The sequence below is a fragment of the Comamonas sp. UBA7528 genome (genome assembly GCF_002479375.1).
Lineage (GTDB): Bacteria > Pseudomonadota > Gammaproteobacteria > Burkholderiales > Burkholderiaceae_C > Comamonas.
Genome location: NZ_DLMU01000001.1, coordinates 284,636 through 338,626, shown reverse-complemented (window position 1 = coordinate 338,626; position 53,991 = coordinate 284,636). Strand labels below are relative to the sequence as shown.

At 63.6% G+C, this 53,991-nt stretch carries 57 protein-coding genes and 1 riboswitch (2 of these 58 only partly in view); of the genes, 36 read left to right on the top strand and 21 right to left on the bottom strand.

Features of this window, described 5'->3' with window-relative positions; translation table 11 throughout:
• From terL to B3349_RS01515, 9 genes are all read left to right on the top strand, one after another.
• Positions 1-873: the 3' portion of a phage terminase large subunit gene (terL, locus tag B3349_RS01555; RefSeq protein WP_291585806.1), read on the top strand. It extends 462 nt beyond the left edge of the window; 873 of the gene's 1,335 nt are visible here — the last part of the coding sequence; its start codon lies off the left edge, out of view; its stop codon occupies positions 871-873.
• 389 nt (positions 874-1,262) lie between these two features.
• Complete coding sequence (locus B3349_RS01550; protein ID WP_291585804.1) at positions 1,263-2,627, top strand: anti-CBASS protein Acb1 family protein; 1,365 nt, start codon at positions 1,263-1,265, stop codon at positions 2,625-2,627.
• Positions 2,608-3,534, top strand: a complete 927-nt coding sequence (locus tag B3349_RS01545; RefSeq protein WP_291585802.1) for a phage minor head protein — start codon at positions 2,608-2,610, stop codon at positions 3,532-3,534. The genes B3349_RS01550 and B3349_RS01545 overlap by 20 nt, the downstream gene beginning before the upstream one ends.
• 25 nt (positions 3,535-3,559) lie before the next feature.
• Positions 3,560-4,177 carry a hypothetical protein gene (locus tag B3349_RS01540; RefSeq protein ID WP_291585800.1) on the top strand — a complete coding sequence of 206 codons (618 nt, stop codon included), beginning with the start codon at positions 3,560-3,562 and terminating at the stop codon, positions 4,175-4,177.
• A gap of 42 nt (positions 4,178-4,219) precedes the next feature.
• On the top strand, positions 4,220-5,515 hold the full coding sequence (locus B3349_RS01535; RefSeq protein ID WP_291585798.1) for a DUF2213 domain-containing protein: 1,296 nt from the start codon (positions 4,220-4,222) through the stop codon (positions 5,513-5,515).
• Between the two features lie 2 nt (positions 5,516-5,517).
• Positions 5,518-5,976, top strand: coding sequence for a hypothetical protein (locus B3349_RS01530; RefSeq protein WP_291585796.1), 459 nt, complete (start codon positions 5,518-5,520; stop codon positions 5,974-5,976).
• A 14-nt stretch (positions 5,977-5,990) separates the two neighbouring features.
• Positions 5,991-7,007: a major capsid protein gene (locus B3349_RS01525; protein WP_291585795.1), complete on the top strand. Its 1,017-nt coding sequence runs from the start codon at positions 5,991-5,993 to the stop codon at positions 7,005-7,007.
• A gap of 2 nt (positions 7,008-7,009) precedes the next feature.
• On the top strand, positions 7,010-7,486 hold the full coding sequence (locus B3349_RS01520; RefSeq protein WP_291585792.1) for a hypothetical protein: 477 nt from the start codon (positions 7,010-7,012) through the stop codon (positions 7,484-7,486).
• The gene (locus B3349_RS01515; RefSeq protein WP_291585790.1) at positions 7,483-7,854 is read left to right on the top strand and encodes a DUF7370 family protein; all 372 of its coding nucleotides are present in this window, start codon (positions 7,483-7,485) and stop codon (positions 7,852-7,854) included. Before B3349_RS01520 ends, B3349_RS01515 begins: the two co-directional genes overlap by 4 nt.
• Before the next feature lie 21 nt (positions 7,855-7,875).
• Here B3349_RS01515 and B3349_RS01510 read toward each other — a convergent pair whose 3' ends face one another.
• Positions 7,876-8,532 (bottom strand): C39 family peptidase, encoded by a 657-nt coding sequence (locus B3349_RS01510; protein WP_291585788.1) that lies wholly within the window; start codon positions 8,530-8,532, stop codon positions 7,876-7,878.
• 101 nt (positions 8,533-8,633) lie between these two features.
• Here B3349_RS01510 and B3349_RS01505 point away from each other — a divergent pair, with 101 nt between their 5' ends.
• From B3349_RS01505 to B3349_RS01485, 5 genes are read left to right on the top strand one after another with little or no spacing between them, the layout of a single operon-like run.
• Entirely contained in the window at positions 8,634-8,993 is a 360-nt protein-coding gene (locus B3349_RS01505) for a hypothetical protein (protein ID WP_291585786.1), read from the top strand.
• A complete protein-coding gene (locus B3349_RS01500) occupies positions 8,993-9,343 on the top strand; it encodes a hypothetical protein (RefSeq protein WP_291585784.1) in 351 nt (116 codons plus the stop codon). The genes B3349_RS01505 and B3349_RS01500 overlap by 1 nt, the downstream gene beginning before the upstream one ends.
• Complete coding sequence (locus tag B3349_RS01495) at positions 9,340-9,690, top strand: phage tail termination protein (RefSeq protein WP_291585782.1); 351 nt, start codon at positions 9,340-9,342, stop codon at positions 9,688-9,690. The genes B3349_RS01500 and B3349_RS01495 overlap by 4 nt, the downstream gene beginning before the upstream one ends.
• A 10-nt stretch (positions 9,691-9,700) precedes the next feature.
• Positions 9,701-10,165, top strand: coding sequence for a phage tail tube protein (locus tag B3349_RS01490; protein ID WP_291585780.1), 465 nt, complete (start codon positions 9,701-9,703; stop codon positions 10,163-10,165).
• Positions 10,165-10,701, top strand: coding sequence for a DUF6246 family protein (locus tag B3349_RS01485; protein ID WP_291585777.1), 537 nt, complete (start codon positions 10,165-10,167; stop codon positions 10,699-10,701). The genes B3349_RS01490 and B3349_RS01485 overlap by 1 nt, the downstream gene beginning before the upstream one ends.
• A 59-nt stretch (positions 10,702-10,760) precedes the next feature.
• Here B3349_RS01485 and B3349_RS01480 read toward each other — a convergent pair whose 3' ends face one another.
• Positions 10,761-11,156, bottom strand: coding sequence for an SMI1/KNR4 family protein (locus B3349_RS01480; protein WP_291585776.1), 396 nt, complete (start codon positions 11,154-11,156; stop codon positions 10,761-10,763).
• 284 nt (positions 11,157-11,440) lie between these two features.
• Between B3349_RS01480 and B3349_RS01475 the strand changes: the two genes are divergently transcribed.
• Positions 11,441-11,653 (top strand): hypothetical protein, encoded by a 213-nt coding sequence (locus tag B3349_RS01475; protein WP_291585774.1) that lies wholly within the window; start codon positions 11,441-11,443, stop codon positions 11,651-11,653.
• Positions 11,654-11,708: 55 nt separating this feature from the next.
• Here the strand turns inward: B3349_RS01475 and B3349_RS01470 are convergent, their stop codons facing one another.
• From B3349_RS01470 to B3349_RS01460, 3 genes are all read right to left on the bottom strand, one after another.
• A complete protein-coding gene (locus B3349_RS01470; RefSeq protein WP_291585772.1) occupies positions 11,709-11,906 on the bottom strand; it encodes a hypothetical protein in 198 nt (65 codons plus the stop codon).
• A 31-nt stretch (positions 11,907-11,937) separates the two neighbouring features.
• The gene (locus B3349_RS01465; protein WP_291585770.1) at positions 11,938-12,651 is read right to left on the bottom strand and encodes a hypothetical protein; all 714 of its coding nucleotides are present in this window, start codon (positions 12,649-12,651) and stop codon (positions 11,938-11,940) included.
• A 200-nt stretch (positions 12,652-12,851) separates the two neighbouring features.
• The gene (locus B3349_RS01460; RefSeq protein WP_291585768.1) at positions 12,852-13,244 is read right to left on the bottom strand and encodes an Arc family DNA-binding protein; all 393 of its coding nucleotides are present in this window, start codon (positions 13,242-13,244) and stop codon (positions 12,852-12,854) included.
• Positions 13,245-13,347: 103 nt separating this feature from the next.
• Between B3349_RS01460 and B3349_RS01455 the strand changes: the two genes are divergently transcribed.
• The 12 genes from B3349_RS01455 to B3349_RS01400 all read left to right on the top strand — a co-directional run bounded on the left by B3349_RS01455 (position 13,348) and on the right by B3349_RS01400 (position 26,371).
• Positions 13,348-13,518 (top strand): Arc family DNA-binding protein, encoded by a 171-nt coding sequence (locus B3349_RS01455; RefSeq protein ID WP_218332391.1) that lies wholly within the window; start codon positions 13,348-13,350, stop codon positions 13,516-13,518.
• Positions 13,502-14,512 carry a KilA-N domain-containing protein gene (locus B3349_RS01450; RefSeq protein ID WP_291585763.1) on the top strand — a complete coding sequence of 337 codons (1,011 nt, stop codon included), beginning with the start codon at positions 13,502-13,504 and terminating at the stop codon, positions 14,510-14,512. Before B3349_RS01455 ends, B3349_RS01450 begins: the two co-directional genes overlap by 17 nt.
• 39 nt (positions 14,513-14,551) lie before the next feature.
• Positions 14,552-17,635, top strand: a complete 3,084-nt coding sequence (locus tag B3349_RS01445) for a tape measure protein (protein ID WP_291585761.1) — start codon at positions 14,552-14,554, stop codon at positions 17,633-17,635.
• Positions 17,636-17,659: 24 nt separating this feature from the next.
• Positions 17,660-18,016: a hypothetical protein gene (locus B3349_RS01440; protein WP_291585759.1), complete on the top strand. Its 357-nt coding sequence runs from the start codon at positions 17,660-17,662 to the stop codon at positions 18,014-18,016.
• Positions 18,013-18,474, top strand: coding sequence for a DUF1833 family protein (locus B3349_RS01435; RefSeq protein ID WP_291585757.1), 462 nt, complete (start codon positions 18,013-18,015; stop codon positions 18,472-18,474). The genes B3349_RS01440 and B3349_RS01435 overlap by 4 nt, the downstream gene beginning before the upstream one ends.
• Positions 18,474-18,875: a hypothetical protein gene (locus B3349_RS01430; protein WP_291585755.1), complete on the top strand. Its 402-nt coding sequence runs from the start codon at positions 18,474-18,476 to the stop codon at positions 18,873-18,875. The genes B3349_RS01435 and B3349_RS01430 overlap by 1 nt, the downstream gene beginning before the upstream one ends.
• Positions 18,866-24,118, top strand: coding sequence for a host specificity factor TipJ family phage tail protein (locus B3349_RS01425; protein WP_291585752.1), 5,253 nt, complete (start codon positions 18,866-18,868; stop codon positions 24,116-24,118). The genes B3349_RS01430 and B3349_RS01425 overlap by 10 nt, the downstream gene beginning before the upstream one ends.
• 13 nt (positions 24,119-24,131) lie before the next feature.
• Positions 24,132-24,800, top strand: a complete 669-nt coding sequence (locus B3349_RS01420) for a DUF4376 domain-containing protein (RefSeq protein ID WP_291585750.1) — start codon at positions 24,132-24,134, stop codon at positions 24,798-24,800.
• Between the two features lie 19 nt (positions 24,801-24,819).
• On the top strand, positions 24,820-25,035 hold the full coding sequence (locus tag B3349_RS01415) for a hypothetical protein (protein WP_291585748.1): 216 nt from the start codon (positions 24,820-24,822) through the stop codon (positions 25,033-25,035).
• Positions 25,036-25,116: 81 nt separating this feature from the next.
• Positions 25,117-25,440: a hypothetical protein gene (locus B3349_RS01410; protein WP_291585746.1), complete on the top strand. Its 324-nt coding sequence runs from the start codon at positions 25,117-25,119 to the stop codon at positions 25,438-25,440.
• Positions 25,437-25,907 (top strand): lysozyme, encoded by a 471-nt coding sequence (locus B3349_RS01405; protein WP_291585744.1) that lies wholly within the window; start codon positions 25,437-25,439, stop codon positions 25,905-25,907. Before B3349_RS01410 ends, B3349_RS01405 begins: the two co-directional genes overlap by 4 nt.
• On the top strand, positions 25,904-26,371 hold the full coding sequence (locus B3349_RS01400) for a DUF2514 family protein (protein ID WP_291585742.1): 468 nt from the start codon (positions 25,904-25,906) through the stop codon (positions 26,369-26,371). Before B3349_RS01405 ends, B3349_RS01400 begins: the two co-directional genes overlap by 4 nt.
• 1,321 nt (positions 26,372-27,692) lie before the next feature.
• Here B3349_RS01400 and B3349_RS01395 read toward each other — a convergent pair.
• Positions 27,693-28,970 carry a tyrosine-type recombinase/integrase gene (locus B3349_RS01395; RefSeq protein WP_291585740.1) on the bottom strand — a complete coding sequence of 426 codons (1,278 nt, stop codon included), beginning with the start codon at positions 28,968-28,970 and terminating at the stop codon, positions 27,693-27,695.
• Positions 28,971-29,692: 722 nt separating this feature from the next.
• Between B3349_RS01395 and B3349_RS01390 the strand changes: the two genes are divergently transcribed.
• The 3 genes from B3349_RS01390 to B3349_RS01380 all read left to right on the top strand — a co-directional run bounded on the left by B3349_RS01390 (position 29,693) and on the right by B3349_RS01380 (position 33,082).
• Positions 29,693-30,841 (top strand): HD-GYP domain-containing protein, encoded by a 1,149-nt coding sequence (locus B3349_RS01390; RefSeq protein WP_291585738.1) that lies wholly within the window; start codon positions 29,693-29,695, stop codon positions 30,839-30,841.
• A 13-nt stretch (positions 30,842-30,854) separates the two neighbouring features.
• Positions 30,855-32,615 carry a methyl-accepting chemotaxis protein gene (locus B3349_RS01385; RefSeq protein ID WP_291585736.1) on the top strand — a complete coding sequence of 587 codons (1,761 nt, stop codon included), beginning with the start codon at positions 30,855-30,857 and terminating at the stop codon, positions 32,613-32,615.
• Positions 32,616-32,728: 113 nt separating this feature from the next.
• Positions 32,729-33,082, top strand: a complete 354-nt coding sequence (locus B3349_RS01380; protein ID WP_218331493.1) for a YqcC family protein — start codon at positions 32,729-32,731, stop codon at positions 33,080-33,082.
• Between the two features lie 65 nt (positions 33,083-33,147).
• On the opposite strand, the gene B3349_RS01375 is transcribed toward B3349_RS01380, so the two are convergent.
• From B3349_RS01375 to B3349_RS01365, 3 genes are all read right to left on the bottom strand, one after another.
• The gene (locus B3349_RS01375; RefSeq protein WP_291585731.1) at positions 33,148-34,227 is read right to left on the bottom strand and encodes a metallophosphoesterase; all 1,080 of its coding nucleotides are present in this window, start codon (positions 34,225-34,227) and stop codon (positions 33,148-33,150) included.
• Positions 34,228-34,388: 161 nt separating this feature from the next.
• Positions 34,389-34,898 carry a dihydrofolate reductase gene (locus tag B3349_RS01370; protein ID WP_414646830.1) on the bottom strand — a complete coding sequence of 170 codons (510 nt, stop codon included), beginning with the start codon at positions 34,896-34,898 and terminating at the stop codon, positions 34,389-34,391.
• Positions 34,899-35,106: 208 nt separating this feature from the next.
• Positions 35,107-35,934, bottom strand: coding sequence for a thymidylate synthase (locus B3349_RS01365; RefSeq protein ID WP_291585730.1), 828 nt, complete (start codon positions 35,932-35,934; stop codon positions 35,107-35,109).
• Between the two features lie 244 nt (positions 35,935-36,178).
• Between B3349_RS01365 and B3349_RS01360 the strand changes: the two genes are divergently transcribed.
• Positions 36,179-36,736 (top strand): Ivy family c-type lysozyme inhibitor, encoded by a 558-nt coding sequence (locus tag B3349_RS01360; RefSeq protein WP_291585729.1) that lies wholly within the window; start codon positions 36,179-36,181, stop codon positions 36,734-36,736.
• Between the two features lie 64 nt (positions 36,737-36,800).
• On the opposite strand, the gene B3349_RS01355 is transcribed toward B3349_RS01360, so the two are convergent.
• Positions 36,801-38,231: an FAD-binding oxidoreductase gene (locus tag B3349_RS01355; RefSeq protein ID WP_291585728.1), complete on the bottom strand. Its 1,431-nt coding sequence runs from the start codon at positions 38,229-38,231 to the stop codon at positions 36,801-36,803.
• A 145-nt stretch (positions 38,232-38,376) separates the two neighbouring features.
• Between B3349_RS01355 and B3349_RS01350 the strand changes: the two genes are divergently transcribed.
• Positions 38,377-39,324, top strand: a complete 948-nt coding sequence (locus tag B3349_RS01350; RefSeq protein WP_291585727.1) for a LysR family transcriptional regulator — start codon at positions 38,377-38,379, stop codon at positions 39,322-39,324.
• Positions 39,325-39,349: 25 nt separating this feature from the next.
• Here the strand turns inward: B3349_RS01350 and B3349_RS01345 are convergent, their stop codons facing one another.
• Positions 39,350-39,754 (bottom strand): DUF2069 domain-containing protein, encoded by a 405-nt coding sequence (locus B3349_RS01345; protein ID WP_291585726.1) that lies wholly within the window; start codon positions 39,752-39,754, stop codon positions 39,350-39,352.
• A gap of 48 nt (positions 39,755-39,802) precedes the next feature.
• On the opposite strand from B3349_RS01345, the gene B3349_RS01340 reads away from it, so the two are divergent.
• Positions 39,803-41,143 carry a YihY family inner membrane protein gene (locus B3349_RS01340; RefSeq protein ID WP_291585725.1) on the top strand — a complete coding sequence of 447 codons (1,341 nt, stop codon included), beginning with the start codon at positions 39,803-39,805 and terminating at the stop codon, positions 41,141-41,143.
• A gap of 118 nt (positions 41,144-41,261) precedes the next feature.
• Here the strand turns inward: B3349_RS01340 and B3349_RS01335 are convergent, their stop codons facing one another.
• Entirely contained in the window at positions 41,262-41,642 is a 381-nt protein-coding gene (locus B3349_RS01335) for an Mpo1-like protein (RefSeq protein ID WP_291585723.1), read from the bottom strand.
• A 190-nt stretch (positions 41,643-41,832) separates the two neighbouring features.
• Here B3349_RS01335 and B3349_RS01330 point away from each other — a divergent pair, with 190 nt between their 5' ends.
• On the top strand, positions 41,833-42,639 hold the full coding sequence (locus tag B3349_RS01330) for an alpha/beta fold hydrolase (protein WP_291585722.1): 807 nt from the start codon (positions 41,833-41,835) through the stop codon (positions 42,637-42,639).
• Positions 42,640-42,717: 78 nt separating this feature from the next.
• On the opposite strand, the gene B3349_RS01325 is transcribed toward B3349_RS01330, so the two are convergent.
• From B3349_RS01325 to B3349_RS01310, 4 genes are all read right to left on the bottom strand, one after another.
• The gene (locus B3349_RS01325) at positions 42,718-43,599 is read right to left on the bottom strand and encodes a PoNe immunity protein domain-containing protein (RefSeq protein ID WP_291585721.1); all 882 of its coding nucleotides are present in this window, start codon (positions 43,597-43,599) and stop codon (positions 42,718-42,720) included.
• 105 nt (positions 43,600-43,704) lie between these two features.
• Positions 43,705-44,511 carry an alpha/beta fold hydrolase gene (locus B3349_RS01320; protein ID WP_291585720.1) on the bottom strand — a complete coding sequence of 269 codons (807 nt, stop codon included), beginning with the start codon at positions 44,509-44,511 and terminating at the stop codon, positions 43,705-43,707.
• Between the two features lie 25 nt (positions 44,512-44,536).
• The gene (locus B3349_RS01315) at positions 44,537-44,959 is read right to left on the bottom strand and encodes a GNAT family acetyltransferase (RefSeq protein ID WP_291585718.1); all 423 of its coding nucleotides are present in this window, start codon (positions 44,957-44,959) and stop codon (positions 44,537-44,539) included.
• Positions 44,959-46,257 carry an O-acetylhomoserine aminocarboxypropyltransferase gene (locus B3349_RS01310; protein WP_066533892.1) on the bottom strand — a complete coding sequence of 433 codons (1,299 nt, stop codon included), beginning with the start codon at positions 46,255-46,257 and terminating at the stop codon, positions 44,959-44,961. Before B3349_RS01310 ends, B3349_RS01315 begins: the two co-directional genes overlap by 1 nt.
• 253 nt (positions 46,258-46,510) lie before the next feature.
• Here B3349_RS01310 and B3349_RS01305 point away from each other — a divergent pair, with 253 nt between their 5' ends.
• The gene (locus B3349_RS01305; RefSeq protein ID WP_291585715.1) at positions 46,511-46,981 is read left to right on the top strand and encodes a CBS domain-containing protein; all 471 of its coding nucleotides are present in this window, start codon (positions 46,511-46,513) and stop codon (positions 46,979-46,981) included.
• Between the two features lie 80 nt (positions 46,982-47,061).
• Here B3349_RS01305 and B3349_RS01300 read toward each other — a convergent pair whose 3' ends face one another.
• Positions 47,062-49,278 carry a putative bifunctional diguanylate cyclase/phosphodiesterase gene (locus B3349_RS01300; protein WP_291585713.1) on the bottom strand — a complete coding sequence of 739 codons (2,217 nt, stop codon included), beginning with the start codon at positions 49,276-49,278 and terminating at the stop codon, positions 47,062-47,064.
• A gap of 102 nt (positions 49,279-49,380) precedes the next feature.
• Between B3349_RS01300 and aroC the strand changes: the two genes are divergently transcribed.
• The gene (gene aroC, locus B3349_RS01295) at positions 49,381-50,478 is read left to right on the top strand and encodes a chorismate synthase (RefSeq protein ID WP_291585711.1); all 1,098 of its coding nucleotides are present in this window, start codon (positions 49,381-49,383) and stop codon (positions 50,476-50,478) included.
• A 69-nt stretch (positions 50,479-50,547) separates the two neighbouring features.
• On the opposite strand, the gene B3349_RS01290 is transcribed toward aroC, so the two are convergent.
• The 4 genes from B3349_RS01290 to B3349_RS01275 all read right to left on the bottom strand — a co-directional run.
• A complete protein-coding gene (locus B3349_RS01290) occupies positions 50,548-51,516 on the bottom strand; it encodes a VTT domain-containing protein (protein WP_291585710.1) in 969 nt (322 codons plus the stop codon).
• A gap of 193 nt (positions 51,517-51,709) precedes the next feature.
• The gene (gene nrdR / locus B3349_RS01285) at positions 51,710-52,159 is read right to left on the bottom strand and encodes a transcriptional regulator NrdR (protein ID WP_291585708.1); all 450 of its coding nucleotides are present in this window, start codon (positions 52,157-52,159) and stop codon (positions 51,710-51,712) included.
• Between the two features lie 27 nt (positions 52,160-52,186).
• Positions 52,187-53,434, bottom strand: coding sequence for a serine hydroxymethyltransferase (gene glyA, locus B3349_RS01280; RefSeq protein WP_280014393.1), 1,248 nt, complete (start codon positions 53,432-53,434; stop codon positions 52,187-52,189).
• A 34-nt stretch (positions 53,435-53,468) separates the two neighbouring features.
• Positions 53,469-53,648, bottom strand: a riboswitch (ZMP/ZTP riboswitch).
• Between the two features lie 165 nt (positions 53,649-53,813).
• Positions 53,814-53,991, bottom strand: partial view of a lytic transglycosylase domain-containing protein gene (locus B3349_RS01275; RefSeq protein WP_291585704.1) — the final stretch only. The gene runs 638 nt beyond the window's last position; only the last 178 of its 816 coding nucleotides appear in the window; the start codon falls outside the window, past its right edge; it ends in the stop codon at positions 53,814-53,816.

Here is a 53,991-nt window from a genome sequence, read left to right as displayed (position 1 = left end):
GACGTGATCCGCAAAGGGGTGATTGACTGGTTCCAGAACACGCTGGAGAGTCGCAAGAACAGCCCGGACACGCCCATCATCGTCATCATGCAGCGCCTGCACGAGGAGGACCTGGCGGGCTGGCTGCTTGGGGATCGCGGGGCTGACGGCAAGGGCCCCGCCGTGGCCGGCGGCAATGGCGAGATCTGGGAAAACCTGTGCCTGTCCGTGTGGAACGAGGACGAGACGCCGCTGTGGCCTGAGAAGCACGACGCAGACACCTTGCGCCGCATGGAGCAGGCTGCGCCCTATGTCTTTGCCGGCCAGTACCGGCAGTTACCGGCACCGCCTGCCGGGGGAACGATCCAGCCTGACATGCTGCAGGTCGTGGATGCCATCCCGCATAACGTGGTGGAGTGGTGCCGCGGCTGGGACTTGGGCGCATCGGCATCGGGCGACTTCACCGCCGGCGGCAAGATAGGGCGCCTGAGCGATGGCCGCTACATCATTGCCGACATGAAGCGTGAGCAGTTCGAGACGAACAAGCGGGATGCGCTTATCAAAAACACAGCCATGGCCGACGGCCGCATGCTGAAGCAAAGCCTGCCGCAGGACCCTGGCCAGGCCGGCAAGTCGCAGGTGCTGGCCTTTGCCAAGCTGCTGGCCGGCCACAACGTGCATTTCAGCCCGGAATCAGGCGACAAGGTGACGCGGGCCACACCCTTAGCCAGTCAAATCAACGCGGGGAATGTGCTGATGCTGCGGGGCCCCTGGAACAAGGCGTTCACTGATGAGTGCCGCCTGTTCCCGTTTGGTAAATATGATGATCAGGTGGATGCGGCAGCAAGAGGGTTCAATGGGCTGCTGCAGCCGACGGTTGGGATATTTACTTAGGCTGATCGAACTCAAGGATAAATTGGTAATTCTGACCTATGACGGTTAGTGTGAACATCGCTTCATCCCAGATCATTTCCTGATACTGGGGGGTGAATCTAGTGAAACGAAGACCATAGCTCTTAATTGTTTCATTGAAGTCTAGGTATGGGCCGTTGCCACTATACGGATTGGAATTGATTCTGAGATTAATCCTTGAGCCTCGAGTCTTTCCGAAAGTCAGTTTTGCGCTGACATCAAACTCAGTTTGATCTGCAGGATGTAGACCAAGCTCCTCCATGAGCATCCGGAGCGCTCCAATAGAATCTAAAGGGTCGTGCATTTTTTTCCTCCATTGATTTTCTATGTGCCGGGAGTATGGCAGACACCGGCTCCCTAGCATGGGCGCTATGCCTGAGATCGCCACCAATTCCCTCGACCTCTCCCGCGCCCGACGCGAATTCCTCGGCTCGCTGGGTCTCGACGCCAAGCGCCCCACAGCCTGGACCCAATACGGCTACAGCCAGCACGTCAGCTTCGACATGCTTTATGCCGCCTACGAGCGGGGCGGGGCAGGCCATGGCGCCGTGCACAAGCTGCTCGATGGCTGTTGGCAGAAGCTGCCACGGATCAAACGGCCGAACAGCGACAAGGAAAGTCCGTGGGAGAAGGGCGTAGGTAAGCTCCTGCGCAACGTGCGGGCCATGGCCAAGCTCAAGGACCTGGACCGGCGCAACATGGTGGGCCGCTATGCGGCTGTCATCTACCGGGTAGCAGACAGCAAAGCACTGGCCGAGCCGCTGCAGCGGGCGGCCAAGTTGGTCGACCTGATTCCGGTGTATGAGGACCAGCTCAAGGTCACCACTTGGCATACGGATCCGGCTGCAGAAAACTACGGCACGCCGGCCATGTTCCAGTACCGGAAGATCAGCCCGCCGGGCACCGAGACGCAAGGGCGCCCTGAGGAATGGGCTGATGTGCACCCCAGCCGTGTGCAGATCCTGGCCGAAGGGTCGACCGGGGATTTCTTTGAAGGCGTTCCACTGCTGCGCGCTGGCTTCAACCGGCTGGTTGACCTGGACAAGATTGCCGGCGGCTCAGGAGAGAGCTATCTCAAGAACAGCGCCCGGACCATCGTGTTCAAGTACGACGTAGGCGCCGCGCCCCAGGCCATCCCGGGGGACTATGGGGAGCCTGTCGAATCTGTGCGTGATGCACATGAAACCCAGGCGCGGGCCCTGAACCGCAGCACGGATGCCGCCATCGTCATGCAGGGTGGTGACGCTACGACCTTGCAGACGTCGATCAGCGATCCCACAGGGCCATGGACCGTGGCTGCCAACGAGTTTGCAGCATCGGTGCGCATCCCCTTCACCATCCTGTTCGGGCAGCAGACCGGGCGCCTAGCCAGTGATGAGGACAAGGCAGACTTTGCCAACCGCTGTGCCAGCCGCCAGGAGATGGAGCTCACTCCCATGCTGGAGGAGTTCATCGCCCGCATGCAGGCCGCCGGCATCATCGAGGCCGGTGAATTTGAAGTGGAGTGGCCACCGGTCAATGCGCCTTCGGAAAAAGACAAGGCCGAGCTGCTGGGCAAGATGACCGCCGCAATGCAACAGGCCTTCCAGGCGGGGTTGGTGGAGCCCCTGTTCGATGCCAACGAGCTGCGTGCTGTGATGGGCTTCGAGCAGCGCACCGATGATGGGATGCCTACGGAAGGCGATCCGGAGCAGACTGGCCAAGAGCAGGAAGAAGATGCGCGAGCGCCCGCGTAACCCGGCGATCCCGGGCACCGCACGTGACCGCACTGGGACGGCAGGCCTGCTGCGGAACGCCCTGGCGCAGATCAATCGTCGGTTCGATGGCCTGCGCAAGGATGTGCTGGCCATTTTCGACCGCATCCCGGTCTACGCCCTGAACGATGAGGCTGCGCTGGTGCGCTACGGCATCACGCCCGAAGTGATGGACATGACCATGCTGGAGATTGAGGCGGCACTGGACCGGTGGATTCAGAACGGGCGGGAGCCCAGGTACTTGTTCTGGTGGGATCCGTTCGTGAACCAGGCGGCGCAGCTGGGCACCGCGCAGAGCGTGGCCAACTTGGCCCAGCTGTCGTCGGTCTATGCCACAGCGCGCACGCTGGATCTGGTGATCAGCAGCGAGCCGTATCGCACCCGGGTGGGCCTGGCGCGCATCAAGAGCTATGAGCACTGGACCGGCTTGCGAGCCGAGGGGCAGAGCCGGCTTGCTGCAGTCATTGGCCGGGCGGTGGCCGATGGCCTGAACCCGCACGCGGCACGCAAGCTGATTGAGGAAGCCCTGGGCGTTACCAAGTCCAAGGCTGCGCAGTACGCCCAGACCGACATCACCGACACGCTGCGCCAGGCACGCTGGGCTGAGGCTGAAGCCACGACGCAGGAGCTGGGCATCAAGATTGGCATGCTGTGGACGTCTGCGCTGCAGCCCACCACCCGGGCCACGCACGCGATGCGCAATGGCCGGGTGTATTCGACCGATGAGGTGAGGGCGTTTTATGGCCGAGATGGCAACCGGTACAACTGCCACTGTGGGCAGACGGAGTGTTTGCTGGATGCAGACGGAAAGCCTATTTTGTCGAATAGGCTAACTAGAATGATGGAGGCTGAGCAGCAAAGTTGGGTGCTTGCTAAATCTTCTTATTAGCAATATAAATATATATATCTTAAATATGGGAAATATTTTTTTGAGGTATGCAGTATTAATTTTTTGTTTCGCCGCATTTTTATTTTTTGGAAATCTCTCACTTATTTCTTGGAAAATTAATGACTGGTGGGCGGTTTTGGCCTGTTTTTCTAGCTTTTTGGCCATATTAGGATTTTGTTTCTACTGGTTGTTTGATAATTTGGATTTTGCAGGAATTTTCTATAAATTTGCTGCCTTTGCTGCAACAGCATTCGGATGTCTATCTTTCATGAGTAGCTTGGGAGAGGCAACAAAAGACGCTCAAGCAAGTGTTGGGCTTCCGTCTTTCTTCCTAGAGATAAGCATGGGGCAAATTAGGACAGTTGATAGAAAAGCACAGATTTTGGCCGAGAATAGTATCGTTTCTTGTGCTATCGGCCCCTACTTGAAATATCATTCGCTAATTGGTTCAGCAACAGAGATAGTTTACTTCGGGCCACTGACCTCAATGCTCTTTGGTATTGTCAAATCTGATTCAAAAGAGCCCGCTGATTGTATTGATTTATATAGGGAGTTAATAACGATTCAGCCAAATCTTGAGAAGCACTTAGCATTAGATGAAGCTAGAGAATTGCGCGAGCGCATAGAAGCGCGCCGACGATAATCCTGCTCCCTAGCATGGCTTGCATCTACATGAGGCAAGTCCATGAGCACCAAGCGCGTTCACATCGTCAGCGCCGTCAATGCGGCCAACATCAGCAAGTCCGGCAACACGTACACCATCCGGGATGTCGTCGGCGCGGTCGACGACATCGTGATGAACCGTCGGTTGTACCCGGCAGACCAGCTCGCCGCCGGCGTCAAGAGCCTGAACGGCAAGCCTGCGCCCGCCGGCCACCCCAAGAACAGCAAGGGGCAGCACATTAGCGCTGCCAACGGCGAGGCCCTGGCCGCTGCTTGGATCGGTGCCTACTGCACCAATGCCCGGCACGAGGGCGGCCGGACCCTGACCGATATCTTGGTCAACGGCGACATGGCCATGGCGACGGAGCAGGGCAAGAAGCTGGTGGAGCGGCTGGATGCGGCTATTGCTGGCACGAATGCAGATCCCATCCACGTCAGCACGGGTCTGAACCTGATTGAGGTTGTGGCCAACGGTGAGAGCCACGGCAAGAAATACACCTCGATTGCCACCAACCTGCAGTACGACCACCTGGCCATCCTGCTGGATGAGGTGGGCGCGGGCACGCCAGAGCAGGGCGTGGGCATGTTCCTCAACAGCGAGGGCGGGGAAGATGCCATCGAGACCATCCAGGTGAACCAGGAGCCCGAAGACCGGCGCTACGAGGGCGCCATTGGCTGGCTGCGCAGCCTGTTCACCAACAAAGACATCAGCTTTGACCAAATTGCCAGCGGCCTTCAGCTCCTGGTGCCCGACTCCTGCTGGGTTCGGGAGGTTTTCCCAGGCTATGCGGTGTGGGTCGACCGCGATGGGAAGAACTGGCGCCAGGAGTATCACGCCTCCGAAAACGGCTCCGTAGCATGGGTTGGACAGCCTGTTGAAGTACTTCGGCAGGTTTCCTATGAACCTGTCACGAACCATCAGGAGATTGACATCGTGAAAGACCAAATCATTGCTGCGCTGAATGCTGCGGGCGTGAATGTCGATGGCCTCACCGAAGCGCAGCTGCTGCAGGCCTACAACTCCGTGGTGGCCAAACCCCACCAGGAGGCACTGGCTGCTGCGAACTCGAAGGTCGCTGAATTTGAAGCAGCCAAGACCGCTGCCGAGAACAGCGAACGCGATGCACTGGCCGCCGAACTGGCAACCAACAGCTCGCTGACTGCGGACGATTTCAAGGCCATGCCGCTGGCCCGCCTGAAAGAGCTGAAGGCGAAGGCCGCACCGGTGAGCGTGGGCAACAGCCAAGAGCAGAAGAAGCCCGGCGACGAGTTTGCGAGCTACTCCATCAACAGCCTGATCGATGAAGGGAAGAAGTAATCATGCCCAACCTGATCTACCGCGGTGCTCACGACAAGCACCCGCGCACGGTGTCGGACAAGCCGGTGGCTGCAGCCTTGCTGCCCGGTACGTTCGTGACCGAAGGCGCCGCCACGTTGACCCAGGCGGCTGCCTTCGGCCCTAAGGTGCGCCTGCTGGCACACCGTGACTTCTACGCCATCGCCGGAAGCTGGTTCAACGGCAGTGACCCGCTCAAGACAGCCTATGCGCCCAACGAGACGGGCGTGGCCTACGTTCTGGAGCCGGGCCAGCAGTACCAGGCCGCCATGGCCGCCGGGAACTACACCTTTGGCCAGCCATTGACCATCGGCGCCGCCGGCCGCCTGACCGCTGCTGCGGCCGGCAACGTGGTGGTGGCCTTCGCAGACAAGGCTGCCAACGTCGCTGCAGGTGATCTGCTGGACGTCGAAATCGCCAACCACTACACATTCGCTGCTTAAAAGAGGGAGCTCACATGCTTCGTTTCACCCCTGATCAAGAAACCGCGCTGCGTGCTGCCCGTACGGCCTTCAACGCGAGCGCCGCCACGCTGGCCACCAACTCCGCCTTTGCGGATGGCTTTGGCAATCCCCTGGTGGGCAATGCCGCCCAGGTGCCGCTGGATGCCTGGCGCTCCATCGACACCCAGGCCGTGCAACTGCAGCGCGACCAGCTCGTCGTGTTCAACCGCTTGGCCGCCGCCAGCTCGCGCCCTGTCGGCATGGGCGAGCTGGTCAATTACTTCCCGAAGATCAGCGATTCGGGCGAGGTGCACGTGTCCATGGACGGTCGCTCCGAAGGCAAGGCCGACCAGGCGCTGATCCAGTACGAAGGCACGCCTGTGCCCATCATCGACAGCCAGGCCCGCTTCGGCTGGCGTCAGATGGAAGTGCTGCGCCGCGGCGGTGGGTCGATCGACACCGACACGATCGCCAACCACCAGCGCAAGGTGGCCGAGAAGCTGGAAGACATCGCGCTGAACGGCTTCGCCGGCATCGATGTGGGGGGCTCCAAGATCTATGGCCTGCGCAACTTCCCGCAGCGCAGCACCGGTGTGCACGGCTTCACCCTGAAGGGCGCGAGCGGCGCCCAGTGGCTGGAGGTGTTCGAAGAACAGGTGAACATGCACCTGGCGGACAACGCTTTCGGGCGCATCACGGTGTTCATGAACTACGGCGACTACACGTACGCCGATATCAACGAGTTCACGGCGGGCTACCCGAAGACCATCCTGCAGCGCATCCGCGAGATCAGCCAGATCGCTGAGATCGTGCCGGTGCCACGCCTGGCTGCCGACGAGCTGATTTCGATCGCCAACATGACCTCCGGCCAGTGGGGCCGCATCCTGAACGGCATGCCTCTGGCTACCCGTCCCAAGGTGCGCTTGAATCCGGAAGACGACTACGTGTTCGGCGTGATCGCCTCGGCCGTGCCGCAGTTCAAGAGCGACTATGAAGGCCGCTCGCAGATCGCCCACGCGACGAAGGCATGACCATGAAGGTTCGCGTTACCAATCTGAAGGGCCCCTGGCCCACGGGCGCCAAGGTCGGCGATGTCGTTGCGTTCGATGGCGAGGCCGTGCCGGCCTGGGCCGTTGGCAAGTGCATCATGGTGCCGGACGATGTCAGCGAGGCTTTCCACTATGAGCCGAAGGTGGTCACGGGCGGCGGCTACGACCGGGCGCACCAAGCGCGTGAAGCGGCGATTCAGGACGCCTTCGGTGACTTGCGCGCTGAGCGTGACCAGGCGCTGCAGCAGCTTGAATCCGCTCAGGCCGCTCTCGCGACCGCACTCGATCGCGAAGCCGGCCTGCAGCATCAGTTGGATGAGGCGCTTGCGGCAGCAGCCGGTCCGGTCGCAAAGACGCGCACAGACCTGAACGCCGAAGCTGAGAAGCTGGGCATCAAGGTCGACGGGCGATGGTCGGATGAACGCTTGGCTGAAGAGATCGCGAAGGCAGGCAAGAAATGATCACGAGCACGCAAGCGCAGCAGTACCTGGATTCCGTGTTGGGCGTGAGCGTGCCCGTGTTCCTTCTGGATGCTGCCGTGGCCCGTGTCGCCACAGCCGAGCAGGCCATGGTGGATGCGGGCTACGCCAGCCACACCCAAATTCTGGTCCAGTGCATGGCCGTGGCCCTGGTGGCAGCCGCTGGCGATCCGCGCCGCCTTTCTAGCCAGGGGGCTCCCTCTGGGGCCTCGCGCGGCTTCAAGTACAAGGATGGCGACCTGACGGCCTTGAGACGCTCGCTGGCGGCACTGGATACGGCCGGCACGGTGGCAGCCATTGTTGGGCCTGACCCAGCTGGCGGCGCATTCATGTTTGTGGTGAATGGGTAGGTGTCAGGCGATTATTTAGGCTTAGAGCGTTGAGCCATTCATAAAAATTGCACCTGTGACGACACCTTTTCCTAGCATTATCAGTCCTCCAGGAGTCATCATTAGATCGGCGCTTTGGTAAATCAAAGCATCGTTTATTAAGAAATTCATTCCAAACGGTGTTGGCACGGCTGAGTAGGAGAATGGGTCGAAGAAATGGTATTTGGATATGGTCACTCCATTTGCGCCTACGCTTGCATCGACCCCCGTGAGAACCACGGCATGGCCAATTCCCGGGCCATTTTGGAATGTAAGTATTACAGGCTTCTTCTGCTTTAGCTGGTTGAAAAGCACGGTAGGCAATGGCCATCCTAAGACGAACTGCCCAGATACGACGGTCGATTCGCCGTTAATATCTTTAACTACGCCATTTGTTGAGGAGACCATCTGAGGTAATGATCCAGGAGCATTGTTGGTTCCTCCTGTAACGAGCTGAACAATTTTGTCTTGTTCCAGCTCTACACCTTGATAGGACAAGACCATTTCAGCGCTAGATGCCCAGCACCACATGGTCTGAGTTTGGCGTCGGTAGTGTGGTTGGAATTCGTCTTGCGTTATCCCAATAAATTCCGCAAAAGCATGGTTTGCCGTTGCAATCAAAACCAGTATTGCGCAGATGCTTCTAAGGTGTTTAAGCATATTCTTCCTCTTGTCTAGGGGATACGTCGGCAAGAGGAACTTTGCTCTAGAAACAAATTGTTAGCAATAGCCATTTTTCGGACTCCCTAGCATGCATAGATATGTCTGCATCCGCATCTTGGTCCTACACCGCTAAAGCAACCCATTGGCCACTCCTTGGCCGCGACGACTGGTCTGGCCAGAACACCTATGGGCCTCCGGTAGTTTTCGACTGCGACTACAAGGCTGAAGCCGTTCGGTCCGCGGACGCTGGCGGCACGTCACCGCAAACCGGAGTGGAGCTGGCCTTGCGCCAAGTGCTCTACACCGAATACGCGGTGGTCAAGCAGGGCGACTATGTCCTGATTGGCGAGAGTGCTGAAGCCGATCCGATTGCGGCTGGCGCTGCGGAGGTCCGCACGGTGGTGCGGGACGCTGACACCTTCGACCGGATCGCTGACGACTATAGGATCCTGACGTAATGGCCAAAGCACGAGTTACCAACCGGCTGCCGCAGTTCGCACGCATGGTTCAGGACAAGGGTGTCAAGGGCGTCACCCAGGCGCCGATCCTGGGGGCGTCCGAGGCCTCGGTGATGACGCCCATAGATACCTCCGCGCTGCTGAACAGCCAGTATCGGCGCGTGGAGCAAGAGGGCTCGAAAGTGGTGGGCACGGTCGGCTACACGGCAGAGTACGCGGTGTCGGTGCATGACCCAAACGTGAAGCAGAAATTCCGCCGGACAAGCGCCGAGAAGGAGTTTCTTGCCAAGGGCTTCGAGAACGCCGAGCCCAATATCCGCGCAGTTGTCATCGGATCGATCAAGACATGACGGCGAGCGAAGTCCTGCGCGAACTACTTGCGCCAGCGCTGGCCGGCTGGCGGTTCCAGTTTGGCCGCTGGACCGATAGCGGGAATGCCGAGCGTTATGCCGTTCTACGGCCAATGGGCGGGCCCGCTGTTGGGCTGGTTCGCAAGCCCGCTTTCAGCTTGGTGCTAATAGGCAATAAATCCGACGCCGCAGGCACCCCGGAGGGCAAGGCCCAGGAGCTCATTGCGCTACTGATGGACGAGACAGGCTCCCTAGCATTCATTGAACCAGGAGAGCCGGTCTACTGGGCTACCGATGACGGGCGCCCGGTGGCCGAACTGGCCATCTCAACCATCATGAATCGATAAGGAGCTCCCCATGGGCGCACACGTAGGACGCGACGTAAAGGTCGAATTTGCCTTGAAGCCGGAGGCGCTGCCCAAGCCGGCCGCCGACGATTACAAGGTGCTGGGCATGATGCGTGCCAAGGCCTTGAACACCACCTGGGATACGGTGGACACCACGGCAGACAAGTCGCCGAATTTCACCAAGACCAGCCTGGTGACGTTCAAGAACGTGGAGTTCTCGGGCGATGGCGTGAGCTACGACGACGACGTGCACAACCAGTTCCTGCTGGAAAAGCATGTCGTGTCACCCCCGGCCGAGACCGGCTACCAGCCCAAGGTGTGGTTCAAGATCACGTACCCCGGCGGCAAGGTCTACGAAGGCCCGTTCATTGTCAGCTCGTGGTCGAACGACAGCCCGTATGCCAACGAAGCCACTTGGAGCATCAGCGCGGCCAGCAACGGCAATGTGGAGCTGACCTTGCCCGAAGGGCCCTGATGCTCACAGAGCATGGCCTGTCTCGGGTGGTGATGCCTGATGGCCAGGAATTCACCTTTCGGCCAACCTTTCGCCGGGTAGCCGAACTGGGCCGGCCGCGTGAAGTGGTGCAGATCTTCCGCGGCCTATTTGGTCGGCAGGCCCTGCTGAATGCACGATACGTCCTGGCCATCATGTGCGATCAGGATGATGTGTCACCTTTGATCGGCTGGTTGGACCTGGGGCAAGGCTGGCAGTCTGGGGCCATGCCCGTTCAAGAGCAGGTATGCCTGGCCGCCCACCTGATGCGTCATGGCATGGTGGGTAAGCCAGAAGGTGGAGGAAAGGGCGGGAAGGTTGCCGAAGAGTTCCAGGCGGCAGAGTACGTTGCCGCAGCCCGTGTGCACCTGGGTATGAGCGCCGAAGAGGCGGAGGCGCTCAGCATGACCGAGTTCCAGGCCTTGTTCGAGATGAAGTTTCCGGACGCTAAGAAGAAGCGGGATGTTCCAACGCGTGAGGAGTACCGGGCGGCGATGGAGGCAACTCATGCGAAGTGAATGGCTGACACAAGGTGTCAAAGAGAAGAGTTTTTCCGTTGTCGCGGGCGCCAGCGGCTTCATCTAGCAAGTTCGCTCCACAAGTCATCGAACCGCGCTGCAACGAACTGCGCGTAAAGGAGATCCATGCCAATTAAGGGAACACGAACTATCGACATAGGTGAGGTTCTTGAATCGAAGGCGTAGCCTTCCCCGCCTCCGTCAGACCCAAACAGAATCAAGCCAGGCGCATACTGATCCGATTCGTAGTCATGATTAAACTGAACAAGTTCTTCCGACTTCCAGAGGACCAAATAATTTTCTCCAACAAACCCTTCTCCTCCATCATGTTGCTGTAAAAACTGCACGTAGTCAGAAGGCAGCGGGGCTTGGAGCAAGGCTGTAGCAATCTCAAGTGCGCCCAGGGGTGGCGCTGGGTTTAGCTGCCAAGTCTTCAGAATTTTTTCGAGTTGCATGGTGGAAATTGTCTTCGATATCTGCCATGAATGCCGCTCTGCAACTGGTCCCTGAGGTCTGTGCGTTAACGACGAGCAACGGCGGCAACGAAAAAACAGCGGCGCTCTAGTGGATGCAGGCTGTTTGGAGAGGACTCTGCAGAGCTCGATTAACCGTAGCGAAAGTACTGGTGGTTTTAGCTCAAGAGCTGCGGGGAAAAGTCCCAACGTACTTTGACGATCGTCGCAAGCCTCTAGTCATCTTCACCGCATAGCATGGTCACTCCAATAAAGGGGAGAGACTTATGAAAATCGCATTCCTGGCTATCGCTTTCGCCGCAGCCACATCCACGCAAGCTGCACCTTCGGTTCACGCAGCCGGCACCACGTCTTTTGTGTCGGGCAAATCTGCTGCTGGAGCGGTGTCGTTTGAGGCAGCAGGCCGCAAAGGAAGCAAGCGCGTTGGAGGCAAGGGCCGCAGCGGTAAAGGCGGTCACTACGTGGGTGGCCACAAGTAAGCGCAAGAAAGCCTGAAACGAAAAAGCCCCTCGAGAGGGGCTTTTTATTGGGAATTCAGTAGACGGCCTGAATCCACATCTTGACTGTTTGCCACTTGTCACCAGCGGCGCGGAAGCTCAGCAACTCCGGGCACTGCTTTTTGAGGTTTGCATAGAAGGTCAGCATGTCTTGTGACAGCTTCCCACTGCTGTTGTCTTGTAGCCATGTCTTCCAGAGCTCAACAATCTGTTTTTTCGCTTCGGCTTGAGTCATTCGTCTCTCGCTGTGTTTTGCTGTAATAGGGTTAGACAGGGGTCACTTGCCAAGTGGAACCCACCCCAAATGCAGCTTTGCACTTAGGACAGGATTCGGAGAGAAATGGGATGATGGCGTTGCAATTTGGACACTCGCCTTTTGGACCATTCTCAAGGGCTGTTTGGTGCAGCTTCCGAAGCTCAACAGCCTCCATGACAGGATCCTTCCAATCGGATGAAACCAGCAAGCGTTTCGTAGCTGAGGAAAATTCAGTCTCAGAAATTTGACCAGCTTCACGTTGAGCGCGGAGGATGGCGAGACGGGACTCCAGCCATACGGGGTCGAGCCGCCGGAGCTTGACGAAGACATGGGCCAGAGCAATTCGCAATGCGCCTGGCTCAAGCCCGCCATAGTGCAAATGCAGCTCACCAAAGTTGGTGATCAACGTGAGAAAGGTGTGTACCGTTGTCTTGCTGGTCAGAAGGTTCAGCACGCCGGCGATGGCAATGCCTTCCAGCGCTCCTTCAGCACCAAAGCCGCCGCCGATAAAGCCGCCACCGGTCGATACAGAGCCGGGACCAGAAATATTCAATTCGGCAAGCTCGCTGTAGTTGACGGAGGCTGTTCGGGTGGAACTGGCGCAATGGACGCCTTGTTCATCAAACCCGAGGTTGAGCTTGCTGCCTACGCTAAAAGGGAACCCGTTTGCACCCAGAACGGTGCATTCATTGAGTGTGGGACTATTTGAATTCACTGAAGACATTTCTCCTCCTGCGGGAGATTATGTCGTGTGTGCTTCGCGGATGATCTTCATGGCACGCAATTTTCCATCCACAAGGCTACTGAAGCATGCGAGCACGGCATGAGCCAGAGAGGCAGTCAGGCTGGCACAGAAGAGGCGGTTAAGAGGGGGAAAAGTGAAGCCCGCGCGAGGCGGGCTTTTGCTGCTGTAATTGGCGAGTCTCAATTGGATTTTGGCTTCACTTTCACTTTGAGGCTTGGCTCAAGATCGCTGAGGTTCGTTGCATGCCTTTTGCTGCGGTCCAAGAAAACTTCCAGCTCATCTTTCCAATCGCCTTGGTCTTCCAAGTCTTTGAAGCTAACCAAAAGATCGGATGCAGCGATTTCTGCAGCTTGTTCGGCAACCCTTTTAACAAGCATCTGCAGCTTCGAGTGGGGTTGTATTGCGCCAACGGACAGTACTCTGCTGTCTGACGCAGTCCAAGCAAACGACTTCTCCAGCCGCGCCACGATCTCCGCGTTCATGGAGCGCCCTGACTGCTTGGATGCAGCTTCGATCTGGTCTTTGAGATCGGCCGGCAGCCTGATCTTCATTTGTGGGTCTTCACGGCTCATTGGACGATGATAAACCACAGTGATCCACGTGGGTATTGCATGAGTGGATCACCGTGGTGCATACTGCATTCAATGGATCACGGTGGTTCATTGAAAGGGAAGCATGCAAGGTAACAAATCACGAGCACCGTCCCCGGTGCGCATCCCCGAAGAGCTCAAGCAATGGCTAAAGCACAAGGCGGTCGACAACTTCCGTTCTCTGAACGGGGAGATCGTTGCCCGCCTAGAGCGAAGCCGCAAGGAGGATGAGGCCCAACATGCAAGCGTGGCCTGAAAAGAGTGAAGCCCTGACGGCGGCAACCGGCAGGGCTTCGAGTGAAGTAACCCAAGCTATCAAACAAGGATCCAACGTGATCAATTCTAAAGCACTGACCATCGGAACAACAAGTGTCCGCCAAGTGGGTGAGCTGTACTCGTTGAACGACTTGCATCATGCGAGCGGTGGAGCGGACAAGCATGCGCCCAATCAGTTCACGCGGCTGGAGCAGACACTAGCCCTGATTGCCGAGATTAAATCCGCAGATCAGCGGAATTGCATCGAGACACGCCGTGGAAAGCGCGGCGGCACCTACGTCTGTAAGGAGCTCGTCATCGCTTACGCAGCCTGGATCAGCGCTGCATTCCACCTCAAGGTGATCCGCGTGTTCTTGGCGGCGGCCACGCCATTTAGCGTCCACGCCGACCAAACCCTGAGCCAAGAGCAGGCCGATACCTTGCGCAACATGCTGACCGGCAGCGTCAAGAAGCTGCCCCATGAAAAGCAGGCCGGTGCGATGGTGAAGGGCTGGGCCAAGCTGAAGTCCCACTTCAAGACTGACTACCGGCACATTCCGGCGGAGGAGTTCCACGAGGCCGTGAACATCCTGGCGCGACACATTGCCGAGTGGGAGGTGGTGGATGATGCACCGTCGCCGGCCACGGACAACGAAAAGATCAAGCATGCCTATGCCTTGGCTTCCGAGGTGGCAAAGCAGGCTGCGATGACGGTGTTCAATGCAGTGGTGGATGACCAGGATGTGCACAAGCACGACCGCTGGATGTTCCACATGGACTGGCATGCACGTGATGGTGTGCCTGCGGCATGGGCGAAGCCGGTTGAGGGGAGTGCGATGGTCGTGTCCATGGCCGACTTGCCCCGCAGGCTGCTGGAGCCAAACGGAATGCTGCCGACGAACAAGGAACTGGCGGACCTGGCCACGGCGTGCAACCAGCGCCTGGCGCAGCGCTTGCAGTATGAAGCCTCGAAGCCGGGTGCCATCGGGGTGTAGCGTCCCTAGCATGCCTCTGGAACATCCGGAGTGCATGCTGTGGCAGAGAAAGTCGGCGAGATCTATTACGACGTGACGCTAGACCTTGATCAGATGATCAAGGATCAGCGCCGGGCGCAGCAGAACCTGAACAAGACGGCCGATAGCCTGCAGCGGTTGGCGCCGATTGCTGCGGCCGCCAAGGCTGCGCTGTCCGGCCTGGCGGTGATGAAGATCATCGACATGGCTGATGAGTGGGGCCAGTACGCCAGCCGTATCAAGCAGGCCACCAAGAGCACGGAGGAATATGCGCTGGTTCAGGAGCGCATGCTGCAGTCCGCGAACCAGACGTTCCGCTCCATCAACGAAACCCGGGAATCATTCATCCAGCTCTCACCGGTGCTGCGCGAGATGGGGCTTTCGCTTGGGCAATCCATCGATGTGATCGACACCTTCAGCGGCTTGCTGGTGGTGAATGCCGCCAGCACTGAGAAGGCCAAAGGCGCCCAGGATGCGCTGGCCAAGTCCTTGCAGAAGGGCAAGATCGACGCGGATGCCTGGATGAGCATCTATTCCACCCTGGACAGCGTGGTGGACATCATTGCCGAGAGCAGTGGCAAGAGCGCGGAGGAGATCCGAAAGCTGGGTGCCGAGGGCAAGCTGGGCATTGACCTGTTCGTGAATGCGCTTTCCGATGGCTCTGCCAAGGTAGCCAAGCAGGTGGCGGAGATGCCGACCACGGTGCGCGATGCCATTCAGTCGGTCACGAATGGGCTGCAAGAGTACATAGGCTGGAGCAACGAGGCCCATGGAATTACCACGACCATCGCCGGGGTTGTGAAAGCGCTGGGAGAGAACTTCAACACTCTGGCGGATGTGGCGCTGCTGGCAGTGACAGCCGGTCTGGCGCGCTACGTTGGAGGCATGACTGCTGCGGCGGTGGCCACCGCTGCAAAGACTGCGGCTGCGAGGAGTGCGGCCGTTGCTGAATTGGCTTTGGCTGAGGCAGAGGTTGCGCAAACTGCAGCAGCGTTGGCAAAAGTGCGAGCACTTTCTGCGATGACCGCAAACACGACCCAGGTAACGGCGGCCACTCTAGCGCTGGAGGTGGCCGAGAAGCGTCTCGCAGCGGCCCAAGCTGTCGCAGTTGCCTCCTCCACAGCATTGGGCGCGGCCTTGAAAGGCATCTTGGGCTTTCTGGGTGGACCGGTGGGCATCGCTGTCATGGTGGCTTTGGCAGCCGCGAGCGTGTTCAAGTTTGGTGATAGCGCGGCCAAGGCTGCGCCCAAAGTAGATCTGCTGACCACTGCTGTAAATGAACTTGGCGATGCAAATCTGAAGTTGATGCGCACGGAGTTAATGAAGAAGGTCTCAGAGATGACCGCCTTTGACTCTGCGGCAGGAAAAGCCAACGCGCGGATCGAAACCCTCAATAGCAACCTGCGGCAATTCCCGAGCCATGCAAAGGCCAAGGAGTGGAGGGAAGAGATCGAGAGGCTTGAGGCTTCGACAGAAACTGAGTCTGAAGCGCTGGGCAAGATGCGCGATCAACTGAAGAAAGTTGAGGATGAGCTTGCGGCACGGCAGAAAGGCGTGAGCACTACTCGCGTGACCCGCAGCGACCCTGAGGTGCAAAAGCGGCTGGCGGCCATGCGTGAAGAGGAGGAGCTTGCCAAATTGACGGGGGTGGCCCGGGCGCGGCTCCAGGCCATCCAGAAGCTCGGAAGCAATGCCACGGCAGAAGAGCGTGCTGAAGCGGAGAGGCTTGCCACCTCCATCTACAACCTGGAGCAGGCGCAGAAGAAGCTGAACGAAACCGCCAAGGCAGGGAAGTTTGACAGCAAGAGCTACTTGCTTGGCCTGCGCGCAGATGCAACGGAGGCGGGGCTTGCCAAGATTGATGCCGATGAGCGCGAGGCGTTGAGCAAGCACAAGAAGCTGCTTGATGAGCGAAAGCTGACGGATCAGGAGTACGAGGAGGGCGCGACCTCCATTCGGCAAAAGGCGGCACAGAGCCGTGCCGAAATAGCGCGGCGTGAAGCGGCAGATGCGCTGATGGTCACCAATGCGGAGTTGGCCGCGCGCCGGCAACTGCAGGTGGAGATCGCGCGGCAGGATGCTGACATCGCCGGGGCCTCTATGGGGGACCGTGCCAGAGAGGAGATGGAGCAGCGTCTGCAGCTCGTCCAGCAGTTTGCCCAGCGGGCTCAGCAGATTGAAGATCAACGGCGGACGGCGCTGGCCCAGGCCGACGAAAAAGACCGCGCGCGCATTGGCAAGATGTACGACGAAGTGCTGCGCATCGAGGAGGGCTACCAAAGCAAGTCCTTAGCGGCTTACGACGAGTACGTGCTGCGCAAGCGCAGTACCGATGAAGACTGGATGAATGGCGCAAGCCGCGCCTGGCAGAACTATGCAGAGCAGGCCAGGGATGCTGCCAGCCAAGCACAGAGCCTGTTTGAGAAGGGCTTCCAAGGCATGGAGGATATGGCTGTAGGTTTTGCGATGAGGACCAAAATTGACTTCAAAAGCATGACCGAATCCATCATTGCTGACCTTATCCGAATCCAGGTCCGGGCCAGCATGGTGCAACTGCTTGGCGGGTCGAATGGTGGCGGTGGGGGTGGCTTGTTTGGGACCTTGCTCAGCGGCGTGAGCTCTTTCTTTGGTGGCGGCACGCCCGTTGGCGGTGCGGGTAATGCCGGCTACGGCGACTACTCCAGTGCCGGCCTGGCTGCCGCGTTCAGCGGCAAGCGCGAGAACGGCGGAAATGTGTCTGCCGGCAAGATGTACGAGGTGAACGAGCGCGGCGATCCGGAGCTGCTGACCGTGGGCAACAAGCAGCTGCTGATGATGGCAGGCCAGTCTGGATCGGTGACGCCACTTGGAGGGATGGAGGTGGCCAGCGTTCCATCGCCAGAGGGGCGAGGTGGCGGATGGTCTGGGGCTGCGCCAATTATCAATATGAAGTTCATCGGTGCCCCGTCTCAGCCCGAGGTCAAGCAAAGCAGTTCGGGCCCTGGTCAATTCGATGTCGAGGTAATTTTCAAACAGGTCGATAGACGCTTTGCCGATGGCATCAGCAACGGCAGCAGCAGTTCTTACCGTGCGATGAAGGGGAGATTTGGTCTAGGGGATGGCTGATTTTGTCTCCCTAGCATGCCTTTCATGGCATCGCTTCCCGAGTACGTTTCAATTCTCTTCCCCGGTCAGTCCGAGTCTTTTGACCCGGCGATCGTGCGTACGGAAATGGAGCGCGGGCTTGCGAAGCAGCGCGTGGGTAACAGCAAGGTGCTGCGCAAGCTAAATGCCACGCTTCTGTTTGCATCCCAAGTGGATGTGAATGCCTTCGAGGACTGGTACTTCAACGGGATCAAGCGGATTGGTTTCTTCGAAGTTCACCATCCCCGCACGGGACGTTTGACGCTCATGCGGTTTGAAGGAGCCGACATTGGTGAGCTGCTGCCCGCGGTCAGCGGCTACCACGTGGCCACTCGAGCGGTTGTCCTGGAGTGCTTGGGATGACCGCCTTCCACACGCGCAACCAGCGCATCACCGATGACGTGGGTTTTGTGCAGCTGCTGGAGGTCACCAACCCCAGCTTTTCCGAGCCGATGCTGATCTGCAATGACGTCCAGGACTTTGTGAGCCAGGGCAAGTCCTACACCGGCCTGCCTTTTGGTTTCACCTTGCCTGACGACGTGAGCGGCAGTGCGCCACGCATGCGCCTCGCCATGGACAACGTGGGCCGCGGTGTCAGCGATGAGCTGGAGCGCCGCCAGCCCGGCACCACCACCATGGCCAAGCTGATCGTGGTGGGTCGTGATACGCCTGACCGGCATGAGCATGTGTTCTGGCTGCCCATGTCCAGCGTCAGCATCAGCGGCGCCAGTGCCCAGGCCAGCTGCAGCGTGGACGAGGTCACCCGCCAGTCGGCCTGCAAGCAGATGGCCACGCCTTTCACCTTGTCGGGGATCTTTTGATGCTGGAGCGCATTGAAGCCCTGGTGGGCATTGCTTATGACCCGCGCCACATGGACTGCGCCGACCTTGCCATGCGGGTGCAACAGCAGGTGTTTGGCCGTGCGGTGCTGCTGGCAGGCCGGCGGCCGCGCCCGCTGGACAGCGCAGCCCAGGCCCGGGAGATCGCTGCCATGAGCGCCCAGCTGGCAGACCCGGTACCGCGCCCGCAAGACGGCGATGCCGTGCTGATGCGCGAAGTAGGCGCTACGCACGCAGGCCATATAGGCACTTACTTTTTTATCAACTACACGCCGTATGTGTTGCATGTGGCCGCCTGGATGCAGGGGGGCAGCACGCTGCACCGGCTGCAAGAGCTGTCGGGCCTGGGCCTGACGGTGGAGGGGTACTACCGATGGAAATGACCCGCGCTGAAGCCGCTGCTGTGGCTGCCGTGGATGGCATGCCTGCCGAGCTGCTGGATGCCATGGGCCGCCTGGTGGTTACGCCGCATGCGCTGACCATCGACGGCCAGCGCAATGTGCCGGCGGATCTGCAGCCCGGCGAGAGCCTGGCCGTGTTCCTGGGCCGGCATGTGCCCGGCATTGAATCCGGCGCCTGGGTGGTGAGCATTGGCGGGTCCATGGTGCCGCGCGCCATGTGGCCCCACGCCTACCCCAAGCACGGCATGCACATTGCCTGCCGTGCCGTGGTGGCCAAGCAGGCCGTGGCGTTGGTGGCCATTGCTGCGCTGACGTACTTCTCTGGTGGCCTTGCCGCTGGGCTGTACGGCGCAATGGGTGGCACCTACGTGGCTGCCTCTGCAGGGTTTGCACTGGCAGCGATCCAGGCCGGCATCGTCATTGCCGGCTCCATGCTGATCAACAAGGTGCTGGGCCCCAAGGTGCCCAAGGTCGGCGATGTGGCCGCTGCGCGCCAGGTCTACAGCCTGAGCAGCCAGCGCAACAGTGCGCGGCTCTACGAGCCTTTGCCGGTGCTGTGGGGGGAGATGCGTGTCTCGCCCGACCTGGCCAGCCAGTCCTACACCTGGCCTGAAGGGGAAGACCAGTACATGTCCGTGATCTTGCTGGGTGGCATCAATGTGCACACGGCAGCGGATCTGGCCATCGGTGATACGTCCATCACCGCATACACCGATGTGAGCGTGTTCCACAATGGCTTCAGTGGCATGCCCAGCGTGGCAGTGCCCCTGTACAGCAACGTGGACACCATTGCCGGTGGTGAGCTTCCTGACACCACAGCGTGGGTGACGCGCACCAGCTCTGCCGGCGCCATCGGCTTGCATGTGGACCTGGAGTACCAGCTCTTTATCCAGGGCAACAAGGGGTTGAAGCGGGCCTACCTGAATCTGGAGGCGCAGTACCGCGCGGTGGGCACTACGGCGTGGCAGAACCTTTTTGCCCCCAAGCAGCTGAGCAACAACACGACAGAGAACCGGCGCGCCACCTTCGGTAAAACCGTTCCGTCGGGGCAGTACGAGGTGCGCATGCGCCGCCTGGACGGACCGAACCCGGACAAGACCACGCGCCAGGTGGCCTGGACAGCGCTGCGCACCATCCAGGCCGATACCACCGACTACAGCCAGTGGGGCCGCATCGGCATCAAGATCAAGGCCACGGGGCAGCTCTCTGGCAGCCTGGACACGCTGCGTGCGACTTATCGCGCACGTCCGCTGCCGGTGTGGGATGGGCTGGCGTGGGCGACTGCCACCACCCGCGAGGAGGGGCTGAGCAACCCGGGCGCCATCATCTTGCAGACCTTGCGCGGCGTGTACGCCAAGGACCGCAATGGCAAGGATGTGCTGCAGTGGGGCTACGGCATGTCGGACGAGCAGATCGACATCGAGGGCCTCAAAGCCTTCATGCTGCACTGCAAGGCCAAGGGCTACACCTATGACCGCTGGGTGACGCAGCAGATGTCGCTGCAGCAGTTCTGCGATGAAGTGGCTCTGGCCGGCATGGGACAGTTCACCTGGACCGATGGCAGCCGGCCCACGGTGGCCTTTGTCAGCAGCGGCCAGCCCATCAGCGCCGTGGTCAACATGGCCAATATGAAAAAGGCTGGCTTCAGCGTGGACTACGTGCTGGGCAATGCGGCCGACGGCATCGAGTACCAGTACCTGGACCGCAACACCTGGGAGACCAAGACGCTGCGCGTGATGGCCCCGGGCGTGACCACCATGCTCAACCCGGCGCGGGTGACGGGCGAGGGTGTGACCAGTGAGGCGCATGCCGCCGTACTGGCGCGTTACCACCTGGCGCAAAGCCTGTACCAGTTCAAGACGGTGAATTTTCAGGCGGACATCGAGCACCTGGATTACCGCCGCCTGAGCGTGCTGTCCGTGTCGCACGACCTGACGCAGTGGGGCTTTGGCGGCCGTGTGATGGCCGCGCAGATCGTGGGCAGCAAGATCCGGCTGCAGCTCGATGAACCGGTGCCGCCGCTGGCTACGCCCCACATGGGCCTGCGCATCCCGGGCGAGCGCGACTACCGCGTGTGGCCCATGGTGCCGATGGCCGAAGCCTCGGACGTGGTGGAGCTGGTGGGCGAGTGGCCTGCCGGTGTGGCGTTCCCCGGCGATGGCCTGGACAACCCCGCGCACGACACGCTGTGGTGCGCGGACTTCAAGCCCACGCCGGGCTACCGCGTGCGCGTGACCGGCATTGAGCCCGAGAGCGACCTGTCCGGCGCAGCCGTCTCCTGTGTGCCTGAAGGGCCGGAGTTCTGGGACTACGTGCTCAACGGCACCTATGTGCCCGCGCCCAACCAGAGCACCCTCCCCCAACTGGGCCGGCCGAACGCCCGCGACCTGCGCGTGCAGGAGCAGGTCAATGTGCAAGGGGACACCGAGTGGTATGAGCTGCATGTGCAGTGGGAGGTAGACGGCGACTATGACCACGCTCAGGTCTGGGCGGGCCGTGACGGCAGCGAACTGCGCCTGGTGGACGGCAATGCCACGGGCACCCGCACCACCTTCCGCATCGATGGTGCGGGGGAATGGCTGATCGAAGTGCGGCCCTTCAGCCCGGGCGGCCGTGTGGGGCAGTCGGCTGCGCTGCTGTACATCACGACGGCGACGCAGGTGCCGCCCCGCAACCCGGGGGAATTTGCTGTGATGCAGGTCGATGGCGGCCTGCGCCGGTTTATGTGGTCGTACGCGGGCGACAAGCCCGCCGCGCTGGCCGGGGTGCAGATCCGCTACTTGCCCGGTGATGTGCCTTTGACGGAGGCCAGCTGGGAGGGCATGCAGCCGCTGGGGGTGGCTGACGATGTCTACACCGCCCAGTTCGAGACCACCAAGCCGGAAGCCGGGCAGTGGACCTTTGGACTGCGTGCGATCGACACGGCAGGGCTGCTGGCCCCAGGCGTGGTGCGCACCGTGGTGCAGCTGGACGGGGTGTTTGACGACATCTTCCAGCCAGACCTGACGCCGCCGCCCACGCCCACGGGGTTCCAGGCCTCTGCAGCGCTGACAAGTGCCACGCTGCAGACGGATCTGCCCACCTATGAGCAAGGCCACGGCCATGCCAGCAGCAATTTCTATGTGGCTGAGGTCACGGCAGAGGTGCCGAACCCCGGGTTTGCTGCTGCGCGCCTTGCGGCTGCCGGACCGGAGCATATCGCCACGGCAGCAGTCGAGCTGGGCAAGACCTACCGCTTCTGGGCCAAGTGGAAGACGGTGGACGGCGTGGAATCGCTGCAGCCCGCTGGCCCGGTCACCTTGACCGTGGGCAAGGTCGGCAACAGCGACCTGGGCGCGCTGGTGGTGGAGGCTGAAAACCTGGCCAACAGCGCGGTGACGGCAGCCAAGCTGGCGGCACAGGCCGTGGATGCGACCAAGTTTGCCAGCGGCATCGAGCCGGTGGGCATTGTGGCAAGCGGGGCCCTGCCCACGGTCAAGGGCACCAGCACCATCGTGTATGGCGGCAAGCTGTACCGGTGGGATGGCAGCAAGTACACGGCAGCCACGGCTGCGGCGGATGTGTCCGGGCAGATCGGGGCCACCCAGATTGCGGACGGTGCGATCAGCACCCCCAAGCTGGCAGCCAATGCGGTGACGGCCGCGGCTATTGCAGCCGGAGCCATCACGGCAGCCAAGCTGGCCGCTGACTCTGTGACGGCGGCAGCCATCGCTGCAGGGGCTGTGAATGCCGAGCAGATTGCGGCTGGGGCGATCACGGCCAGCAAGATGGTGATCTCAGACGCCAGCACCCTGGTGCCCGACCCCGAGTACATGGAGTTGGGTATGTGGACCTCGGCGGGTGCTTCAGTCCAGCTTCTTTCCAACGAGCCCAACCAGAACGCTGGTACGGCAAGTAAGAAAGTGCTCGGGGTATACCGCGTGGGTACTACTGCAGGCGTCCTTGCCGGGGTGCAATCAACGTCGTTCCCTGTCAAGCACTCTGCGGCTTACACGCTTCGTACTGCAGTCTGGCCGAACGCCGCGGGTTCGTGGCGTGTGTCGATCCTCTGGTACAACCCGGCGGGAAATTTGGTTTCACAGACAAATTTCAATGACTCTGCTGTGGGCGCTGGTTGGCGGCAGGTGTTCCTTCAAGCCACAGCGCCCACTACCACTACGAGTGCCCGGGTCGTTTGCTATATCGACGAGGGTAGCGCAGCTACCTATCTCCGCGTCGGAAAGCTAAGGGTTGCAGAAGCGACCTCGGCCGAACTGATCGTCGACGGCGCCATCACGGCCGCCAAGATGGCCGCCAACGCCATCGCGGTGGGCACGGCCGCGATCCAGGACGGCGCCATTGTGAACGCCATGATCGGCAATCTGTCCGCAGACAAGATCACGGCGGGCACCTTGGCTGCTGCGCGCATTGCGGCGGGGTCCATCACGGCCTCGCACCTGGCCACCAACTCCGTGACCACGGACAAGATTGCTGCAGGCTCCGTGACGGCCAATGAACTGTCGGTAGCCGCTGTGACGGCGGCCAAGATCGCAGCCAAGACGATCACAGCGGCCCAGCTCGCTGCCGGCGCTGTGACGGCTACCGAGATCAATGTGTCTTCGCTGAGCGCTATTGCGGCGAACCTGGGGACTGTGACGGCGGGGCGCATCCAGAACGCGGCGAACACCTCGTTTTGGAACCTGGGTGCCACCGGCGCGACGCGCATGTTCCAGCTAGGCAGTGACCTGTCGTACGACGAGGCCAACGGCCTGCGCCTGAGCAAGCTCAACGTGATCGAGATGGCCCAACTGGCGCCCGGTAGCGTGAGCCAGAGCCGGGCGTTTTCTGGAGGGCCGGTAACGATCACAAGAAACACAGCGTGGAGCACCATCCTGAGTTTCACTTTGCCAGCGGGGAAGTCTGCCGTTCTCTCGGGGTTCGGGGACTACGTTTTCAACAGCCTGGATGACAACGCGACGTCGGCAAACGTCAGGCTTTACGAGGCCGATCTGCAGGTCGTTGTGGGCAGCGCCGTGGCGATGCTTATCTCGCTCTCTCCAACCGGCCGATCAGATGGGGGCAGCAACTCAAAGTTGTTCAGCATCCCCGGGTGTGTGGCCGATGGCTCGATGACGGGCACTACCAGTATCTCCATTCATGTCCGTAGCGTTTCGGTTAGCCCTGCTGCAACCAATCAGCGCCAGGTGAATTCTTTGACCTTGAACGCTCTCATCGTTAATCGTTAACCAAAAGGTAGCCATGGCTATTCTCAAAACCATACCCACGCCCAACGGGGTGGCGGCCGCACACCGCATCGTCAAGTCCGAGCTGGTGGACCTGGCAATCAAGGTGCAGGTGCACATGTATCCCAGTGCCGAGAAGGCGCAGGACGCGCACCTGCTGTGGCAGGAGTACCCGGTGCTGCCGCTGAGCGCGCTGGACGTGCAAGACCCGGCTGGCTCGCTGGAGCGCGCCCTGGCGGCGCAGGAAGAGGGACTGTTTGCCGGTGGTGTGTATGCCGCAGATCCTGCGGCCGACGATATCGACACTGCCAAGGCGCGCAAATGGGCTCAGATCAAGGCTGAGCGCGATGCCCTGGAGAGCGGCGGCTTTGACATGTCGGGGCTGGGGCGCTTTGACAGCAATGCGGAAAGCCGTGCACGCATCGTGGGCGCGGCCATGGCCGCAAAGATCGCCCAGGATGCCGGGCAGCCCTACAGCATCCGCTGGACCCTGGCCGACAACGCCACGGTGGACCTGGGCGCTGAAGACATGATTGCGGTGGGCTTTGCCTTGCTGGCTCACACCGACGGCATCCACCAGCGCAGCCGGCAAATTTACGCCCAGATCCAGACGGCACAGACGGCGGAGGAGGTGGCGGGCATCAGCTGGACGCAAGAGCCCGCAGAGATCGATGCCGCCGCTTGAGCACGAACAGGAGCGACACATGGAGAACGACAACGCAATCAACCCGCGCCTGGCCGAAGTGCTGAACGCCAACGTGGGCAACAAGATCACGCCCGAGCTGTCAGCAGGCCTGCAGGGCACGCTGCAGCAGCTGATGAATGCCATCGCGCTGGAGGCCTATGAGGCCGGGGCAGCGGCCCAACGCGACGGAGGCCGCGCTGCTGATGAGGTGACGGATGTGGAGCCCAAGTGCTGACGGCAGTCGGCGTAAGGCAATCCAGAGGGTAGGTTTTTGAGGACTCCTTCCAGGAATTTGGCTGGGGGGTAAGGGGGGTGTATGCAGGATGAGTGGGGAAACGAGCTGCCGGTGCGCACTGTGCAGCAGGTGAATGGCCGCTTCGATGCGGGCAGCGCGCGCATGGCGGAGATTGAGCGTGGGCAGGGTTCGATCGCGCGAGAGCTGGAGCAGACGCGCGAGGAGCTGCACGAGCTCAGGCAGCAGCTGGCAGATCTGCTGGAGTTCTTCGGCGCCATGAAGGGTGCCTTCAAGGTGCTCAACTGGATGGGGAAACTGGCGCGGCCCACGGCCGCCATCGTGGCGCTGGGCGTGGCCCTGGCTGCGGCCTGGAACGCGGCACGCGGGGGGATCTACCCGAAATGAACTACAAGCAAAAGCTGATCGCCGCCATCGGTGCGGCTGCAGCAGCGCTGGTGGTGCCGTTCGTGGCTACGCATGAGGGCACCGTGCACCGCACGTACCGCGACCCCATTGGCATCGTGACGGCGTGCACCGGCCACACCGGGCCCGAGCTGCGCATGGGGCAGACCTTCACACGCGAGCAGTGCGAGGCCATGCTGTACCAGGATCTGGCCCAGCATGCAGACGCGCTGGCCTGCATCCGCCAGCCCTTGACCGATGGGCAGCGCGCCGCGTTCCTGTCGTTCGCCTTCAACGTGGGGGAGGGTGCTTTCTGCGGCTCCACCCTGGTGCGCAAGGCGAATGCCGGGGACATGGACGGCGCGTGCGCAGAGCTGAGCCGCTGGACCTATGCCGGCGGCAAGCAACTGCCCGGCCTGGTGCGCCGGCGCGCGGCCGAGCGCCAGCTGTGCGAAGGGAGGCTGGCATGAGCCACCGAGCCCTGTTGGTCGCCGTTAGCGCGGCCTTGATCTTTGGGGCGGGCTGGGTCGCCCACGGTTGGAGGTTGGGCCGGGATCTGGCCGAGATGAAAGCTGCACATGCTCAAGAACTGGCCGCGCGCGACCAAGCTGCGTTTCAGCTAGGCCAGGCCATCACCACCAATTACCAAGAGGTTTTGAATGATGCTATCCAAGAACAGGCGCGCCTGGCTGATGCTGCAGCTGCTGCCAAGCGCACTGCTGGTCGGCTGCGCGACCAACTCCGTGAAGCCGATGTGCGAATTGCCACGGCTTCCGCCGCCGCCGTCCGAAAGTACGCCGCAACCGCAAACAAGCTACTTGGAAATTGCAGCCAGCGATATACAGAGCTGGCAGAGCGAGCTGATGGCCACGCCCTTGATGCAAGGTCTTGCCGGGCAGCTTGGCCAACAGACGATTTACAAGAGTTGCGGTAATAAGTGTGGAGATGGGGGGGAGTAGTTGCTGTGTATATATACAGTTATCTGTTTGTGGAGATGCTAAAGTCTCGCAAATCGAAAAATCAACGTAATTGGAAGCAGTGAGTGTGCAAAAGAACAGAGAAGCGGCAGGGAGACCTATCAATGGGAATCGTTTGCACAAGAATGCTCCCATCGTTAACCCGTTAACTGGCCTCCCGATCTTTGGGATGTTTCCGTCTATCGACCAGAAAGATGTCCAGTTTGAGGGAGGGCCCATCTATCTCCGGTACGGTCAGCACTATGGCTTCAGCCGAGGGTGGGGCTTTGAGCATATTTGGAAAGCGCGATACCCGAAAATTTGTGTATTCGATGAAGCAATGCCTGTCGTTACCGGGCTTGTAACGAAAATCCTGGTAGGTGGTGCATCTATCCACTACGAGTATGGGTTAGGGAGCGCAGATAGACGCTCCACAGTGTTTCGTAGCAGTGCTGGGGTGGTGATTGTGGAGGAGCGCAGGGATGGCCAGAACACGGCGTTCTATAGCATCGTTACGGCATACCCCGGCAGAAATGCAAATGGCCCCAAAATAGGGGCCATTTAAGAATAAATGTTGGGGCCGAGGTAGCTAGTTGCCTCTCCTTAGCTGGCCTTGTAAGGCTGGTTCGGAGCACCTGTGGAAACACAGCATCTACTTATGGCGCTTGTCAGTTAGCACCACTGCCAAAAAGTGTGAAGACCAATCCTGACTAAGTCCTCACCTACTGCTCTTGCAGAGCCCCAACACCCCTATGTTATCAAACATAGTATTTCAATGCAATGCCCAATCATTGCCCTGCAATGTCTCTTGGCTATCTTTACGAAAGCACTCACAACATGCTGTTTTCTCTCTGGCGCGGTGGTTGAGCTGCCAGTCTTGGTCTTGCGCGACGGCATCAAACACGGACTGAAAGACCTTTGTTGTTGCCGCCGAGTCAGTGCGATGGGCGAGGCGCGATCCTCGCTACGGCAACCCATCCTCATTGATCATTGCGCGCAGCGTGGTCGGCTCTTCGCACCGGCCAGTCGCAAGCAGGTGCGGATGGCAGAGACACATGTACTCTGCAAACGTACGGAAGTCGGTTTCCGAGGTCGGGAAACCCGAGGGGTGGTCCTTCTCTGTCGTCCAAAGAAGCCACTGGCTAAGCACCGCCGCCCGGGCAGCGGCGCGCCTGGAGAGGGGTGTTTCGCTTCGCATGACGATACTGTAAATACATACAGTATTTGCCTGTCAACCCCGGGGAGAAGTTACAGGACTCTGCTAGGGTGAGCCGCCGGCGCCCTGGGTAGGCGCCAGGGCTAGGCGAGTCGTCGGAGTTGCACAACATTGGCGCCGCGGGACTCTGGCGGGGTGGCTCCCGATTCACAGGCGAGCAGAAAGTTAGCCCAGATGGCCAGTGCGCGCCGGCGCTCCGGGATTTCTTCCCGGACGTCGTAGACTCCCTCCATGCCTTTGAGCTTGTGGTTCAGCGCGATCTCTGAAATCTCGCGTGATACGCCCATGTTGCGGAGGTGTCCCTTTGCCGTGCTGCGGGTGTCGTGCGGAGTGAACCTCTGTATGTCGTAATCACCCCGCTGGAAGGCCCGATCGATTGCGGCCCAAAGGGTGGTGCGGCCGACATGCGTATCGCCATGCTTGGCTATGCGATCTGCCCTGCGCGCGGGGAGGATGTAGTCCGAGTCACCAGCCAAGGACATAAGCTCGCGGACCCATTCAATGACGGTGGGGGCGAGCGGGACTAAAAAGCCGGCTCGCGTCTTGACGTGGGCGTCATGGACGAACCAGGTGCCGGCCTCAAGGTCAAAGTCTTCTTTCTTTGCCTTGACAAGTTCAATACCTCGGACGCAGGTGGCGAGGATCACCAGTAGCGCCAAAGCGTTCTCCCGGCCGATGAAGTCGATGTCCTTAAGGAGGATGCGCAGGTCTTCAGTGGTCAGCATCTTGCGAGCTTTGACTTTGGGGCGCTTGCCCATCAGGGCTTCCATCTTTATCCCGAAGCAAGGGTTCGAGCCAATGATGGTCAGGCCGCAGGCGTGATCCATCACTTTGGAAATGGTGGTGAGCAGGCGCTTTGTCATCGTCCAGGTCCGGCCGCTTTCTTTGAGCGTGTGCACCACATCTATGGATGTGACGCGCGAAACCTGCCAAGCGCCCAGCCGTGGGAGCACGACCTGGTTGATGTCGGCCTCCCTGTAATACACCGTGTCCTTGGCGTAGGTTGACGTGGTGAGCACTTTGGCGCGGTAGTCCTTCACAAGATCAGCAACGGTCCATGCCTGCATGTCGCGCGTCTTGCTCTCGCGCTTTAAGGCGGCGGGGTCTTGGCCTTGATCGATCTGCACCCGATGCGCTCGGGCGAGCTCCCGCGCGGCGGACAGTGAAACATCTGGATAGTTGCCGATGGTCAACTCTTTGCGCCGGCCGCCTGGTTGGCGGTACCGCAGCACCCAGGAGGCGGTGCCGGCGCCTGACAGCGTAAACGTCAGGCCATCGCCATCAGATTTAGCGACTTGCTCACCAGCTGCAATAAATCTGCGCAGTTGCAAGTCATTGAGAAGGTTGGTTTTCTTGGCCATTAGTGTTCGCCTGGGTAGTTAAGGCGGCTGGCTACCCACCTAGCTACCCGAAAGGCATGCGCCTAGTTGAATCGTCGTGAGACATTGTGATTCAACTTTCCATTTGAAAGCAAAGGCTTGCGGTATTTCTTGAGATGGATTGAAGCGCCATGAAACTGCAATTGACAGTGCAGGTGGCTATTTTCATGGGTTGCTCAATCGGGAAGAGGAGGGCGGGCAGGGCACGCGGTGCGTACCGGGGCCCGTGCCGTAGAGAGATGGCGGAGGGGAGGCTGCGCTCCTTGGCTGCAGCCCGACCCGTTGCCAGCCATTGTAGGGAGACGGTGGCGGCCTTTGGGCAAAGCCCGCAGCCCGGCTGCCGGGTGGCTGGGCCGTTGGCAGAGGCCGGCGCTGCGGTGCGTTCATGAGGCAGCTTCGCCGCCAGCGAAAAGGCCGCTGCCTGCGTTACGGCTGCGGCCTTCGGGCCATGGGTGCCGTGGGAAAGGGGCGGGGCTGGTCATTGCCCTGAGCAGGCCGGGACACGGGCCGCCAGCACCCGCCGAATGGGCCTTGGCAGCACCCAAAATCGCAGCAACTATCAATTTCGCTAGCGCAATAGCTAGTATTGATGCGTGTTGCGGCGCAATATTGATAAGCATCAAACTGTTAATAAATGTGTCTGCACGTTGCTGATGGATCGCATAAAAAACGGCCTTCTCATCTTTGACGGGCTGATCTTTGACATGCGACGCATCCTCCAAAGCGATTTGGTACTGAACGAGCCACTGCCGTGGCCGTTGTACGACGAGGATGGCAATCTGCTGTTTCGGGAAGGCTATGTGCTCAGCATTCCGCGCCACATCAACGCCTTGCTGGCACGGGGCGCCTATGCCCCGGAGCCGCCGCCCGATCCGTCGCAACAGCCCACGCTGGCCCTGCCCGAATGCGCGGTGGCCGTGCCCACCAGCGATCCGGTGTTCATCCGGGCCGACCGGCTGGCCATGACCCTCAAGCGCCTGCATGCCCACCTGCAGGCGGCCACGCTCAAGACCGCGTTGCACCCAGTCATCCTGGGTCTGGCCCACGGCATTCTGGATGCCTGTGACGAGGATGCCGATGCCCTGCTGGCGGCCCTGCACCTGGATCGCCAGCACCCGTATCTGGTGATCCAGCAACTGCTGGGCGCCACGCTGGTGGAAATGGCCGCACGCGAGCTGGGCCTGGCCGCGTCCGGCCGCCTGTCGCTGGCCTGTGCCGCCCTGACGCGGGACCTGTCGCTGCTGCCGGTGCAGGCCCAGCTGGACCAGCAGGCCGGAGCGCTGACGCCGCAGCAGGCGGCGCTGGTGCGCAGCCACCCCGACCGCTCGGCCGCGCTGCTGGCGGAGATGGGCGTGACCGACGCGCTGTGGCTGGAGTTGGTGCGCCAGCACCACGAGCGTTTCGACGGTTCGGGCTACCCGCGCGGGCTCAGCGGCGACGCCATCCTGCCCGGTGCGCGCCTGCTGGCGATTGCCGACTCCTATGCCGCCATGGTTACACCCCGGCCCAACCGCGCCGGGCAGTTTCCGCGCGATGCACTCAAGGCCCTGTTCCTGGACCGGGTGCGCCTGTACGACGATCCGCTGGTGCAGCTGTCGATCAAGACCCTGACCATGCACCCGCCCGGCACCCTGGTGCGGCTGGCGAACGGCGAGTTCGCCGTGGTGCGCTCGCGCCAGAAGCTCAACGAATCCATCGATTTGTGGAGCCTGTATGACAGCAGCGGCATGCCCATCCTGCGGCCGCAGTACCGCGACTCGACCGACCCGGCCCACGACATCACCGGCTCGCTGCGCGTCGAAGACTGCCGCTCGGCCGCCCTGGTGCTCAAGCGCCTGTGGATGCAATCCTGAGAAAGCCCCATCCATGAAGCAGAACCTGCCCGTGACGACACGGCACACCGAGATTCCTCCCGGCGTCACCCTGGTCTCCAAGACCGATCTGAAAGGCGTCATCACCTACGCCAACGAAGCCTTCGTGGAGATCAGCGGCTACACGCTGGACGAGCTGCTGGGGCGCAGCCACAACATCGTGCGCCATCCGGACATGCCGCCCGCCGCCTTCGAGGACATGTGGCGCACGCTGCAAAGCGGCAAGCCCTGGCGCGGCATCGTCAAGAACCGCTGCAAGGACGGTGGCTACTACTGGGTGGATGCTTGCGTCGTGCCCATCACGCGGCACGACCAAGTGATCGGCTATATGTCGGTGCGCAAGCACGCGACGGCGGCGGCCATCGATACCGCCAAAGGCCTGTACCGTGCCATGGCGGCCGGCACTTTCCAGCCGCGTGCGCGCCTGCCGGCATGGCTGGGCATACGCAGCGGCATGCGTGCCGGCAGCCTGTTCGTGGCGTTCCTGATGCTGGCCGGCGGGGCCCTGGGCATTGGCGGGCTGACATTGGCCGACGATGCCCTGACCCAGCTCTACCAGGCCCAGCTGCAGCCCGTGGCGGCCATCGGCAAGATCGAGGCGCGGCTGAGCGACAGCCGCGCCACCATGCTGGAAATCCGGCTGGCGCGGCGTGAGGGCGCCCAGGGCGGCGCCCCGCAGGCCCTGGACAGCCAGATCACCAAGCTGCGCGCCAACCGCGATGAAATCCAGGCCCTGCTGGGCCAGCTGACCGGCATGGACGCCCAGGTGGCCCAGCAGAAAGACCTGCTGGCCACCGCGCTGACCCGCTACACCGACGACGGTCTGCGCCTGGTGGAACGGGCGGCGGCGCACGACGACCCGGCCCGGGTGGATCAACTGGTGGCCCAGACTGTGCTGCCGCTGGAGCAGGCTGCCACGGCCGCTGCCGGGGGCCTGCGCAACGCGCTGACGGTGGCCGCACGCACTGCGTACGACGACACGCTGGACCGCAACGCCCGCATCCGCCACTTCGCCATCGCCGGCATCGTCTTCGGGCTGCTGGTGGTAGCGCTGGTGGGGCATATGTTCATCCGCGGCATTGTCAACCCGCTCAACGCCTCCATCCGCCGCCTGAACCGCATTGCCCAGGGCGACCTGCAGGGCGAGATCGATCTGTCCGGCACCGGCGAAAGCGGCCAGCTCAACCACGCCGCCGCCGTAATGCAGCTGCACCTGAAGGTGATGATCGACGAGATCGCGTTGGCGGCGCGGCGCATCCACCGCCACTGCGCCACGCTGAACATCGCGCTGTACGAGGTGACGGAGCATTCCGAGGAGCAGCACGACCGGGTCTACTCCGCCATCCGTTCGCTGGACGCGGCCGTGGCCGAAACCAGCGACCTGAGCGAACGCGCCGAGCGCCTGATGCACCTGGCCGCCAGCGTGCAGGGGGAGGGCGGGCTGGCGCTGGCGGCCGACACCCGCGAGCTGGCCACCGCCACCCGCCTGACGGCTTTTGGCGCCGACGAAGTGGCCGGCGCCATGCGGCAGGTGGCCGAGCTGATCGTGGACAACCGGGGCGAAGCCCAGCGCGCCTGGCAGGCCTCGGAAGAACTCAAGCGCACGGCGGTGGAACTGAACCAGTTGGTGGACTATTTCGAGCCTGCGAAGACCGCGGTGGCGGGGGGGGGCACCGGGCACAGTATGGCGGTAGATGCAGCCATCCCTGCTGCCCAGGCACAGGCTGCGTCGCCCGAGCCTGCCGCCACGGCGTAGGCCGTGCCGCCCCTGCCCGGGCGGCCGGATGCGGGATGGGCAGGGTACATGGCAACCGACCGCCTGCATGCCCACCCGCCATCAGGGCATGCCAAAGCCGCGACAATGTCGGCATGAATGCAAGCTCTTCCCTGACCCCGCAACACCAGTCCTTGCGCACCCAGCTGCAGCAGCTCGAAGCCGAGATGCGCAGCGCCGGTCTGTGGGGTGCCCTGCCGCCCAGCGAGCAGGCCATGGCCTCGACCATGCCCTTCATGTACGACACTCTGCAGATCGAAGAATGGCTGCAATGGGTGTTTGTGCCGCGCCTGCACGCGCTGATCGACGGCGGCCACGCCCTGCCCGGCGAATGCAGCGTGCAGCCCCTGGCCGAACATGAATGGACCCAGCGCACCGTGCCCCAGCACCAGGCGGCGCTGCGGCAACTGGCTTTGATCGATGCGCTGCTGAGCGGCAAGCCGGCGTAAAAAAGCCGCCTGTTGCGGCGGCACGGCGTTGCCACGGTCTGTGCTCCGCCGCACGCTGCGGTGGCTCAGAGGGTTTGCGCCGTGTCCTGGAAGGCCAGCGTGGGCAGCACGGTGCCGTCGTCGAACACCAGATCGCGCTCGGGCCAGCGCAGCGCCGCCAGCTTGAAGCGGGACTGCAGCGGCTCGCCCGCACGGCGGGAGACCCAGCGCCCGCCCACCGAATAGTCCACGCAGAACACATTGCGCCGGGCGCCATGCCAGGCGGTGGGCGCGGTGTGGCCGAACAGCTCTTCTTCCTGCTTGCCGTGCACCGGGTTTTCCGGCGGGTGCAGGCGGCGCCAGTAGTGGCCCACGATCACGGGCACATCTTCGGTGTACTGGTTCCACCAGGCTACGCGTTCCACAAAGCGCCATTTGCCCCCGGCAAAGAACGGCGTGCCGGCCGCACGCTCCACGCCGGTACACAGCACCTTCAGGGGGTTGACCATGCCCTTGTTCAGCTCGTTTTCCGAGTGCGCGGGCAGGAAGGGCGGCACATGCTCGCGGTCTTCCAGGCTGTGGGGCCAGTCGCGGCGCTCCTGCTGCATGCGGGCAGCGATCGAGCTCTCGCGGGCGATGCGGGCCGCCTCCAGCTCCCAGCGGTCGTATTCGTGGCGCACCTGGCCGGCCGGCATGGCACGCGCCGCATCCACCTGGGGCTGTACCCAGGCGGCATGGATGATGCGCAGGTCTTCGCGCTCCAGGCCCAGTGGCAGCGTGGACAGGAAATCCACAATGCGCTCGCGCTGGCCATCGGAGGGACGGTTGAAGGGCGCGTACTTGACCTGGTCGGTCTGGTAGCGCACGTCAAAGTACCAGCCCGAGCCGTCTTTCGGGTCTTCGCGCAGCAGATTGATTTCGTGGTTGCCCAGTGCGGCACAGGCGTTGCCGCGTTCCATCAGGGTCTGCACCCATTCCAGCACGGCGGGGCTGTCGGGGCCGCGGTCGCAGAAATCGCCCACAAACACCAGCCTGCGGCCTTGGGGGTGGTCACCCCAGCGGTCGTAGCCCAGGTGGCGCAGCAGGTCGCGCAGGGCGCTCAGCTCCCCATGGATGTCGCCCACGACATCCAGTGGGCCGGATGGGAGTGTGTGGATCAGGCTCATGGAACGGGCTGGTGGCGATGGAAATTCTGGTTATGTTGCTATGCAGCATAACATTGTGCCGTCATCCGATTGACACCGCGATCCTGCAGGTGACACCGGGTTTTCACGTAGGAAACCGCGGTGGCCGCTGCCGGTTGCCGCGCTGTCGGCCCGCCCGAAGATCAGCCCTGGCGGGTATAGGTCACAAAGCTGTAGGCCAGGCCCTTGGCGCTGACATGGTCGCTGCGCGCGGCCTCGGTCCATTGGGCATCCAGCACCGGGGCGTGGGCGTCGCCGTCGAAGTCCTGGTGGATGATGGTCACTTCCACGCGCTGGGCCAGGGGCAGGGCCTGGGCGTAGATCTGTGCACCGCCCATCACCCACACGCTGTCGCCGTGGCGGGCGGCGGCCTGCAGCGCGGCGCCCAGGCTGTCGGCACGCAGCGTGCTGTCGTTGGCCGGCTCCGGCTGCCAGTCCGCCTGGCGGGTGACGACGATGTTGGTGCGCCCGGGCAGCGGGCGAAAGCGCGGGGGCAGGGAGTCCCAGGTCTTGCGGCCCATGATGACCGGGTGGCCCTGGGTCAAGGCCTTGAAATGCGCCAGATCCTCCGGCAGATGCCAGGGCATGGCGTTGTCCTTGCCAATGACGCCATTGGCAGCGCGGGCGTAGATCAGGTTCACGGTCAAGGACATGGGGTAGCTTTCTGCGGGTGCGGGTGCGGGTGCGGGTGCGGGTGCGGGTGCGGGTGCGGGTGCGGGCGGCGGCGGGTGCACGCAGCCGGCATTGTCGGTGATGGTGCGGGGCGGCGGCCTGTGGCGAGGTGGCAGGTGCCGCGAGGGAATGAAAAAGCCTGCCGCAACGGGCAGGCTGGCAAGGTGTCTGGCAGCCAGGCTGCCGTGCTTACACCGCCACCGGTGCCTTGATGGCCGGGTGGTGTTCGTAGCCCACCACTTCGAAATCCTCGTAGACGTAGTCGAAGATGGAATCCGGCTTGCGCTGGATGTGCAGGGTGGGATAGGCCAGGGGCTGGCGTGCCAGCTGGGTTTCGACCTGCTCGAAGTGGTTGTTGTAGATGTGGCAGTCGCCGCCGGTCCAGATGAAGTCGCCCACTTCCAGATTGCATTGCTGGGCCAGCATATGGGTCAGCAGCGCATAGCTGGCGATGTTGAACGGCACGCCCAGGAAGATGTCGGCGCTGCGCTGGTAGAGCTGGCAGCTCAGCTTGCCGTTGGCCACGTAGAACTGGAAGAAGGCATGGCAGGGCATCAGCGCCATCTGGTCCAGATCGGCCACGTTCCAGGCGCTGACGATGATGCGGCGGCTGTCCGGGTTGTGCTGGAGCTGCTTGACCACTTCGGCAATCTGGTCGATGTGCGTGCCATCGGCCTTGGGCCAGCTGCGCCACTGCACGCCATACACCGGGCCCAGGCTGCCGTCTTCACGCGCCCATTCGTCCCAGATAGTGCAGCCGCGCTCCTGCAGCCATTTCACGTTGCTGTCGCCGCGCAGAAACCACAGCAGTTCGTTGATGATGGATTTCAGGTGCACCTTCTTGGTGGTGACCAGGGGAAAGCCTTCGCTCAGGTCAAAACGCATCTGGTGGCCGAACACGCTGCGCGTGCCGGTGCCGGTCCGGTCCCCCTTGCTGACGCCATGTTCATACACATGGCGCATGAAGTCTTCGTACTGGGAACGCACGGGGCGGGACAAGGAGGAGGTAGGGCTCATGGCGGAAGGAATCGTCTACAAATGTGAACCCCCGCGGGCGGGAGCAGGGCGTCAGTGTGCCATTGATGCAGAGCCGCCACGTACAGCCCGGACAAGCCGGTCGTTGCATCTGCTTGCAACTTGCTGCGCATGCGGCAAGTGCTTGTATTCAGAATGGGGATGGTACAAATACAGAGCGCATGGGCTGCTATGGTTTTTGAGAGAGGCCGCTGCCCGGAATGCGCTGCACCCCAGGAGGACGCTTATGACATGCTCCCGTTGTCACCGCACCCGCCCCCAGGCGGCACTGGCTGCCGTGCTGCTGGGCCTGGCGCTGGTGGGCTGTGAGCCCACCCAACCCAAACCCGTGGCGCAGGACGCGGCACCTGCTTTGCCCACGGCGGCGCAGCGAGGTACGGCGGTGGCCCCGCCAGCCACGCTGGCCGGCCTGCGCCCGCTGGTGGGCAGCTACCCGGGCGAGCGTGCCGAGTACCTGCGCCAGGGCGCGCTGGCCGAGCGGCTGCAACGCCTGATGGGGGACGATTACGGGGTGCTGCTGACCAATCTGGGCACCTCCGGCCCGCTGGTGCAGGAGGGCGATCTGCTCTACATCACCGGCAACAAGCCGCATGAAGGCGGCGACGAGCAGGCGGCCGTGGTGGTCGACCCTGCCCAGAACGCACTGCGCGTGTGGCTGGTACATGCCGGGCAGGAGCGCGACTGGCGCGACCCCGCCAGCATCACGCTGGACTGGCCGCGCGATGTGCGTACCATGCGTAGCAACCGCCAGGAACTGCGCCGCAACCAGGCGTCCAGCGTGTAGGGAAGCCGGGCGCCGGAACGCAGCCCGCGGTGGCCTGCGCAGCGTCGGCGTCGGCGCGGGAAGGTCAGTCGCGCGCCAGCACCACGCCCGGGTTCATGATGCCCTGTGGGTCCAGGGCGTGTTTGATGGCACGCATCATGCCCAGGGCCACGGGCGACTGGTACTTCTCCAGCTTGTCGGCCTTGAGGGCGCCCACGCCGTGCTCGGCGGAGAAGGAGCCGCCGAACTCGGCCACCGCCTCGTAGACCAGGTGGTTGACCAGGGCTTCCTTGTCGCGCAGAAACGCCTTGCCGTCCTGGCCTTCGGGCACCTGCACGTTGTAGTGCAGATTGCCGTCGCCCAGATGGCCGAAGTTCACCAGGCGCACGCCGGGAATTTCGCGCTGCAGCACCGCATCGGCATGTTCCACGAACGCGGGAATGCGCGAGGCGGCGATCGAGATGTCGTGCTTGATGTTCAGCCCTTCCTCGGCCTGGGCCAGTGGAATGCTTTCGCGCACATGCCACAGCTCGTGCGCCTGGGCCAGGCTCTCGGCCACCACGGCATCCAGCACGCAGCCGTCTTCGAATGCCAGCTCCAGCAGGTGCTCGAAGCGCTCGCGGGCGTGCTGTTCGGATTCGCTGTCGGCGTTTTCCAGCAGCACGCAGTAGGGAGCGGCGTCGCCCATGTCGGCAAACGGCACGCGCAGCTGTGGCATGTGCTTGACCACCAGGGACAGCGCGAACTGGCCCATCACTTCAAAACCCGTCAGGCCCGCGCCCAGGTGCTGATGGGACAGGCCCAGCAGGCGCACTGCGGCTTCCATGCTGGGCACGGCCGCAAAGGCCGTCAGCTGTGCGGCCGGCTGGGGGAACAGCTTCATGGTGGCCGCGGTGATGATGCCCAGCGTGCCCTCGCTGCCGATGAACAGATTGCGCAGGTCGTAGCCGGTGTTGTCCTTGCGCAGGCCCTTGAGGCCATCCCACACCTCGCCCTGGGGCGTGACCACTTCCAGGCCCAGGCACAGATCGCGGGTATTGCCGTAGCGCACCACCTGAGTGCCGCCGGCGTTGGTGCCCAGGTTGCCGCCAATGGTGCAACTGCCTTCGGCGGCCAGCGACAGGGGGAACAGCAGGCCGGCCTTGTCTGCCACATCCTGCAGGTTCTGCAGAATGCAGCCGGCTTCGACCGTGAAGCTCAGGTTGTCGCGGTCCATGTGGCGCACCGCGTTCATGCGGGTGAGGCTCAGCACCACCTGCTGGCCGGTCTCATCCGGTGTGGCGCCCACCGACAGGCCGGTGTTGCCGCCCTGGGGCACGATCTGCACGCCTGCGGCGGCGCAGGCCTTGACCACGGCCGCCACCTCCGCGGTGCTGCCGGGGCGCACCACGGCCAGGGCCTTGCCGCGCACGCGCTTGCGCCAGTCCTGTTCATAGGCGGTCAGATCGCCATCGGTCAGGACGTGGGCGGCACCGAGGGTCTGGCGCAGGGTGTGGAGCAAATCAATGGAAGTCATGGCTGGCAAAGCCGCGGCAGCCGCGGCGCAAAGGGAAAACAGGGGCATCCTAAGCCCGGCACCGGGGTGTGGGAGTGGGAAAACCGCGAAGCCGCAAGCGTAGAACATGGCAGACTTCACCACAATCGAAATAAATTGCTTGGTTATGCCAGTTTTTCCGAACAATCTCAGCCTGCGCCAGCTGCGCGCCTTTGACGAAGTGGCGCGCCAGGGTGCTTTCGCCCCGGCGGCGCGGGAGCTGTGCATCACCCAGTCGGCGCTGTCCGAATCCATCCGCCAGCTGGAAGACGCGGTGGGCATGCGCCTGTTCGACCGCACCACGCGCACCGTGGGCCTGACCAGCGCCGGTCAGGCTTTCTGGCAGGACGTGCGCCAGGCCTTCGACACGCTGGAGCAGGGCATCCAGAACCTGGGCGACCTGGCCGCCCACCGGCGTGGCAAGGTGCGCATTGCCGCAGCGCCGTCGGTGCTGGCGGTGTTGCTGCTGCCGGTGCTGCCGGCCTTGCACGCCCAGTACCCGGGCATCGAAGTGGACCTGGTGGAAGACAGCGCCGAAGGTATTGCCCAGCGGGTGCAGGCCGGCTGGGTGGACTTTGGTGTGGGTGCGGCCCACCCGGCAGGCGGCGAGCTGGTGACCCAGCCGCTGGTCAGCGACCAGATGGGCCTGGTGGCGCGCGCGGACGAGCCTTTGCTGCAGGCGCCGCATCTGGTGGCGGCCGATATCGCCACGCGGCCGTTTGTGGGGTTGACCACGGACACGGCCATCAGCCAGTTGCTGGCAGCGGCACCGGGCATGCCGGCGAATGTGCTGCAGACGCCGCTGCGCATGTCCAACCCGCCGCTGCTGTTCGAGGCCGTGCGCCTGGGCCTGGGGGTGACCATCGTGCCCGCGCTGACGGCGCGCCATCCGGGCATGGGGGATCTGGGATTTCGCCTGCTGGATGCGCCGTACATCCTGCGTCGCACGCTGCTGATCCAGCGCCCGCGCCGGGCGCTGTCACCGGCCGCGCAACTGCTGTGCGAGGCCCTGGTGCGGCGGGTGCAGACGCTGGCACGCTGCGACGGCATGGTGCTGGAGCAGACTCCGCTGTAAGCACCCCGTCGGCGGTGGATGGGCTTTACGCCGATGCAGCGGAGGCAGCCGCTGCCTTGGCCGCGCGCTGGCGCCAGCGCACATGGGCGGCGCAGGCCACAAACAGCAGCAGGCACAGGGCGATTTCCACCAGGGCCAGCCAGTTGCCGGGGGACTTGTCGCTCCAGGCGCGTACCACGCCTTCGGTGAAGTACAGCCACACCACCAGGCTCACCCAGCGGTAGGTGTACATGCGGCGCTTGAGCAGGCCGACCAGGGGGATGCACAGCGGCAGGGCCTTGAGCACCAGCCAGGAGCCGCCGGGCCGCAGGGGCGCCAGCCAGAGCTCCCAGGCCACGCTGAGCACGATCAGGCCCAGCAGGCTGCCAACGGCCAGCCAGCGGGTGGCGGCGACCGCGCCGCCGGGTTCTTGTGGGGAGACAGTTTGCATGGGGCTGGCATCATACGGGCCATGCCCTTGACCCTTCACCGTGCTCGCATGCGTTGGCGCCATCTGCTGCAGACGCTCCAGACCTTTCCGTGGCGCAACACGCTGGCCACCTTGCAGCGCCGCTTCCATCAGGACCATCTGGGCCTGACGGCCAGCAGCCTCACGTTCACCACGCTGCTGGCGCTGGTGCCGTTCTTCACGGTGCTGCTGTCGGTGTTCACCGCCTTCCCCAGCTTTGCCAAGCTGCAGGGCATGCTGCAGCGCTGGCTGATCGAGAACCTGATCCCGGAAGAAATTGCCGCCCAGGTGATCAATTACCTGATGCAGTTTGCCTCCAAGGCCAGCCAGTTGGGGATTGTGGGTCTGGCCTTTCTGGCGGTGACGGTGATCAGCCTGATCCTGACCATGGACCGCACGCTCAACGATATCTGGCGCGTGCAGCGCCTGCGCCCGCTGGGCCAACGTCTGCTGGTGTACTGGGCGGTGCTGACGCTGGGGCCGCTGCTGATGGGCGTGAGCATTGCCACCACCTCCTATGTGCTGTCGGCGTCCAAAGGCCTGGTGGCCGAGCTGCCTGCGGCCGTGCAGTGGGCCTTCAACTCGGTCGAATTCATGCTGCTGTCGGCCGCCATGGCCGCGCTCTACCACTTTGTGCCCAACACCCCGGTCCAATGGCGCCACGCCTGGGCCGGCGGGCTGTTTGTGGCCCTGGGCATGGCGCTGGCCAAGAAGGTGCTGGGCCTGTACCTGGCCAGCGTGCCCACCTACTCGGTCATCTACGGCACCTTTGCCACGCTGCCGATTCTGCTGATCTGGATCTATGTGTGCTGGGTGATCTTCCTGCTGGGGGCGGTGATTGCCGCTTACCTGCCCAGCCTGCTGACCGGCATGGCGCGCAAGGCCGACGACCAGGGCTGGGATTTCGAGCTGGCGCTGGAAGTCATGGCGGCGCTGGAGCCTCTGCGCGGACAGATGCAGCGCGGCATGCCCGGTCTGGCCCTGGCCAAGCGCTTGCGTGTGGACCGGTTGCAGCTGGAGCCGGCGCTGGAGGCGCTGACCGCCCTGCGCTGGGTAGGGGCCATGCCCGATAACGGCACGGCCTACCTGGAAGAGAGCGATCCCCGCTATGTGCTGCTGGCCGACCCCGACACCACCTTGCTGGCGCCGCTGCTGTCGCAGTTGCTGCTGGTGCGCAGCGACAGCACGGCCGTACTGTGGCAGCGCGCGGGCTGGGAGGAGATGACGCTGCGCCAGGCGCTGCCGCAGATCCCCAGCAACCTGCCGGGGGATGAAGTGGGCACGCCCGCGCCCGGCCCTGGCAGCGCAGCGGTGGCCTTGCCCGCACCCACCACTTCCAGCGCGTCGACCACACCGTCCACTGCCCCCTGAAGCGGCCTCCGAGGCGATTCACCCCGCTGAAGAGGGGTGGGGCGCACAGCCTCCCTGGAATCCGGGGCCGGTACGCCTGCCGCACAGGCTGACGCAACCTACGCGGTCGCTGCAGTGCTCAGAACGGCACCTTGCCCCGCCACATATCGGCATACATGCGCCAGTCGCCCAGGAAGCTGTAGAGCGGGCGCTTGAAGCTGGCGGGTCGGTTGTGCTCAAAGCCGAAGTGGCCGATCCACGCACAGGCATAGCCCAGCACCAGGCCCAGCAACACGAACCAGGGCTGGCGCCACCACAGCGCCGCCGCCAGGCAGAGCAGGCCCAGGCTGGAGCCCAGGAAATGCAGGCGCCGGCAGCGGCTGTCGCTGTGCTCGGACAGGTAGAACGGATAGAAGTCGGCAAAGCGGTGCAGGCTGCGCGGGTCCACTGCCGCGGCAGGGCTGCCCGTGTCGGTCGCAGGGGCGACGCCGGGCGGTGGCGTGGCAGGGATGTCGGCCATGGTGGGGCTCCTGGTTGTGCCAGCAAGCGGCTATGCTGGTTCGTGGACGGGACATGCGCCCCGGCGCTCCGGGGTTTCTTATACGGCGGACCGACCGGCGGCACCAGCGGGACATTGCCCAGGTGCACCACAGGCTCCGACATTCGGTCGCCGCAGCGTGGGTGCGGTGGCTTTTTTCTGTGCAGATGTGATGACCGCAAACACCCAACCCTTTCGCATTGCCACGCCCCGTGGCGGGCTGCAGGTGCAGCGCTGGCAGCCGGCTGCCGTGGCATCCGACGTGGGCGCTGTCGCTGCTGCGCCCATCGTGCTGTTGCACGACTCGCTGGGCTCCGTGGCGCTGTGGCGCGACTTTCCGGCGCAGCTGGCCAACGCCACGCAGCGCGTGGTACTGGCCTATGACCGGCTGGGCTTCGGCCTGTCGGATGCAGCTCCGGGCCCGCTGGAGACCGACTTCGTGGCCCGGGAAGCGCAGGGCGACTTTGCCGCGCTGCGGCAAGCCCTGGCACTGGAGGGCTTTGTGGTGCTGGGCCACAGCGTGGGCGGCGGCATGGCGGCCCATGTGGCCGCAGCCTGGCCGCAGCAGTGCGTGGCGCTGGTGACGGAATCTGCCCAGACCTTTGTCGAGGACCGCACGTTGGAAGGCATCCGCGTGGCGCGCGACCAGTTTGCCCAGCCCGGTCAGCTCGATCGCCTGTCCAAATACCATGGCGACAAGGCCGCCTGGGTGCTGTCGGCCTGGGTGGACACCTGGCTGTCGCCGGCCTTTGCCGGCTACAGCCTGCAGGGGGCGCTGGAGCAGGTGCGCTGTCCGGTGCTGGCCATCCATGGCGAACAGGACGAATACGGCTCGCTGGTGCATCCACGCAACCTGGCCCGCTGGGTGCCGGGGCCGGTGGAGCAGGAGATCGTGGCCGGTGGCGGCCATGTGCCGCACCGCGAACAGCCCGAACGCATCGTTGCGCGCATTGCGCAGTTTCTGCAGCCGCTGGCCTAGCGGTAGCAGGGTGGCACTGCCAGGCGCAGAGCCGCGATCGAAGGCCATCGAAAGCGGCCGACGCCCGCGCCGTGCGCGCTACAGCCAGTCCCGGGCCATGTGCTCCCGCGCAAAATCCACCAGATTGGCCGGGTAGTGCGGGCAGGCGCGCAGCGCCGCATCGTCCCAGCCGTACAGCACCGACAGGGCGCCCACTTCCATCGCCCAGTAGCCGGTGCCCAGCCAGGGGGCACCTTTTTTTTGCCGCGCAGGGGATTGGCGGTGGAAGTCGCTGTACTGGGACTGCAGATAGTCCACCAGCGGATCGGGCTGGGCGTCGCCCAACTGGTCAAAGAACGCAGCCAGTGCGCCGTAGGGGCGCGGGTGGAAGAGATCGTCGCTGGCCTGCTCCAGATCCAGCGCCGCCGCGCTCAGGTAGTCCAGCAGGCGGTCGGTGTGGAAGGCCAGGGCGTGCTCCACCAGGGCGGGTATCTCGTCCGGCACATCCAGGAGGACTGCCAGTGCCATCAGCAGCACGGCATCGCGGTAGGCCGCCGTGCGCGTGGCAATGGGGGCGGGCACGCCATAAGGGGCACCGGTGGCCTGCGCCATGCTGTGGCGGGCGTGGTCGGCCACGGCGGCCATGTCGCACCACAGTGCGGCAATACCGGGGTAGAGGGCGCGCAGCGCCGCAGCAGGCAGGCCCAGGTCGATGCCATGGACCAGCAACCGGCAGGCGGTGTGCCCTGCAGACTGCCATTGCCAGTAGTTCTCCAGCGCCACGTAGGCCTGGAACTGCAGCGGTGCCTGGTAGCCCGGGCTGGCGGCAAAGTGCTGCAGCGTGGTCAGGGCCTCCTGCCAGTCGGCTTGCTTGTCGGCCAGATGCAGGCTGCGGCGCGGCTGCAGGTTCGTCAGCGCAAGGGTGGTGGCATGCGCCACGGTGTCGGCGAGCGGATGGGAACGGGGAAAGGCAGCGGTCATGGCGTGCAGTGTGGCAGACCGTGCACGGCTTTTTGGCCGCGGCACAGTGCCTGGCTGCGCACCGCCCCCGGGCCCTGCCCGCCGCAGGCAGGGCCCGGGCCGGGCTTACTTCAGAAAGTCACGGATGGCGAACAGCGTCGGGTCGGGCGATTCCGTCATCTGGTTGTGGCCGTTGGGAATCGTCTGCACCTTCACCGTCTTGCCGGCGGCCTTGGCCGCGTCGACCAGGCCCTTGGCGGCCTTGGGCGGGGTCATCTGGTCCTGCTCGCCCAGCACAAACAGCACCGGCGCGGTGATGGCGCCCATGGCGGCTTCGCCGCCGGCATAACTGTCGCAGGCAGTGAAACCGGCGTGCAGCAGGTTGACATCGGAATTGCTGGCCAGCACCCGGCGGCCCAGAGCCATGCCGGCGCCAAACACCCAGCTGCCCGCACCGTTGGGTGGGGACAGCGTGGCGCGCGAGAAGGTGTTGACCATGGCGATGGCCTTCTCCGGCGTGTTCAGTGCCGAATCCAGCAGCGCCGGCGCGACCTTCATCGGGAAGGCGGTGCCCACCAGCACCAGATGGCTGATGCGGTCCTGCAGCCGGGCCGCAGCTTCCATGGCAATCAGGCTGCCCCAGCTGTGGCCCACCAGGGCCGCTTGCTGCAGTCCGGCCGCGTCCATCAGCTGGCCGATGAAAGTGGCTGCGTCTTCAACTGACCGGGGGGCCGTGCCGCCGCTCTTGCAGTGGCCGGGCAGGTCGAGGGCCAGCACGTTCCAGCCGTGGTTGGCCATGTAGCGGCTTTGCAGCGCCCAGACGCTGTGGTCGCAGAGCACGCCGTGGATGAAGACGGCGGTGGGTTTGGCGGCATCAAAGGCCTTGCCGCCGGTGTAGGCGTAGATGTCTGCGCCTTGGACTTGGATTCGCATAGTTTTCTCCGAATGGGGGCAGGGCTCAGATGTCCGCAATCAAACGTTTGCCCAGGGTGACCGACTGGTCGTCGGCATAACCCAGGCTCTCGTACAAAGCGATCACGGCTTCGTTGCCTGCGCGTACCTGCAGGTTCAGCTTGGGGCAGCCGCGCACGGTCAGCAGCCGCTCGGCGTGCTGCACCAGGCGGCGGGCATGGCCCTGGCGTTGGTGGGCCGGGTGTACGGCCAGGTAGTTGATCCAGCCGCGGTGGCCGTCATAGCCGATCATGATGCTGGCCATCAGCCTGCCGCCGACATCCACGCCGACGCAGAACAGCTCGGGCGCCACGCTGCGCTTGCGCGCAATGTCGCGGTGGGGATCGTTCCACGGGCGGGTCAGGCCGCAGTCATTCCACAGCTGCACCACCGCTTCGGTATCTGCCGCGTCGAATGGCCGTATCTCCATCACGCCGCCTTTTCAGCGGCCTTCAGCGCGCGCTTGAGGTCGTCGATCAGGTCGTCGGCATCTTCCAGGCCGATCGACAGGCGGATCGTGCCCTGGCCGATGCCCGCTTGCGCCAGCGCTTCATCGCTCATGCGGAAGTGCGTGGTGCTGGCAGGGTGGATCACCAGCGAGCGGCAGTCGCCCACATTGGCCAGGTGGCTGAAGACCTTCAGCGTCTCGATGAACTTCTTGCCCTGGTTGCGGTTGCCGGCAATGTCAAAGCTGAACACCGAGCCTGCGCCGCGGGGCAGCAGCTTGCGCGCCAGGGCGTGGGAGGAGTGGGTCTCCAGCATGGGGTGGCCCACGCGGCTGACCAGCGGGTGGCTGGCCAGGAACTGCACCACCTTTTCGGTGTTGCGCATATGGCGTTCCATGCGCAGCGGCAGGGTCTCGATGCCCTGCAGGATCAGCCAGGCGCTGTGCGGGCTCATGCAGGCGCCGAAGTCGCGCAGGCCTTCGCGGCGGGCGCGCAGCAGGAAGGCACCGGTGGTGGACTCCTCGCTGAACACCATGTTGTGGAAGCCGTCGTAGGGCTGGGTCAGCTCGGGGAAACGGCCCGACTTTTCCCAGTCGAAGCTGCCGCCATCGACCACGACGCCGCCGATCACCGTGCCATGGCCGGACAGGAACTTGGTAGCCGAGTGGTAGACGATGTCCGCGCCATGCTCGAAAGGCTTGATCAGCCAGGGCGAGGTCAGTGTTGAATCTACCAGCAGCGGCACGCCGGCTTCGTGGGCGATCTGGCTGACGGTGGGGATGTCCAGCACATCCAGGCCGGGGTTGCCCACGGTTTCGCCGAAGAACAGCTTGGTGTTGGGGCGCACGGCGGCCTTCCAGCCGTCGATGTCGCCGGGCTTCACAAACGTGGTCTCGATGCCGAAGCGTGCCAGCGTGTAGTGCAGCAGGTTCTGCGAGCCGCCGTACAGGGCGGTGCTTGCCACGATGTGGCTGCCCGCGCCCATCAGGGTGGCGACCGACAGGTGCAGCGCCGCCTGGCCACTGGCCACGGCGATCGCGCCCACGCCGCCTTCCAGCGCCGAGACGCGCTGCTCCAGCACGGCATTGGTGGGGTTGGAGATGCGGCTGTACACATGGCCTGGGCGCTCCAGGTTGAACAGGCTGGCCGCGTGGTCGCTGGATTCGAAGACGAAGGAGGTCGTCAGGTGGATGGGGACGGCGCGTGCGCCGGTGGCCGGGTCGGGCTGGGCGCCTGCGTGCAGGCTCAGGGTGTCAAAGCCGGGGTCTGAGTAACCGGGCATGGGGTGTCTCCGTCAAAGGGGCAGCGGGGCCTGAAAAGGCGGCTGCAGGCCGTCAAAAAAGCTGCCGGCGGCAGTCAAACCCCCGATGGTGGCATGACGTGGCGCAAAAAGCACGCGCTTGGGCGACTGGGATGGCGATGGCATGCAACGTCTGCGGGTCTGCAGCCCTGCAGCCGCGGCAGAGTCGGCTATATTTCGCCGCAGGGCCTGCCGTGGCAGGCCATGGCATTCACCTGTATCGGAGACACAGAACATGAAAGTGAGCGACATCCTGCGGGTCAAGGGCAGCACCTTGTTTTCCGTCACGCCCAACGAGCCGCTGGCCCGCGCAGTGGAAATCATGGCCGACAAGGACATCGGCTCCCTGGTGGTAATGGAGCACGGCGATGTGGCCGGCATGCTCACTTTCCGCGAAGTGATCCAGGCCATTGTGAAGAACGGTGGCACCGTCGGTACGCTGCAGGTGCGCAGCGCCATGGACGATGCGCCCCTGACCTGCACCCTGGAAACCGAAATGGACGAGGTGCGCCGCATGATGCTGGAGCGCCATGCCCGCTATATGCCGGTGATGGAGATGGGCGAAGTCAAGGGCGTGATCAGCTTCTACGACGTGGCCAAGGCCGTGGTGGACAGCCAGAACTTCGAGAACACCATGCTCAAGGCCTATATCCGCGACTGGCCGGATGCGGAAAGCGAACGCCAGCAGGCCCAGGGCCAGGCCTGAGACCTGTTCCCACTATGCAAGAAGCCTCCATCCGGAGGCTTTTTTGCATCTGCAGCGAGCACCGGCGGACGGTGCGGCGCTCAGATGCCCGGGTCGTAGGCGGTGGCGGGGGCCGCGGGCGCCGCCAAAGGGGGCTGGGCTTGCCCTCCCCGCAGCCAGGTGACGAGGGCCTCCGGCGCTAGCGGGCGACAGAACAGATAACCCTGCAGCACCGGGCAGCCCTGCTGCTGCAGCCACTGGCGCTGCTCGGCGGTTTCCACCCCTTCACCCACCACCTTCATGTGCAGGCTGCGGGCAATGCCGAGCACGGAGCGGATCAGCGCTTCGGCCGCCACGCTGTTGCTCAAGTCCTGCACAAAGCTCTTGTCCAGTTTCAGCTCGGAAATCGGCAGGCGGTGCAGATAGCTCAGGCTGGAATAGCCGGTGCCGAAGTCATCCAGCGACAGTTGCAGGCCCAGGCGGTGCAGCGCGTCCAGATTGGCCAGGGTGGCGGGGCTGGCATCCAGCATCACGCTCTCGGTAATCTCCAGCACCAGGTCCTTGGCGGTGAGGCCGTGGTGGTGCAGTACATCGGCCACGGACTGGGCGAACTGCGGTTCGTGGAAGTTCTTGGTGGACAGGTTGATCGCCACCTGGGGCACATCCACCTGCTCCGCACGCCATGCAGCCAGCTGGCGGCAGGCGGATTCCATCACCCAGTTGGTGAACTCCTGGATCATGCCGGCGTCTTCGGCCACGGCGATGAAACGCAGCGGCGAGACATAACCCCATTCCGGGTGCTTCCAGCGGGCCAGCGCCTCTACGCCGTGCAGGCGCTCGGGCTGGCTGCTGAGCACCTGGGGCTGGTAGTGCAGTTGCAGCTGGCCGTTGTGCATGGCGGCGCGCAGCGCGTGCTCCATGGCCACGCGGTCCTGGGTGAACTGGTTGATGGCCGGGGTGAAGCGCTGCCAGCGCTGGCGGCCCTGCTGCTTGGCCACGTACATGGCCTGGTCGGCATGGCGCAGCAGGGTGTGGATGTCGGTGCCGTCTTCCGGATAGGCACAGATGCCCACGCTGGCGTGCGGAATATTCACGGCATCGCCAATGGTGAAGGGCTCGGCGATGCGCTCGAGCAGCCGCCTGGCCACGGCTTCGGCCTCGGCGGCGCTACAGTGGGGCAGCAGCAGCGCGAATTCGTCGCTGGACAGGCGGCCCAGCACATCGCCGGGGCGGGCCGCAGCGCGGATGCGCTGCGCCACTTCGCACAGCAGGGCGTCTCCTGCTGCATGGCCCTGGCTGTCGTTGACCAGCTTGAAACGGTCCAGGTCCACAAACAGCAGCGCGCCGGCACGGCCCTGGGCGGCGTACAGGGCGTCGGTGGCGCTGCGGTGGAACATGCAGCGGTTGGGCAACTGGGTCAGCGGGTCGTAGTAGGCCAGCTGGTGGATGCGTTCGCGCGAACGCTCGCGCTCCATGGCCACGGTGCACAGGTGGATGCAGGTCTGTGCAATGCGCTGGTGCAAGGCGTTGGGACTGCGCGGCTCACGGAAGTACAGGGCGAACACGCCGATCACCTGGCGGTCATGGTTAAAGATGGGCGAGGCCCAGCAGGCCAGCAGGCCGGCATCGACCAGGCTTTGTTGCAGACCCTGCAACTGCGGCGGGCCCTGGCGCAGATCGGCATCGGTCACCGGCTGGGCCAGGAAAGCGGCCGCGCTGCAGGCGCCCATGTCGGGGGCGCTGTGCATGCCGTCCAGGCGCTCCAGCGCCGCGCGCGGCAGGCTGGGGCAGGCCAGGGGGTGCAGGCAGCCTTGCTCGTCCACCTGCAGCACGCCCACTGCCAGGGAGGGTGCGATGCACTCCACGTCCCGGCACAGGCTATGCAGCAGCTGCGGCAGCGGACGCTCATGGGCCACGTCCTCCAGCGCCTGCTTCTGCAGCGCCTCGAAACGCTTGGAGAAGGTGATGTCGGTGAACACCATGGCCTCGCCCGACTGCGGCAGGCGGTTGATGACCGCCGCCACCCAGATGGCATGGCCGTCGCGGTGCAGCAACTGCACATCGCCGCAAAAGCGGCCCTGGCGGTCCAGTGCCTCCTGGACATGGGCCGGCAGCGGCGCATGCTGCGGATCGGCCTGCAGCAGCTGCAGCGGACGCTGGCCGATGGCCTCCTGCGCGGTCCAGCCGAACAGGCGCTCGAAGCCGGCATTGACCTGGCAGGTGCGGAACTGCGTGTCGGTCACGATCCAGGCGGCGTCGCTGCTGTCCAGAAACTGAAGCAGGGCAGGGCCGGGCACAGGCGCGGAGGGCTGGTTCATGCGGGTGAAGGAGGGCGTCGGGATGGCACATGCTAACCCTGTTCACGGGGACTGCCCATGCTTGTCAGGGGGGCGCCGGATGCAAGGGCATAATCGCCGCCCATGAGCGGCAATACCCTTGGCACTATTTTTACCGTTACCAATTTTGGTGAATCCCATGGACCAGCCATCGGCTGCGTGATCGACGGCTGCCCGCCGGGCATGGAGCTGAGCGAGGCGGACATCCAGAGCGAACTGGACCGCCGCCGTCCTGGCACCAGCCGCCATGTGACGCAGCGCAACGAGCCCGATGCGGTGGAGATCCTCTCCGGCGTCTACCAGGGGGTGACGACCGGTACCCCGATCGCATTGCTGATTCGCAACACCGACCAGCGCAGCAAGGACTACTCGAACATTTCCGAGAGCTTCCGTCCCGGTCATGCCGACTACGCCTACTGGCACAAGTACGGCGTGCGCGACCCGCGGGGCGGTGGCCGGTCCTCGGCCCGTCTGACCGCCCCCACGGTGGCCGCCGGCGCCGTGGCCAAGAAATGGCTCAAGGAACAGTTCGGTACTGAATTCCGTGCCTGCATGACCCAGCTGGGCGCGTTGCCCATCGCCTTCGAGAGCTGGGAGCATGTGCCGCACAACCCCTTCTTCGCCCCGCAGGCCGATGTGCAGGCGCTGGAAGACTATATGGACGCCCTGCGCAAGGCCGGCGACAGCTGCGGCGCCAAGCTGCGCGTGCAGGCCACCGGCATGCCGGTGGGCCTGGGCGAGCCGCTGTACGACAAGCTGGACGCTGAGATCGCCTATGTGATGATGGGCCTGAACGCGGTCAAGGGCGTGGAAATCGGCGCCGGTTTTGCCAGCGTGGCCCAGCGCGGCACCGAGCACGGCGATTCGCTCAGCCCCGAAGGCTTCCGCTCCAACAACGCCGGCGGCGTGCTGGGCGGCATCAGCACCGGCCAGGATCTGGAGGTCGCGATCGCCATCAAGCCCACCAGCTCCATCATCAGCCCGCGCGAATCCATCGACATTCACGGGCAGAGCACCGAAGTCATCACCAAGGGCCGCCACGACCCCTGCGTGGGCATCCGCGCGGCACCGATTGCCGAAGCGCTGCTGGCACTGGTGGTGATGGACCATGCGCTGCGCCACCGCGCCCAGTGCGGCGATGTCAGCCTGCCGCTGAACCCCATCCCGGCCGCAGCACCCTGACGCTGCCGCAGCGGCTTTCGCGCTGGCTCCCAACGCCCCACCGGCCTGCGCCGTGGGGCGTTGTGCATTTCAGAGGGCGGTCTGGGCCAGCACCGGGGCCGCAGCTGCCGGGGTGCCAGGCTGCAGCGCCTGCCAGGCCTCGAAGCCGCCTTGCAGGTGGCGGGCGTGGACAAAACCCAGGCGTCGCAGCCGCTGCGCAGCGCGGGCGGCCGTGGCATCGTGGGGGCAGGCGCACAGGGTGACGATGGCCGTCTCGCGCGGCCAGTGGCGCACCAGCCGCGGCAACTGGGCCAGCGTGATGGCATGGGCCTGGGTGATCGGGCCCAGCTCGGCAATCAGGGCCGGGCCGCGCAGATCCAGCAGGCGCGGCGGCTGGGCCGAGGTCTGGGCCTGCCACCACTGCGCCGCGGTGACCGAGGGCATGGCGGCCAGGCGCAGAAACAGCTGGCGGCGCACCAGCTTCCAGCCCAGCCACAGGCCCAGCAGCAGCACTGCCGCCACGGCCAGCAACGGGCCATGGGTGTGCAGCAGTGCCAGGGCCGCGTCCACCTGGCGCCGCAGCAGCCAGCCCAGGCCCAGTGCCACGCCGGCCCACAGCCCGGCACCACTGGACGCAGCCAGGGTGAAGCGGGGCACGGGCATGCGCAGCACACCGGCCATGGGGGCGGCCACGGCCGAAAAACCAGGGATGAACTTGGCCAGCAGCAGCGACCAGGGGCCCCAGTGGCCAAAGCGGTCGGCCGTCTGGCTGATGCAGCTGTCCGGCGTCAGGGAGAGCTTGCACAGCCATGCCAGCACGCGGGTGCCGAAGCGCCGGCCCACCAGGTACCAGACCCGGTCGGCCAGCATGGCGGCGAGCACGGCCATGGCCCACAGCAGCGCCAGACGCGGGCTGCCCGTGGCCAGGCTGCCGGCCAGCAGCAGCGTGGGCAGCACCGGAACCGGCAGGCCCAGCTGCTGCAGCAGCACATTGGCAAACACCACGCCGGGGGCGTAGAGCGTGAGGGCGGTGCGAAGGGTGGAGGTGTCGATATCCATGGGAGCAAGCAGACCGCCGTGCGGGCGGCTGCAGTCCGCCATGCTACGTGGGAGTACACCACCTTGCCTAGCTGCCGGCATGGAAGACTGTGTTCCAGCGGCGGAACAATCCCGGGGTGGGCCCTGGCCCGGGCATGAAAAAGCCGCCTCGCACAGGGCGGGCGGCTGGTCGGGGAGCGGTGGCGCAACGGATTCAGCTGCGCACTTCGTCCACCAGGTGCTTGAAGTCCTCGATGTCCTCAAAGCTGCGGTAGACGCTGGCAAAGCGGATATAGGCCACCTTGTCCAGCTTCTTGAGCTCGTTCATCACCAGCTCGCCGATGCGGCTGGAAGGCAGTTCGCGCACGCCCGAGGTCAGCAGCTGTTCCTCGATGCGTTCCATGGCCGCATCCACCTGGCCGGCCGGCACCGGGCGCTTGCGCAGTGCCAGGCGGAACGAACCCTGCAGCTTGCTGCGGTCGTAGTCGATGCGTCGGCCATCCTTCTTCACCACCGCGGGGAAAGCCACGTCCGGGCGTTCGTAGGTGGTAAAGCGTTTGGCGCAATCCCCGCACTGCCGACGGCGGCGAATGAAGCTGCCATCTTCGGAGACCCGGGTCTCGACGACCTGGGTGTCCGGGTGGCTGCAGAAAGGGCACTTCATGGCGCAGTCCGTCGGCGGGGCAGCCGCTTACTTGCTGTAGACGGGGAACTTGGCGGTCAGTGCGGCCACCTTGGCGCGCACGGCAGCCAGGTTGGCTTCGTCCGTGGGGTTCTCCAGCACATCGGCCACCAGGTTGGCGGTGATGCGGGTTTCCTCTTCCTTGAAACCACGGGTGGTCATGGCGGGGGTACCCACGCGGATGCCGCTGGTCACCATAGGCTTCTCCGGGTCGTTGGGGATGGAGTTCTTGTTGATGGTGATGTGGGCGGCACCCAGCGCGGCTTCGGCAGCCTTGCCGGTGATGCCCTTGGCACGCAGGTCCACCAGCATCACGTGGCTTTCGGTGCGACCGGAGACGATGCGCAGACCGCGTTCGGTCAGCGTGTCGGCCATCACCTTGGCGTTCTTCACCACCTGTTCCTGGTAGGCCTTGAACTCGGGGGTCAGGGCTTCCTTGAACGCGACGGCCTTGCCGGCGATCACGTGCATCAGCGGGCCGCCTTGCAGGCCGGGGAAGATGGCGCTGTTCAGGGCCTTTTCGTGCTCGGCCTTCATGAGGATCACGCCGCCACGGGGGCCGCGCAGGCTCTTGTGGGTGGTGGTGGTGACCACGTCGGCGTGGGGCACGGGGTTGGGGTACACACCGGCGGCGATCAGGCCGGCATAGTGGGCCATGTCCACCCAGAAGATGGCGCCGACTTCCTTGGCGATCTTGGCGAAGCGCTCGAAATCGATGCGCAGGGCGTAAGCCGAAGCGCCGGCGATGATGATGCGGGGCTTGTGCTCGCGCGCCAGGGCTTCCATCTTGTCGTAGTCGATGGCTTCGTCGGCGTTCAGGCCGTAGGACACCACGTTGAACCACTTGCCGGACATGTTCAGCGGCATGCCGTGGGTCAGGTGACCGCCTTCGGCCAGGCTCATGCCCATGATGGTGTCGCCGGGCTTGGCGAAGGCCATCAGCACGGCCTGGTTGGCCTGGGAGCCGGAATTGGGTTGCACGTTGGCGGCTTCAGCGCCAAAGATCTTCTTGATGCGGTCGATGGCCAGCTGTTCGACCACGTCCACGTTCTCGCAGCCGCCGTAGTAGCGCTTGCCGGGGTAGCCTTCGGCGTACTTGTTGGTCAGTTGGGAGCCCTGGGCTTCCATCACGGCGGGCGAGCAGTAGTTCTCGCTGGCGATCAGCTCGATGTGCTCTTGCTGGCGATGGTTTTCAGCCTGGATGGCGGCAAACAGTTCGGGGTCGACTTTCTCGACGGTATCGGTGCGTTGAAACATGGCAGTCCTGTGAACTTGATATTCCCTTGAATCCAAGGGCTGCCCAGGCGAACGGCTAAACACGCGTCAGGCGATTCCGTGTCGGCGCAGCCTGGGCGGTACGCTCCCCGGTGGTTGTCGGGTCTGGTGCTCATAGGGGAGGAGCGCCACACCGTGGTTCCACGTCAGCGCGGTTCTCGATAAACCGCGCCTATCGCCAGTTGCGTACCCCATTAGTGTAGCGGAGCCAGCGCGGCCCATGCGGCTTGACCCGCAAGGGCCCGTTTCCGGGCCTGGGTTTGTGCCGCCGCTGCGGCGGTGCGCGGCTCCACGCCTTCCACGCACCGCCCATGAAAAAGCCGGCTTGCGCCGGCTGGAAAAAGGGGAAAGCGCAGAGGGCTCAGTTAACCAGCAGCTTGCTGTCGGCCACCACATCGGCCGCGGCCACGGTGCTGGGCGTGGCTTCCTTGGCCACCAACGCCGGCTTGGCGGGCGCTGGTGCAGGGCGGCCAGCGATCTGGCGGATGCGAGCATGCTCGGCCAGCACCTTGGAGGCATAGCCGCCGTCGCTGGGCAGA

What these genes read in the sequence shown, in the direction of transcription:
- B3349_RS01550 (WP_291585804.1), top strand. Translation starts at nt 1,263, where the DNA reads ATGCCTGAGATCGCCACCAATTCCCTCGACCTCTCCCGCGCCCGACGC.
- B3349_RS01545 (WP_291585802.1), top strand. Translation starts at nt 2,608, where the DNA reads ATGCGCGAGCGCCCGCGTAACCCGGCGATCCCGGGCACCGCACGTGAC.
- B3349_RS01540 (WP_291585800.1), top strand. Translation starts at nt 3,560, where the DNA reads ATGGGAAATATTTTTTTGAGGTATGCAGTATTAATTTTTTGTTTCGCC.
- B3349_RS01535 (WP_291585798.1), top strand. Translation starts at nt 4,220, where the DNA reads ATGAGCACCAAGCGCGTTCACATCGTCAGCGCCGTCAATGCGGCCAAC.
- B3349_RS01530 (WP_291585796.1), top strand. Translation starts at nt 5,518, where the DNA reads ATGCCCAACCTGATCTACCGCGGTGCTCACGACAAGCACCCGCGCACG.
- B3349_RS01525 (WP_291585795.1), top strand. Translation starts at nt 5,991, where the DNA reads ATGCTTCGTTTCACCCCTGATCAAGAAACCGCGCTGCGTGCTGCCCGT.
- B3349_RS01520 (WP_291585792.1), top strand. Translation starts at nt 7,010, where the DNA reads ATGAAGGTTCGCGTTACCAATCTGAAGGGCCCCTGGCCCACGGGCGCC.
- B3349_RS01515 (WP_291585790.1), top strand. Translation starts at nt 7,483, where the DNA reads ATGATCACGAGCACGCAAGCGCAGCAGTACCTGGATTCCGTGTTGGGC.
- B3349_RS01510 (WP_291585788.1), bottom strand. Translation starts at nt 8,532, where the DNA reads ATGCTTAAACACCTTAGAAGCATCTGCGCAATACTGGTTTTGATTGCA.
- B3349_RS01505 (WP_291585786.1), top strand. Translation starts at nt 8,634, where the DNA reads ATGTCTGCATCCGCATCTTGGTCCTACACCGCTAAAGCAACCCATTGG.
- B3349_RS01500 (WP_291585784.1), top strand. Translation starts at nt 8,993, where the DNA reads ATGGCCAAAGCACGAGTTACCAACCGGCTGCCGCAGTTCGCACGCATG.
- B3349_RS01495 (WP_291585782.1), top strand. Translation starts at nt 9,340, where the DNA reads ATGACGGCGAGCGAAGTCCTGCGCGAACTACTTGCGCCAGCGCTGGCC.
- B3349_RS01490 (WP_291585780.1), top strand. Translation starts at nt 9,701, where the DNA reads ATGGGCGCACACGTAGGACGCGACGTAAAGGTCGAATTTGCCTTGAAG.
- B3349_RS01485 (WP_291585777.1), top strand. Translation starts at nt 10,165, where the DNA reads ATGCTCACAGAGCATGGCCTGTCTCGGGTGGTGATGCCTGATGGCCAG.
- B3349_RS01480 (WP_291585776.1), bottom strand. Translation starts at nt 11,156, where the DNA reads ATGCAACTCGAAAAAATTCTGAAGACTTGGCAGCTAAACCCAGCGCCA.
- B3349_RS01475 (WP_291585774.1), top strand. Translation starts at nt 11,441, where the DNA reads ATGAAAATCGCATTCCTGGCTATCGCTTTCGCCGCAGCCACATCCACG.
- B3349_RS01470 (WP_291585772.1), bottom strand. Translation starts at nt 11,906, where the DNA reads ATGACTCAAGCCGAAGCGAAAAAACAGATTGTTGAGCTCTGGAAGACA.
- B3349_RS01465 (WP_291585770.1), bottom strand. Translation starts at nt 12,651, where the DNA reads ATGTCTTCAGTGAATTCAAATAGTCCCACACTCAATGAATGCACCGTT.
- B3349_RS01460 (WP_291585768.1), bottom strand. Translation starts at nt 13,244, where the DNA reads ATGAGCCGTGAAGACCCACAAATGAAGATCAGGCTGCCGGCCGATCTC.
- B3349_RS01455 (WP_218332391.1), top strand. Translation starts at nt 13,348, where the DNA reads ATGCAAGGTAACAAATCACGAGCACCGTCCCCGGTGCGCATCCCCGAA.
- B3349_RS01450 (WP_291585763.1), top strand. Translation starts at nt 13,502, where the DNA reads ATGCAAGCGTGGCCTGAAAAGAGTGAAGCCCTGACGGCGGCAACCGGC.
- B3349_RS01440 (WP_291585759.1), top strand. Translation starts at nt 17,660, where the DNA reads ATGGCATCGCTTCCCGAGTACGTTTCAATTCTCTTCCCCGGTCAGTCC.
- B3349_RS01435 (WP_291585757.1), top strand. Translation starts at nt 18,013, where the DNA reads ATGACCGCCTTCCACACGCGCAACCAGCGCATCACCGATGACGTGGGT.
- B3349_RS01430 (WP_291585755.1), top strand. Translation starts at nt 18,474, where the DNA reads ATGCTGGAGCGCATTGAAGCCCTGGTGGGCATTGCTTATGACCCGCGC.
- B3349_RS01425 (WP_291585752.1), top strand. Translation starts at nt 18,866, where the DNA reads ATGGAAATGACCCGCGCTGAAGCCGCTGCTGTGGCTGCCGTGGATGGC.
- B3349_RS01420 (WP_291585750.1), top strand. Translation starts at nt 24,132, where the DNA reads ATGGCTATTCTCAAAACCATACCCACGCCCAACGGGGTGGCGGCCGCA.
- B3349_RS01415 (WP_291585748.1), top strand. Translation starts at nt 24,820, where the DNA reads ATGGAGAACGACAACGCAATCAACCCGCGCCTGGCCGAAGTGCTGAAC.
- B3349_RS01410 (WP_291585746.1), top strand. Translation starts at nt 25,117, where the DNA reads ATGCAGGATGAGTGGGGAAACGAGCTGCCGGTGCGCACTGTGCAGCAG.
- B3349_RS01405 (WP_291585744.1), top strand. Translation starts at nt 25,437, where the DNA reads ATGAACTACAAGCAAAAGCTGATCGCCGCCATCGGTGCGGCTGCAGCA.
- B3349_RS01400 (WP_291585742.1), top strand. Translation starts at nt 25,904, where the DNA reads ATGAGCCACCGAGCCCTGTTGGTCGCCGTTAGCGCGGCCTTGATCTTT.
- B3349_RS01395 (WP_291585740.1), bottom strand. Translation starts at nt 28,970, where the DNA reads ATGGCCAAGAAAACCAACCTTCTCAATGACTTGCAACTGCGCAGATTT.
- B3349_RS01390 (WP_291585738.1), top strand. Translation starts at nt 29,693, where the DNA reads ATGCGACGCATCCTCCAAAGCGATTTGGTACTGAACGAGCCACTGCCG.
- B3349_RS01385 (WP_291585736.1), top strand. Translation starts at nt 30,855, where the DNA reads ATGAAGCAGAACCTGCCCGTGACGACACGGCACACCGAGATTCCTCCC.
- B3349_RS01380 (WP_218331493.1), top strand. Translation starts at nt 32,729, where the DNA reads ATGAATGCAAGCTCTTCCCTGACCCCGCAACACCAGTCCTTGCGCACC.
- B3349_RS01375 (WP_291585731.1), bottom strand. Translation starts at nt 34,227, where the DNA reads ATGAGCCTGATCCACACACTCCCATCCGGCCCACTGGATGTCGTGGGC.
- B3349_RS01370 (WP_414646830.1), bottom strand. Translation starts at nt 34,898, where the DNA reads ATGTCCTTGACCGTGAACCTGATCTACGCCCGCGCTGCCAATGGCGTC.
- B3349_RS01365 (WP_291585730.1), bottom strand. Translation starts at nt 35,934, where the DNA reads ATGAGCCCTACCTCCTCCTTGTCCCGCCCCGTGCGTTCCCAGTACGAA.
- B3349_RS01360 (WP_291585729.1), top strand. Translation starts at nt 36,179, where the DNA reads ATGACATGCTCCCGTTGTCACCGCACCCGCCCCCAGGCGGCACTGGCT.
- B3349_RS01355 (WP_291585728.1), bottom strand. Translation starts at nt 38,231, where the DNA reads ATGACTTCCATTGATTTGCTCCACACCCTGCGCCAGACCCTCGGTGCC.
- B3349_RS01350 (WP_291585727.1), top strand. Translation starts at nt 38,377, where the DNA reads ATGCCAGTTTTTCCGAACAATCTCAGCCTGCGCCAGCTGCGCGCCTTT.
- B3349_RS01345 (WP_291585726.1), bottom strand. Translation starts at nt 39,754, where the DNA reads ATGCAAACTGTCTCCCCACAAGAACCCGGCGGCGCGGTCGCCGCCACC.
- B3349_RS01340 (WP_291585725.1), top strand. Translation starts at nt 39,803, where the DNA reads ATGCGTTGGCGCCATCTGCTGCAGACGCTCCAGACCTTTCCGTGGCGC.
- B3349_RS01335 (WP_291585723.1), bottom strand. Translation starts at nt 41,642, where the DNA reads ATGGCCGACATCCCTGCCACGCCACCGCCCGGCGTCGCCCCTGCGACC.
- B3349_RS01330 (WP_291585722.1), top strand. Translation starts at nt 41,833, where the DNA reads ATGACCGCAAACACCCAACCCTTTCGCATTGCCACGCCCCGTGGCGGG.
- B3349_RS01325 (WP_291585721.1), bottom strand. Translation starts at nt 43,599, where the DNA reads ATGACCGCTGCCTTTCCCCGTTCCCATCCGCTCGCCGACACCGTGGCG.
- B3349_RS01320 (WP_291585720.1), bottom strand. Translation starts at nt 44,511, where the DNA reads ATGCGAATCCAAGTCCAAGGCGCAGACATCTACGCCTACACCGGCGGC.
- B3349_RS01315 (WP_291585718.1), bottom strand. Translation starts at nt 44,959, where the DNA reads ATGGAGATACGGCCATTCGACGCGGCAGATACCGAAGCGGTGGTGCAG.
- B3349_RS01310 (WP_066533892.1), bottom strand. Translation starts at nt 46,257, where the DNA reads ATGCCCGGTTACTCAGACCCCGGCTTTGACACCCTGAGCCTGCACGCA.
- B3349_RS01305 (WP_291585715.1), top strand. Translation starts at nt 46,511, where the DNA reads ATGAAAGTGAGCGACATCCTGCGGGTCAAGGGCAGCACCTTGTTTTCC.
- B3349_RS01300 (WP_291585713.1), bottom strand. Translation starts at nt 49,278, where the DNA reads ATGAACCAGCCCTCCGCGCCTGTGCCCGGCCCTGCCCTGCTTCAGTTT.
- aroC (WP_291585711.1), top strand. Translation starts at nt 49,381, where the DNA reads ATGAGCGGCAATACCCTTGGCACTATTTTTACCGTTACCAATTTTGGT.
- B3349_RS01290 (WP_291585710.1), bottom strand. Translation starts at nt 51,516, where the DNA reads ATGGATATCGACACCTCCACCCTTCGCACCGCCCTCACGCTCTACGCC.
- nrdR (WP_291585708.1), bottom strand. Translation starts at nt 52,159, where the DNA reads ATGAAGTGCCCTTTCTGCAGCCACCCGGACACCCAGGTCGTCGAGACC.
- glyA (WP_280014393.1), bottom strand. Translation starts at nt 53,434, where the DNA reads ATGTTTCAACGCACCGATACCGTCGAGAAAGTCGACCCCGAACTGTTT.